The organism is Evansella sp. AB-P1 (assembly GCF_029688925.1).
In the GTDB taxonomy this organism is placed as follows: domain Bacteria; phylum Bacillota; class Bacilli; order Bacillales; family Salisediminibacteriaceae; genus Evansella.
In genome coordinates this window covers 173,015-230,685 of record NZ_JARUKY010000006.1, presented here as the reverse complement: position 1 = coordinate 230,685, position 57,671 = coordinate 173,015, and the positions used below count along the sequence as shown (strand labels likewise).

At 38.0% G+C, this 57,671-nt stretch carries 50 protein-coding genes, 1 pseudogene and 1 riboswitch (2 of these 52 running past the window's edge); of the genes and pseudogenes, 35 read left to right on the top strand and 16 right to left on the bottom strand.

Annotation, left to right across the window (positions count from 1 at the left end; translation table 11 throughout):
- The 4 genes from fdhD to QA612_RS08195 form a co-directional block, all read left to right on the top strand.
- Positions 1 to 539, top strand: partial view of a formate dehydrogenase accessory sulfurtransferase FdhD gene (gene fdhD, locus QA612_RS08210; protein WP_278283308.1) — the 3' portion only. It extends 256 nt beyond the left edge of the window; 539 of the gene's 795 nt are visible here — the last part of the coding sequence; the start codon falls outside the window, past its left edge; its stop codon occupies positions 537 to 539.
- 173 nt (positions 540 to 712) lie between these two features.
- A riboswitch (cobalamin riboswitch) is annotated at positions 713 to 908 on the top strand.
- Between the two features lie 194 nt (positions 909 to 1,102).
- On the top strand, positions 1,103 to 3,289 hold the full coding sequence (locus tag QA612_RS08205; protein WP_278283307.1) for a ribonucleoside-diphosphate reductase subunit alpha: 2,187 nt from the start codon (positions 1,103 to 1,105) through the stop codon (positions 3,287 to 3,289).
- A gap of 40 nt (positions 3,290 to 3,329) precedes the next feature.
- On the top strand, positions 3,330 to 4,367 hold the full coding sequence (locus QA612_RS08200; RefSeq protein ID WP_278283306.1) for a ribonucleotide-diphosphate reductase subunit beta: 1,038 nt from the start codon (positions 3,330 to 3,332) through the stop codon (positions 4,365 to 4,367).
- 191 nt (positions 4,368 to 4,558) lie between these two features.
- Entirely contained in the window at positions 4,559 to 5,047 is a 489-nt protein-coding gene (locus QA612_RS08195) for a CBO0543 family protein (protein ID WP_278283305.1), read from the top strand.
- A gap of 238 nt (positions 5,048 to 5,285) precedes the next feature.
- Here the strand turns inward: QA612_RS08195 and QA612_RS08190 are convergent, their stop codons facing one another.
- Positions 5,286 to 6,521 (bottom strand): EAL and HDOD domain-containing protein, encoded by a 1,236-nt coding sequence (locus QA612_RS08190; protein ID WP_278283304.1) that lies wholly within the window; start codon positions 6,519 to 6,521, stop codon positions 5,286 to 5,288.
- Positions 6,522 to 6,883: 362 nt separating this feature from the next.
- Between QA612_RS08190 and QA612_RS08185 the strand changes: the two genes are divergently transcribed.
- The gene (locus QA612_RS08185; RefSeq protein ID WP_278283303.1) at positions 6,884 to 7,867 is read left to right on the top strand and encodes an aldo/keto reductase; all 984 of its coding nucleotides are present in this window, start codon (positions 6,884 to 6,886) and stop codon (positions 7,865 to 7,867) included.
- A gap of 196 nt (positions 7,868 to 8,063) precedes the next feature.
- On the opposite strand, the gene QA612_RS08180 is transcribed toward QA612_RS08185, so the two are convergent.
- A complete protein-coding gene (locus QA612_RS08180) occupies positions 8,064 to 9,389 on the bottom strand; it encodes a radical SAM/SPASM domain-containing protein (RefSeq protein ID WP_278283302.1) in 1,326 nt (441 codons plus the stop codon).
- 241 nt (positions 9,390 to 9,630) lie between these two features.
- On the opposite strand from QA612_RS08180, the gene QA612_RS08175 reads away from it, so the two are divergent.
- Complete coding sequence (locus QA612_RS08175) at positions 9,631 to 10,590, top strand: dimethylarginine dimethylaminohydrolase family protein (RefSeq protein WP_278283301.1); 960 nt, start codon at positions 9,631 to 9,633, stop codon at positions 10,588 to 10,590.
- A gap of 323 nt (positions 10,591 to 10,913) precedes the next feature.
- Here QA612_RS08175 and QA612_RS08170 read toward each other — a convergent pair whose 3' ends face one another.
- A complete protein-coding gene (locus tag QA612_RS08170) occupies positions 10,914 to 11,255 on the bottom strand; it encodes a hypothetical protein (RefSeq protein ID WP_278283300.1) in 342 nt (113 codons plus the stop codon).
- Between the two features lie 348 nt (positions 11,256 to 11,603).
- On the opposite strand from QA612_RS08170, the pseudogene QA612_RS08165 reads away from it, so the two are divergent.
- The 6 genes and pseudogenes from QA612_RS08165 to QA612_RS08140 all read left to right on the top strand — a co-directional run bounded on the left by QA612_RS08165 (position 11,604) and on the right by QA612_RS08140 (position 16,935).
- Positions 11,604 to 12,826, top strand: a pseudogene (locus QA612_RS08165) (IS110 family RNA-guided transposase).
- Between the two features lie 295 nt (positions 12,827 to 13,121).
- A complete protein-coding gene (locus QA612_RS08160; protein WP_278283299.1) occupies positions 13,122 to 14,105 on the top strand; it encodes a Gfo/Idh/MocA family protein in 984 nt (327 codons plus the stop codon).
- 506 nt (positions 14,106 to 14,611) lie between these two features.
- Positions 14,612 to 14,971 carry a hypothetical protein gene (locus tag QA612_RS08155; RefSeq protein ID WP_278283298.1) on the top strand — a complete coding sequence of 120 codons (360 nt, stop codon included), beginning with the start codon at positions 14,612 to 14,614 and terminating at the stop codon, positions 14,969 to 14,971.
- Complete coding sequence (gene yidC, locus QA612_RS08150; protein WP_278283297.1) at positions 14,923 to 15,756, top strand: membrane protein insertase YidC; 834 nt, start codon at positions 14,923 to 14,925, stop codon at positions 15,754 to 15,756. Before QA612_RS08155 ends, yidC begins: the two co-directional genes overlap by 49 nt.
- A 227-nt stretch (positions 15,757 to 15,983) precedes the next feature.
- On the top strand, positions 15,984 to 16,259 hold the full coding sequence (locus QA612_RS08145) for a hypothetical protein (protein WP_278283296.1): 276 nt from the start codon (positions 15,984 to 15,986) through the stop codon (positions 16,257 to 16,259).
- Between the two features lie 37 nt (positions 16,260 to 16,296).
- Positions 16,297 to 16,935 (top strand): hypothetical protein, encoded by a 639-nt coding sequence (locus tag QA612_RS08140; RefSeq protein WP_278283295.1) that lies wholly within the window; start codon positions 16,297 to 16,299, stop codon positions 16,933 to 16,935.
- A gap of 36 nt (positions 16,936 to 16,971) precedes the next feature.
- Here the strand turns inward: QA612_RS08140 and queF are convergent, their stop codons facing one another.
- The 4 genes from queF to QA612_RS08120 form a co-directional block, all read right to left on the bottom strand.
- Positions 16,972 to 17,466 carry a preQ(1) synthase gene (queF, locus tag QA612_RS08135; protein ID WP_278283294.1) on the bottom strand — a complete coding sequence of 165 codons (495 nt, stop codon included), beginning with the start codon at positions 17,464 to 17,466 and terminating at the stop codon, positions 16,972 to 16,974.
- On the bottom strand, positions 17,456 to 18,142 hold the full coding sequence (locus QA612_RS08130; RefSeq protein ID WP_278283293.1) for a queuosine precursor transporter: 687 nt from the start codon (positions 18,140 to 18,142) through the stop codon (positions 17,456 to 17,458). The genes queF and QA612_RS08130 overlap by 11 nt, the downstream gene beginning before the upstream one ends.
- A gap of 181 nt (positions 18,143 to 18,323) precedes the next feature.
- Complete coding sequence (locus QA612_RS08125) at positions 18,324 to 19,142, bottom strand: DUF2935 domain-containing protein (protein ID WP_481804423.1); 819 nt, start codon at positions 19,140 to 19,142, stop codon at positions 18,324 to 18,326.
- 116 nt (positions 19,143 to 19,258) lie between these two features.
- A complete protein-coding gene (locus QA612_RS08120) occupies positions 19,259 to 20,440 on the bottom strand; it encodes a GGDEF domain-containing protein (RefSeq protein ID WP_278283291.1) in 1,182 nt (393 codons plus the stop codon).
- A 907-nt stretch (positions 20,441 to 21,347) separates the two neighbouring features.
- On the opposite strand from QA612_RS08120, the gene QA612_RS08115 reads away from it, so the two are divergent.
- Positions 21,348 to 22,997: a glutamine--tRNA ligase/YqeY domain fusion protein gene (locus QA612_RS08115; protein ID WP_278283290.1), complete on the top strand. Its 1,650-nt coding sequence runs from the start codon at positions 21,348 to 21,350 to the stop codon at positions 22,995 to 22,997.
- 296 nt (positions 22,998 to 23,293) lie between these two features.
- On the opposite strand, the gene thrB is transcribed toward QA612_RS08115, so the two are convergent.
- The 7 genes from thrB to QA612_RS08080 all read right to left on the bottom strand — a co-directional run bounded on the left by thrB (position 23,294) and on the right by QA612_RS08080 (position 32,276).
- Entirely contained in the window at positions 23,294 to 24,226 is a 933-nt protein-coding gene (thrB, locus tag QA612_RS08110) for a homoserine kinase (RefSeq protein ID WP_278283289.1), read from the bottom strand.
- The gene (gene thrC / locus QA612_RS08105; protein ID WP_278283288.1) at positions 24,223 to 25,287 is read right to left on the bottom strand and encodes a threonine synthase; all 1,065 of its coding nucleotides are present in this window, start codon (positions 25,285 to 25,287) and stop codon (positions 24,223 to 24,225) included. The genes thrB and thrC overlap by 4 nt, the downstream gene beginning before the upstream one ends.
- Positions 25,284 to 26,585 carry a homoserine dehydrogenase gene (locus QA612_RS08100; RefSeq protein WP_278283287.1) on the bottom strand — a complete coding sequence of 434 codons (1,302 nt, stop codon included), beginning with the start codon at positions 26,583 to 26,585 and terminating at the stop codon, positions 25,284 to 25,286. Before QA612_RS08100 ends, thrC begins: the two co-directional genes overlap by 4 nt.
- Positions 26,586 to 26,954: 369 nt before the next feature.
- Entirely contained in the window at positions 26,955 to 28,229 is a 1,275-nt protein-coding gene (gene iscB / locus QA612_RS08095; RefSeq protein ID WP_278283286.1) for an RNA-guided endonuclease IscB, read from the bottom strand.
- A 384-nt stretch (positions 28,230 to 28,613) separates the two neighbouring features.
- Positions 28,614 to 28,973 carry a hypothetical protein gene (locus tag QA612_RS08090; RefSeq protein WP_278283285.1) on the bottom strand — a complete coding sequence of 120 codons (360 nt, stop codon included), beginning with the start codon at positions 28,971 to 28,973 and terminating at the stop codon, positions 28,614 to 28,616.
- Between the two features lie 127 nt (positions 28,974 to 29,100).
- Positions 29,101 to 30,267 (bottom strand): M20 family metallopeptidase, encoded by a 1,167-nt coding sequence (locus QA612_RS08085; protein WP_278283284.1) that lies wholly within the window; start codon positions 30,265 to 30,267, stop codon positions 29,101 to 29,103.
- A gap of 452 nt (positions 30,268 to 30,719) precedes the next feature.
- The gene (locus QA612_RS08080) at positions 30,720 to 32,276 is read right to left on the bottom strand and encodes an FAD-dependent oxidoreductase (protein WP_278283283.1); all 1,557 of its coding nucleotides are present in this window, start codon (positions 32,274 to 32,276) and stop codon (positions 30,720 to 30,722) included.
- A 430-nt stretch (positions 32,277 to 32,706) separates the two neighbouring features.
- Between QA612_RS08080 and mscL the strand changes: the two genes are divergently transcribed.
- The 7 genes from mscL (at position 32,707) to QA612_RS08045 (ending at position 38,346) form a co-directional block, all read left to right on the top strand.
- Positions 32,707 to 33,186 carry a large conductance mechanosensitive channel protein MscL gene (mscL, locus tag QA612_RS08075; RefSeq protein WP_278283282.1) on the top strand — a complete coding sequence of 160 codons (480 nt, stop codon included), beginning with the start codon at positions 32,707 to 32,709 and terminating at the stop codon, positions 33,184 to 33,186.
- A gap of 233 nt (positions 33,187 to 33,419) precedes the next feature.
- The gene (locus QA612_RS08070; protein WP_278283281.1) at positions 33,420 to 33,641 is read left to right on the top strand and encodes a hypothetical protein; all 222 of its coding nucleotides are present in this window, start codon (positions 33,420 to 33,422) and stop codon (positions 33,639 to 33,641) included.
- 778 nt (positions 33,642 to 34,419) lie between these two features.
- Positions 34,420 to 35,370, top strand: coding sequence for a type I pantothenate kinase (gene coaA, locus QA612_RS08065; RefSeq protein WP_278283280.1), 951 nt, complete (start codon positions 34,420 to 34,422; stop codon positions 35,368 to 35,370).
- Between the two features lie 75 nt (positions 35,371 to 35,445).
- A complete protein-coding gene (pxpB, locus tag QA612_RS08060) occupies positions 35,446 to 36,165 on the top strand; it encodes a 5-oxoprolinase subunit PxpB (protein ID WP_278283279.1) in 720 nt (239 codons plus the stop codon).
- Between the two features lie 22 nt (positions 36,166 to 36,187).
- Complete coding sequence (locus tag QA612_RS08055; protein WP_278283278.1) at positions 36,188 to 36,973, top strand: LamB/YcsF family protein; 786 nt, start codon at positions 36,188 to 36,190, stop codon at positions 36,971 to 36,973.
- Positions 36,960 to 37,946, top strand: coding sequence for a 5-oxoprolinase subunit C family protein (locus QA612_RS08050; protein ID WP_278283277.1), 987 nt, complete (start codon positions 36,960 to 36,962; stop codon positions 37,944 to 37,946). Before QA612_RS08055 ends, QA612_RS08050 begins: the two co-directional genes overlap by 14 nt.
- A gap of 19 nt (positions 37,947 to 37,965) precedes the next feature.
- Positions 37,966 to 38,346: a RidA family protein gene (locus QA612_RS08045; protein WP_278283276.1), complete on the top strand. Its 381-nt coding sequence runs from the start codon at positions 37,966 to 37,968 to the stop codon at positions 38,344 to 38,346.
- Between the two features lie 298 nt (positions 38,347 to 38,644).
- Here QA612_RS08045 and QA612_RS08040 read toward each other — a convergent pair whose 3' ends face one another.
- Complete coding sequence (locus tag QA612_RS08040) at positions 38,645 to 39,385, bottom strand: 5-formyltetrahydrofolate cyclo-ligase (protein ID WP_278283275.1); 741 nt, start codon at positions 39,383 to 39,385, stop codon at positions 38,645 to 38,647.
- 223 nt (positions 39,386 to 39,608) lie between these two features.
- Here QA612_RS08040 and QA612_RS08035 point away from each other — a divergent pair, with 223 nt between their 5' ends.
- The 15 genes from QA612_RS08035 (at position 39,609) to QA612_RS07965 (ending at position 56,671) form a co-directional block, all read left to right on the top strand.
- Entirely contained in the window at positions 39,609 to 40,433 is an 825-nt protein-coding gene (locus QA612_RS08035; RefSeq protein ID WP_278283274.1) for a 3-hydroxybutyrate dehydrogenase, read from the top strand.
- Between the two features lie 114 nt (positions 40,434 to 40,547).
- Positions 40,548 to 41,849, top strand: a complete 1,302-nt coding sequence (locus tag QA612_RS08030; RefSeq protein ID WP_481804422.1) for a substrate-binding domain-containing protein — start codon at positions 40,548 to 40,550, stop codon at positions 41,847 to 41,849.
- 14 nt (positions 41,850 to 41,863) lie between these two features.
- Complete coding sequence (locus QA612_RS08025; RefSeq protein ID WP_278283272.1) at positions 41,864 to 42,685, top strand: ABC transporter ATP-binding protein; 822 nt, start codon at positions 41,864 to 41,866, stop codon at positions 42,683 to 42,685.
- Positions 42,666 to 43,370 (top strand): ABC transporter ATP-binding protein, encoded by a 705-nt coding sequence (locus QA612_RS08020; protein WP_278283271.1) that lies wholly within the window; start codon positions 42,666 to 42,668, stop codon positions 43,368 to 43,370. The genes QA612_RS08025 and QA612_RS08020 overlap by 20 nt, the downstream gene beginning before the upstream one ends.
- Before the next feature lie 24 nt (positions 43,371 to 43,394).
- Complete coding sequence (locus QA612_RS08015) at positions 43,395 to 44,282, top strand: branched-chain amino acid ABC transporter permease (RefSeq protein ID WP_278283270.1); 888 nt, start codon at positions 43,395 to 43,397, stop codon at positions 44,280 to 44,282.
- A 7-nt stretch (positions 44,283 to 44,289) separates the two neighbouring features.
- Positions 44,290 to 45,384 carry a branched-chain amino acid ABC transporter permease gene (locus tag QA612_RS08010; RefSeq protein ID WP_278283269.1) on the top strand — a complete coding sequence of 365 codons (1,095 nt, stop codon included), beginning with the start codon at positions 44,290 to 44,292 and terminating at the stop codon, positions 45,382 to 45,384.
- Positions 45,377 to 45,574, top strand: coding sequence for a hypothetical protein (locus QA612_RS08005; RefSeq protein WP_278283268.1), 198 nt, complete (start codon positions 45,377 to 45,379; stop codon positions 45,572 to 45,574). Before QA612_RS08010 ends, QA612_RS08005 begins: the two co-directional genes overlap by 8 nt.
- Positions 45,575 to 45,593: 19 nt before the next feature.
- Positions 45,594 to 46,634 carry a 3-oxoacyl-ACP synthase gene (locus QA612_RS08000; RefSeq protein WP_278283267.1) on the top strand — a complete coding sequence of 347 codons (1,041 nt, stop codon included), beginning with the start codon at positions 45,594 to 45,596 and terminating at the stop codon, positions 46,632 to 46,634.
- 4 nt (positions 46,635 to 46,638) lie between these two features.
- Positions 46,639 to 48,189, top strand: coding sequence for a class I adenylate-forming enzyme family protein (locus QA612_RS07995; protein WP_278283266.1), 1,551 nt, complete (start codon positions 46,639 to 46,641; stop codon positions 48,187 to 48,189).
- 168 nt (positions 48,190 to 48,357) lie between these two features.
- Positions 48,358 to 51,657, top strand: a complete 3,300-nt coding sequence (locus QA612_RS07990; protein WP_278283265.1) for a winged helix-turn-helix domain-containing protein — start codon at positions 48,358 to 48,360, stop codon at positions 51,655 to 51,657.
- Positions 51,647 to 52,594 carry an alpha/beta fold hydrolase gene (locus QA612_RS07985; RefSeq protein ID WP_347568864.1) on the top strand — a complete coding sequence of 316 codons (948 nt, stop codon included), beginning with the start codon at positions 51,647 to 51,649 and terminating at the stop codon, positions 52,592 to 52,594. Before QA612_RS07990 ends, QA612_RS07985 begins: the two co-directional genes overlap by 11 nt.
- Before the next feature lie 359 nt (positions 52,595 to 52,953).
- Positions 52,954 to 53,238 carry a hypothetical protein gene (locus tag QA612_RS07980; RefSeq protein ID WP_278283263.1) on the top strand — a complete coding sequence of 95 codons (285 nt, stop codon included), beginning with the start codon at positions 52,954 to 52,956 and terminating at the stop codon, positions 53,236 to 53,238.
- A 74-nt stretch (positions 53,239 to 53,312) separates the two neighbouring features.
- Entirely contained in the window at positions 53,313 to 54,074 is a 762-nt protein-coding gene (gene fabG / locus QA612_RS07975) for a 3-oxoacyl-ACP reductase FabG (protein ID WP_278283262.1), read from the top strand.
- Positions 54,075 to 54,203: 129 nt separating this feature from the next.
- Positions 54,204 to 56,144 carry a terpene cyclase/mutase family protein gene (locus tag QA612_RS07970; RefSeq protein WP_278283261.1) on the top strand — a complete coding sequence of 647 codons (1,941 nt, stop codon included), beginning with the start codon at positions 54,204 to 54,206 and terminating at the stop codon, positions 56,142 to 56,144.
- Positions 56,145 to 56,389: 245 nt separating this feature from the next.
- Entirely contained in the window at positions 56,390 to 56,671 is a 282-nt protein-coding gene (locus tag QA612_RS07965; protein ID WP_278283260.1) for a hypothetical protein, read from the top strand.
- An 834-nt stretch (positions 56,672 to 57,505) separates the two neighbouring features.
- Here QA612_RS07965 and QA612_RS07960 read toward each other — a convergent pair.
- On the bottom strand, positions 57,506 to 57,671 hold the 3' portion of the coding sequence (locus QA612_RS07960; RefSeq protein ID WP_278283259.1) for a hypothetical protein. Its footprint extends 92 nt past the window's final position; the window shows 166 of its 258 coding nt (coding positions 93–258); its start codon lies beyond the right edge, outside the window — the gene reads right to left on this strand; the stop codon is at positions 57,506 to 57,508.

Below are 57,671 nucleotides of genomic sequence, written 5' to 3'. Positions count from 1 at the left end.
AACTTGAAAATCAAGCTAGCTTCGACCCTACTGTAACTTCTAAACGAATCATTGGTTCATGCTGTGGAAAAAGCCGGCAATTTTATTTTCAAAATGATGTGAAGGTGGCAAAAACGATTATAAACGCCCCAAAGATTACAGGGAAACAATGTGGAGAGCTTATGGAGAAAATGGAGTCAAACTCTGCCCATTTTAAACAAACGGGTGGCCTTCATAATGGAGGATTAGCTACCGTCAATGAATTACTCTATTCTTATTCTGATATAGGACGTCATAATGCGTTAGATAAGCTTTATGGACACTGTTTATTAAATCGTATTTCTACAAAAAATAAGGTAATAGTCTTCAGTGGGAGAATATCCTCGGAGGTCTTATTAAAGGTGTCAAAAATGGGAATAGGTATTATCCTAGCAAAATCTGCCCCAACTACATTAGCTATTGCTTTGGCAGAAGAGTTAGGAATAACAACGGTTGGTTTTATTAGAGGGGATCGATTTAATATATATTCAAGGCATGAACGTATTATAGAGGATAAATAATAGTAAAATGATAGTCCTATTTGGACATTGATAGTAGGAAAATAAACTAGTTCTTTTTTGGAAATGTAAGAATAGTAAAATAAGAGTATTGCAAATGCTGGAGAATTTAGGTACACTCTACACATCAAGACATACTACATCGTGTTTATTTTTTCAGAATAAACACTATATATTGATATTGCTGAACTATAGGTGCTATAGATGGCTTAAAACGGGAATTCGGTGAAAGTCCGAAGCTGTCCCCGCAACTGTAATTGCTGACGAAATGAGAATACCACTGTACAAGAATGCTGAAGGGCTTTTGTATGGGAAGGTATCAAAGTAGGAAGAAGCATGAGTCAGGAGACCTGCCTATATTTCAACAGTTTCATGACTTCGGGGGATGAGATCATGAAGCGGCAGGCGGATCTTATGCGTAAATGAAATCCTGGTAGCTAGTATTGTATAGTTTAGTAAGGGATTTTGTGTAGGCTTATCCCTATTTAAAATGCCGTTTTTAACTCTTCCTCTGAAGGAAGGGTTTTTTGTTTTTTACAAGAGAAGGTAAAAAAGGAGAGGTTTCCATGAATGAATTACAATTAAAGGAAGAAGTAACAGTAGGCCAAGAAATGAAGGAACAATTTTCTTATTTGAACTGGGATGGATGGAATTCTACAAAAGAAGATCGTGACCTATTACTAGGAGCACTAGAACGAATATCCATGGAAGAGCCTGATTGGACATATATTGCTGCTAGAATTCGACTGAAGCAGCTTTATCATCGTGTTGCTGGAATACGAAAGATAACTGTTGCATCTATCTATCATTCTTTTTATGAAACAATTACTAGTCTCATAGATAAAGGGTTATATGACCCTTCTTTACTAGAGACATATAGTGCAGAGGAGATCAAAGAATTAGGACAAGCACTCGATTCAAAAAAGGATGAATCCTTTACTTATTTGGGCTTACATACGTTGATAGATCGGTATTTAGCAAAGGATTATAATGGAGAGATTGTAGAATTACCGCAAGAAAGATTTATGATTATTGCAATGACGTTAATGAAAAAGGAAAATAGGGAAAATCGTTTTCGTTACGTCTGTGAAGCCTATTGGGCCTTATCCAACTTATATATGACAGTTGCAACACCAACGCTAGCAAATGCCGGAAAAACACATGGACAGCTATCGAGCTGCTTTATCGATACAGTGGAAGATAGTTTAAGGGGAATATTTGATAGTACGACAGACGCGGCTACCTTAAGTAAAAATGGCGGTGGGATTGGTATTTATTTGGGGAAAATTCGTGCAAAGGGTTCATCTATTAAAAAGTATAAAGGAAAATCTTCAGGTGTTTTACCGTGGATGAAGCAGCTGAATAATACAGCTGTAAGTGTAGACCAACTAGGTCAAAGGCAAGGGGCTATTGCGGTCTACCTAGACGTTTGGCATAAAGATATCTTTTCATTCCTAGACGCGAAGCTGAATAATGGTGATGAACGAAAACGAACTCATGACCTTTTTACAGGTATATGTCTCCCTGATTTATTTATGGAAAAGGTTGAGGGACGAGAAGATTGGTACTTGTTTGATCCTCATGAAGTAAGAACGATAATGGGCTATTCTCTGGAGGATTATTACGATGAGGAGAGAGGGGAAGGAAGCTTTCGACTGAAATACGAGGAGTGCGTGAATGAACCTCTGTTAAGTAAGGAACGGGTTTCTGCCATTGAGATTATGAAACGGATCATGATCTCCCAGCTTGAAACAGGAACACCCTATATGTTTTACCGAGACGAAGCAAACCGTCTAAATCCAAATAGTCATTGCGGAATCATTTACGGCTCCAATTTGTGTACGGAAATAATGCAAAACATGGCAGCCACTTCTGTAAAGGAGGAAAGAACAGAGGATGGGAAAATTATCATCACGAAAGAAGCAGGAGACTATGTTGTATGCAATTTAAGCTCTATCAATCTAGCGAAAGCTGTCGAGGATAATGTATTAGAAAAACTTATACCAATTCAGGTAAGGATGCTTGATAACGTCATTGATATGAATGTGATTGAGGTTCCACAAGCGAGGCTAACAAATGAAAAGTATCGAGCAATCGGTTTAGGGACATTCGGCTGGCATCACCTCCTTGCTTTAAAAGGTATTCGTTGGGAATCAGAGGAAGCTGTTCACTATGCTGATACTTTATACGAAAAAATAGCCTATTTAACGATTGAATCTAGTATGAAGCTAGCACAGGAAAAAGGAAGTTACAAAGTATTTAAAGATTCGAAATGGGCCACAGGTGAGTTTTTTTCGAGAAGGGGCTATGAGAGTAAAGAGTGGAAAAACCTAGCCAATGAAGTGAAGAGAAATGGTTTAAGGAATGGCTACTTAATGGCGGTTGCTCCAAATTCGTCTACTGCCATCATTGCAGGTACTACCGCATCCATTGATCCCATTTATCGGAAGGAGTATGCAGAGGAAAAGAAGAATTTTCGAATCCCTGTAACTGCACCTGATCTGAACCCTCAAACAACGTGGTTTTATAAATCAGCACATGATATTAATCAGCAATGGAGTATCAAGCAAAATGGTGCAAGACAAAAGCATATTGATCAAGGAATTTCTTTTAATTTATATGTAAAAAACACAATTAAAGCGAAGGAATTACTTGAGCTCCATCTATTAGCTTGGAAGGAAGGCTTAAAAACAACGTATTACGTTCGTTCTACCTCAAGTGAAATAGAGGAATGTGAAAGCTGCTCAAGTTAAGTTAACAGAATGAACAATATGAACATAAGGGGATGTAGTAATGAAACAACTACAGGAACGAAAGCTTTATGATGTAACAGCTCCAAATGCGTCTACAGGTATTATAAACGGTCACAGCTCCAATGTTTTGAATTGGGATGATGTTCGTTTTCATTGGGCTTATCCATTATATAAAAATATGCTAGCTAATTTCTGGACACCATTTGAAATTAATATGTCCAATGATGTGAAGCAATTTGAGAACTTAGAAACACAGGAAAAGGAAGCTTTTGAAAAAATAATTGGACTTCTAGCATTTTTAGATAGTATTCAGACGGATTATTCTATGCACGTAGCAAGATATTTAACAGATTCCAGTCTATCTGCATTGATGACTGTACTATCCTTTCAGGAGGTAGTTCATAACCAAAGCTATTCCTATGTCCTTTCTAGCATAACCACAAAGGGAAAGCAGGACGAAATTTTTGAGTATTGGAAGCATGATGCTGTCCTAAGGGAACGGAATGATTTTATAGCAGAAGGGTACGAAGCCTTTGTTTCTAATCCAACACCACAAACATTTCTTGAATCCATCGTTTATGATGTGATTCTAGAAGGATTGAATTTTTACTCTGGCTTTAGCTTTTTCTATAACTTAGCTAGAAATCAAAAAATGGTTTCCACATCCACCATGATTAATTATATAAATCGTGATGAACAGCTTCATGTTCATTTGTTTGCAAATATTTTCAAAGAATTGTTGAAGGAGTTCCCAGAGTTGAATACGGATAAAAATCATCGCTTCGTTCAAGAGACATTTCGAAAAGGCGCAGAACTAGAAATTAAATGGGCTAAATATATCATTGGTGAACGTACTCAAGGGATAGATTTAAAAGACTTAGAATCATACATTAAATTTATGGCAAATAAGCGAGTGAACGAGCTCGGGATGGAAAGACCATTTGAAGGATATCGCACAAACCCAATGCGTTGGATTAAAATATTTGAAGATGTTAACAGTGGGAAAACGGACTTTTTTGAACAAAAGTCACGACAATATACGAAAGTGTCTACAGACAATGGTTTTGATGAATTATAAAAGGTAAGAAACTATTAGTAGTAGGGAAAAATCAAAGGTAACATAATAATAACGAGACCAATTCACTTAAAATGAATTGGCCTCACTTTTTAATAAAAAAAATGAGTAAGCGTTCCTGTTAATAGAAATACATAAGTTCCTAAATGATCGAGTATCCTAAAAAAGAACAAATCAAAAAAAGGATGTATGTAATGTATCGAAATAAAACCCAAAGGAAGTTCTTACGAATAACACTAATTATAAATTTAGTGATACTCATTCCACTACTTATTAGAAAGCCGCCAGTAAAAGATTGGATCATCGTTTATTTATTCAATGCTGTTACCAACGGTTTAATTGATAACATATTATCAAAGCATAAAATAGTGAAGTATCCTTTACGGTTATTTTCGAAATCGTTTGATACCCATATTCTGTTTGATTTCTTTATATATCCAACCTTTACCATTTTCTACAATCAATTGACGCAAAAGGACAAAATTTTTCCGATTATTTATAAACTAATTTTCATGACAATACCACCTTTTTTCATTGAACTTTGGGCAGAGAAAAAGACGAATTTAATTGAATGGAGCAGAAAATGGAAATGGTATCATACTTTTTTTGGTCTAATTTTTAAATCACTATTAACAAGAATGGTAATTGGCGTTGTAAAAAAGGTAGATAATAAAATTAATTAAATAACATGTAATAACATGCTTGGTGTACTACTGAGATAGAGATTTACAAGAAACTGTTACTCCTGTTGTATCACTTCCATGAAATTTACTAATGAAAGTATGCAAAGAAGAAGGCAATACTAAAGAAGACGCAGCTCATTTATTTAGGGGAGAACTCCTAATAAGGGGTATATGCTGAGTTCCTTGGTTAATGCCACCTGTAAGTATATATTTTCTTTTAGGTGACACATCATTCATGTCAAAATGAACTTTCATATATGTCATTTGTCCATTTGATTCCATTTAAATAAATATTGCTTAGAATATCTTTGTTAATATTGATTTTGTTCGCAAGCTTATCCATTTCGGTCCATTCCCCTTTTTCCATGCTAATCACTAATTCAAGTGAATCTCTAAATGGAGTTTGTGCACCTAATAAAGTATCTATAATAATTTTATCAAGTGGTAATTTTTCTATAATTCTATCTAATGGTGAATCAAAAAGTGTATCGATTAGTGAAAGAATACCTGTTAAAAAGTAACTCGCACTGTCTTGTCTTTTACCGGTATTCATGGCAATTAACTCACAGGTTTTTGCTCTAATAAGACACATTTTAATAATTTGATTCGGGATGTGGTTTCTTTTCCCCTGTAAGTTTTCTCGCATAAACAATAAATATAACCACTTCTTTAATTCCGTTAAACCTAATAACATTACTGCGTGTGGTATAGATTTAATTTCATTGGAGCTAAGGATTAGTCGAGAATTAATTAACTTTAATAATTTATAGGATATGGCCACGTCTCTTTCAATATAATAAGCTATTTTACTAACATCAGGTTCCCCGTGAGATAATTCCGAAATTATGGCATATAAATTGCTGCTATTGAGTTCTAAATCCTTCGTTGAAAGAATTGTAGGTTTACTAAAATAATACCCTTGAAAATATGTATAGCCATCTTTTAAGCACTGCTCATACTCGGTTCTTGATTCAACTTTTTCTGCTAGAATTTTGACATTAAATTTTTGAAGTAGATGAATTAATTTTAATTGCTCAGATCGTGAAGTGTTTTGTATATCTATTTTCACAATATCTACTAGCCTCATAATGTTCTCCATCGCTTGTTCATGGTCAGTCATTACAAAATCATCCAAAGCAATTTTGTATCCAAGTTCTTTTAGTTTTTTACAGATGTGAATAAGCTCCGATGATAAGAAAACGCTTTCAAGAATTTCGATCACTATGATATTTGGCTTAATATACTTTGGAACCTCACTTTTCAACAGATTTTCTGTGAAATTTACGAAGCATAGCTTTCCCTCTGATAATTCATGTATTCCAATTTGTATGGAGGTAAGTAAAACATCTAATGTAGCTTTGTCTCCATCTTCCGAGCATTCATTATTTTGATTATTACTGCGATATAAAAGTTCATAGGCATAGATTTCTTCATTTTTTGTTAATATTGGTTGTCTAGCTACAAATGTTTCCAACACCATAACTCCTTTCGTTGCTGTAACAAAGGATGTGAAATTTAGTATTATTATAGTAATTATATACCATTTATAAGAATAAATTGACAAAATCATACAAAAATTTATGAATATTTTTAAAATATTGTATTAAATACACATCTAGGTTGATTGATGGTAAATATTTTTAAAAAAGTTATCTATAATGGGTTGAGGTGGGCCATTATATGAAAGGGCAAGGGTTAGAACAATAAATATTTATTTGATTATGTTAAAATGTAATTGCTTACATTAATATTCACCCTATTTTTCTAGGCAAGCTGTGGCTAGTGCTACAATTAGACAATTTCATATAATACATAATCATAGTGGAGGTTGATTTAATGAAGTATCGTCAGTTAGGGAACACAGAATTAAAAGTGAGTGAGTTAAGCTTTGGTACTTGGGCAATTGGAGGATCATGGGGACAAACAGATGATCAGGAATCGCTAAGAGCCTTAGAACGAGCTATGGATGCAGGGGTTAATTTCTTTGACACTGCAGATGTTTATGGCGGAGGTCATAGTGAGTCGCTACTTGCAAAAGCCACTAAAGGAAAAGAAGACGACATTCATATAGCCACAAAGTTTTGTCGAGCAGGAGATATTTTTGACCCGAAAACATACTCTGAAGAGTCAGTTAGAGCTTATTGCGAAAATAGCTTAAAGCATCTGAACCGGGAGAGAATTGATCTTTATCAAATTCATTGTCCTCCACTTGAAATATTACAGGATGGACAAGTATTTGGAGTGTTAGATAAGCTTCAGCAGGAAGGGAAGATTCGACATTATGGAGTGAGTGTTGAAACAGTGGAAGAGGGGCTTTTATGTCTTGAAAATCCTAACGTAAAAGCATTGCAAGTGATTTTTAACATCTTCCGTCAAAAGCCTTTAGAAAAGCTCTTTCCTCTTGCCAAAGAAAAAGGAGTAGGTATTCTTTGTCGTGTACCGTTAGCTAGTGGCTTATTAACAGGGAAGTTTACAACGAATGCTTCCTTTGAAGAAGGGGATCACCGTAACTTTAACCGTGATGGGGCACAGTTTAATGTTGGGGAGACCTTCGCTGGAATTGAATTTAATAAAGGTGTTGAGTTAAGTGAAAAATTAAGATGGATTGCAGAAGGCCGTGGTAACATGACCCGCGCTGCACTTCGTTGGATATTAGATCAAGAGGCAGTAACTGCAGCAATCCCAGGCTTTAAAACAGTAAAACAAGTGGAAGATAACTTAGCTGCAACTGAAGTTCCTTCTTTCACAACGGAAGAATTGAAAAGACTAGAAGACTTTTACAAGAAAGAAGTTCACAACCACGTACGTGGAGCATATTAAAAAAGAAGCAGGATTAAATCCTGCTTCTTTTTTTAGAAAATTTATAAAACTTTTGACTCTACGAAAGTATAGCGCCTTGCACTTTTCTTATTATTTCATGCTTCCTGGAACGGACTTTACTAGTTGCCCTTTATGGCTAGAGGCTAATGGTGATGTTGCTGGACGAAGTATCTTCATGTTTTCACCTCCTTTTTCGTTACACGTTCGTATAATTTTTCCAAATTAACTGTAATACCTTTTTAATTCGTTGTTTTTCTAAAGAACAAGGTCTGTTTCCTGTTTCCATTCGGTATAAGGGACAATGATTCCCCTGACAAGCTGGTCGGAAAAAACAATCCTGACAATGTTCATCCGTTTCTTCCCCTGATAAAGTCCACTTGGCAATTTTGTCGTAATCAAGCTCAACAGAACCATCAGGAAATAACTTACCTATTTGATTGATAGATTTATGGAAGGCTAAGGTGCATTTATAGAGCTGCCCGTCTGCCCCAACAACAATGGAATGAGGTTTTGCTGCATAGCATACTGATCCTGTAGGCATTAAAGAGCTTTCAATTTGCGAAACTAGCTTCAATCCTTCGTCAATGCTTTGCTCTGTAAACTCCCAAATTTTCTTATTTGCTACTTGTGGATCACAGATTGGGAGAGAATCATCGTTATCTCCACCCCAACGAGCAACTGGTCGACAAAGAACTTGGAACCTATTATCACCATCAAAAAGCTTACTAAGGTAGGAGATTGTTTCTGAAATTTCACTTAAATTGCTTTCATCAAAATTAATACGTAGATATACGTCAAACTGGTCATCTATCTTTCTTATTTCCTTCAGGTTATTGATAATCGTGGAGAAGGTTCCCTCCCCGTTAACAAGGAATCTCCGTTCATCATGAACCTTCTCAGGTCCGTCAATCGTGACCATGAATTGTCTTACTTCTAGCTGTAAAAGTTTTCTGCATGTCTCTTCTGTTAAATAGTATCCATTGGTGGACATTTCAGCCTTATATTGAATGTTGTGTAATCTTGCCGTTTGAAGAAATGCCTCTGATAATTCTGATATTTCATCTAAAGCCAATAAAGGCTCACCACCAAACCAACTGACCATTAAATGGTTTAGCTGATTTCCTTTATTATCGATATATTTTTTTAGACCAGTTCGAACGTCCTTTTGCATATTTCCCCTTGGAAAGGTTTCATAGCAATATGTACAACGGAAATTACAAGCCTCTGTTGGTAAGAGGACTAAATGCATGGTATCGGTTCGATGTAGAGATTGATGTAGAAACTGTGCTCGTTGTTTTTCATCAATGTGGCTATTTACGAGAAATCCTTCCTTCTCAAGAGATGCTCCTATCATTGATAACGGTCCGGTAGTTCCTTCTTTTTTCATTAATCGAAGAACTTCGTCTTTTTCTGAAGGGGAAAAAGAGGCGATTGCTCCTGAATAGCTATTATAAATAATTAATTCCTTTGAGTGTGTATGAGTAAGGACGTTAAACCTTGATGGTAAGTATGTTTGCTCCAATTATTCCACAACCTTCACTATTCTTAACTAATCTGTAATTATAGCAAGGTTACATAGTTGATTCTGTGATTCACCTCACAGTAAGATGTGAATTGGTTGGGAAACGTATGAGAAGATTAGTATGATAGAATAGTTAAAAATTCACTTCTTGAAAAGCGTTTATTTGAAAAACGAAGAACAAATTTTATCGTGGCGAAGTTAATATGAAAACTATCATAAAAAGTAAAGGGGACTGTTTTATATGGTAGAAAAATCAAAGATAAAGGTTCAAGGGGAACGATGGTTTCCTAAAGAAAATTCATTTTCAGACGAAATGAAAGATTTATGGGGAGATTGGTATTGTGATTCAGAAATTGGAAAACTTCGTGCTGTACTCATGCATCGACCAGGTGTGGAGATAGAAGGAATTACAGAATTAAACTTTGCTGAATATCGTTTTAGAAGTGCAATAAACCCTGTACGAGCCCGTCAGCAGCAGGATGAGTTGGCAAATATTTACCGAGACCATGGAGTAGATGTCCATTATGTTGATGGTCAACGAACAGACAGACCAAATGCTATGTTTATGAGAGATTTGATGTTCATGACACCAGAAGGAGCCATTGTGTGTCGTCCAGCCATTCCAGCTCGTCGAGGTGAGGAAAGAGCTGTTGCAAAAACGTTAGCATCACTCGGTGTACCAATTATTAAAACAATTAATGGTGACGGCTATTTTGAAGGGGCCAGTGCCATGTGGGTAAATCGTGATACGGTGATTATTGGAACGGGTAGTCGAACAAATGAATCAGGTGCACAGCAAGTTGAAACGGAGCTAAGGAATATAGGTGTGAAAAATATTATTCGTACAGGCATTCCTTACGGTTCAATCCATTTAGATGGTTATATGAATATGGTTGATAAAAATAAACTTCTTATCTTCCCGTGGCATGTGACGTATGACTGTGCGAAGGAATTACTAGACTTAGGAATAGAGCTTATTGAACTGACAAACATAGATGAACTAAAACAAGGTATGAGTATGAATTTCGTAGCCCTTGAGCCAGGGAAAGTGGTTATGCCTTCAGGAAACCCAGAAACGAAGGCGCTATTAGAAAGCCATGATGTAGAAGTGATAAACGTAAATTTAGACGAGGTAATGAACGGATGGGGAGCTGCTCATTGTATGACAGCCTTTTTAAAAAGGGACCCTGTAATTGGATAGACTTCTCATGCAAGTGAAGGCATGCACCATGGGGGATGAAAATGTTCTTTCATAAGGATACTACCTTCCTGCATTTCTGAATTTCTCACCATTTACGGAACAATGGAGTCTTCCTTCGTCCCGCATATCTGATTTTCCACCATTTGCGGGAACAAAGACGGCTTCAATCATCCCGCATTTGTGTTTTTCACTGATTTGCGGGCTTCTAGAACGCTTCTTATTTTCAGGGTAGACCACCCATGCAAGTGGAATTTGTACCATGGGGGATGAAAATTATTCTAACTTAGGTATACTACCTTCCCGCATATCTGATTTCTCACCATTTACGGAACAATGGAGTCTTCCTTTGTCCCGCATATCTGATTTTCCACATTTGCGGGAACAATGGAGTTTTCCTTCGTCCCGCATATCTGATTTTCCACCATTTGCGGGAACAATAGAGTCTTCCTTCGTCCCGCATATCTGATTTTCCACCATTTGCGGGAACAATAGAGTCTTCTTTCGTCCCGCATATCTGATTTCTCACCATTTACGGAACAATGGAGTCTTCCTTCGTCCCGCATATCTGATTTTCCACCATATGCGGAACAATGGAGTCTTCCTTCGTCCCGCATATCTGATTTCTCACCATTTACGGAACAATGGAGTCTTCTTTCGTCCCGCATATCTGATTTTCCATCATTTGCGGGAACAATGGAGTCTTCCTTCCTTCGTCCCGCATTTCACTTTCTCACTCTTTGTGAGAACTTTCCTATTTTCAGGGTAGACCACCGATGCAAGTGAAGATTTGCACCATGGCGCATGAAAATGTGTAATCTCGCCCATAAAGTTAATGTCAATGATTATTAGCGGAGGTCGGGATGTCTTGATGTTTTAAACTCGTTGGGTAGACTGACCGCGGTAAGCAAGTGTACCATATTTTGTCGCTCTCTTTTGAGAAGCACGTAGGGTAGATTACACAAAAAGCTACCGATTAATAATCATTGTCACCATACTATTAAGCAGGTGATTTTATGCAGATTGTTAGTGAATTCGTATGTGGAATGGATGTCCACAAGAAATCAATTACAGCTTGTATCCTAACTCCTAAGAAGAAAGAAACTCTTACCTTTGGAACAATGACAGATGACCTTCTCTTACTAATCGATTGGATTCAGTCAAACAAGTGTACTCACGTAGCAATGGAGAGTACAGGTGTTCTTTGGAAACCGATTTATAATCTCTTAGAATTGGAACCTTCTATTGAGACGTACGTAGTAAATGCACAACACATTAAACAGGTACCAGGACGCAAAACCGATGTGAAAGACGCTGAATGGATTGCAGAACTTTTAAAACATGGCTTATTAAATCCAAGTTACATTCCAAGCCGTGAACAGCGAGAATTACGTGAGCTTGTTCGTTACCGTAGAAGCTTAATAGATGAACGTGCTCGAGAAGCTAATCGTATTCAAAAGGTCTTAGAAGGAGCAAACATTAAACTCAGCTCCGTAGCCACTGATATTTTAGGTGTTTCTGGTCGACTTATGCTTCGTCAGATAATTAATGGTGAATCCAATCCTGAAGTTTTAGCGCAACTGGCAAAGAAAAAACTTCGTAAAAAGATCGAACTTCTCCAACGTTCATTAAAGGGATTAATTGGTCCTCACCAAAAGTTTCTGCTTAGTGGTCAGCTTGATCATATCGAATATCTAGAAAAACAGATTGAAAAGTTGGATCAAGAAGTAAAAAATCGATTAAAAGAAGACCAAGAGCAAATTGAACGTTTAGATTCCATACCCGGTGTTGGTATTCAAACAGCACAACAAATCATCGCAGAAATTGGTGTTGATATGAGCCGGTTCCCAACCGCGGCTCATTTAGCCGCATGGGCCGGAATGGCTCCAGGTCAAAATGAGAGTGCAGGTAAAAAAAAACTGCCCGTACTAGAAACGGAAATAAATATCTAAGAAGCGCCCTTATTGAATCAGCAACAAGTGTCATTCGTAAAAAAGACTGTTATTTATCGGCGAAGTACCATCGGTTAAAAAGAAGACGAGGTTCCAATAAAGCAAAAGTAGCCATTGCTCATCAAATCCTGGTAATTGCATATTACTTATTATCTCGTAAAGAGATGTACAAAGAACTCGGTTCCGAACACTATGATCAAAAAGCATTAGAAGCAAAAAAGAGAAGAGCTATTAATCATTTAACAAAGTTAGGATACGAAGTAACACTTCCTTCACAAACTGCTTAAATTTTTACTATCAAAAGTATAGATTCAAAGACCCAGGGAACTTTTTTAAAAAAGATAAAAGGCACCCTTAGCTTAGTGTTGCCTTCTGGCCAAATATATTTTCAGGGTAGAGGTTTAGTTTAATAGAAAATGATTGAAGGTTCGGGATAAAATTTCTCGAATCTTTTTTTTAGATTAGTAGTAGTGAGTGTACAACGTTTTTTGTATGATCCCTTTTTTTATAAAAGAATTGTTTTGGCAATACTCATAGTAGCTTTACCTGTATATACATTTTATAAAGAGGTGGTGGACAAAGTTGGTTCGTTTCGGAATTATCGGAACAAATTGGATTACGGAAAGTTTTATTGAAGCAGCAAGGATGATGGACGAATTTAAATTAACAGCTATTTACTCAAGGACAAAAGAAAAGGGTCAGACCTTTGGAAATAAGTATGGAGTTAATAATATTTTTACTTCTATTGAGAGTATGGTTCATGGTGATGTTGTTGATGCTGTTTATATTGCTAGTCCAAATTCTCTTCATGCGGAGCAAGCCATTCTTTGTATGGAAAACAGAAAGCACGTCCTATGTGAAAAGCCAATAGCTTCAAATGGGAAAGAAGTAGAGAAAATGATTCATGTGGCAAAAAATCATGATGTCGTTTTGATGGAAGCGTTAAAAACCACATTGCTTCCTAATTTTAAGGTCATTAAGGAAAATATACATAAACTGGGGAAGGTGAGAAAGTACATCGCTAGCTATTGTCAATATTCCTCACGTTATGATGCGTATAAAGAAGATCGCTTATTAAATGCCTTTAATCCTGCTTTTTCTAACGGAGCTATCATGGATATTGGGATTTACTGCATATATCCATTAGTTGCTCTATTTGGTGAACCTAGAGAGGTGAAGGCAGCTGGACTGAAGCTTGACTCTGGAGTGGATGGACAAGGTAGTGTTCTTCTGAAATACAATGAGATGGATGCTGTTGTAAATTACTCAAAGATTACTAATTCCTATCTACCTTCAGAAATACAAGGAGAACGTGGAAGCATGCTAATTGATAAAATCCATACACCTGAAGAAGTGAAAATAATCTATATAGATGGTAGTGAGGAGATATTAACTGTAGAGCAGCGTCCTCAATCCATGTTTTATGAGGCAGAGGAATTTATTCAAACCATTAAAGGTGGAAGGAAGGAATCTCACATAAATAGCTTAGAAAACACACGTGTGACGATACGAGTAATGGAGGAAATAAGAAGTCAAATAGGTGTTGTTTTCCCAGCGGATCATTAGGTGCTATAGTGATTAAATGGCTACAAAATAGACATAATTCGATTTTAAGTATATAAAATACTACCGCTGTGAGATTTAGATAAGTATAAATGGCTTAAAAATTGGAAGGATATAGAATTAGGGTTGAAATTATCTTTGACTTTTAAAATAAAATCAATGATGATAGGTGTATTACAAAGAAGATAACATGTATTTATATAGAGGATGTTCAAACAGTCTGGGAAAAATATCTGTCGAATCTCTGCGTTGGCTTGCTTTTCCATTCATCACGTATTAAAAGCATACGCTATGGTACTCAAAGCTACGCCGCCTTGATCTTTCGACGCACAGGACGGCTAGTGTCGGCGTTGCAACAGGACGTTGCATCTTTAGCCGACTCGGCTATTTTTATCCTCCTTTTTGAACACGCACATATTGATGAATGACTCTAAAGTTTGGTATTTAACGATTATAGAGTAGCTTTATAAAAGAGAATTTACATTTCTAAAAAAAGGAGGTGAATACAGGTGATCTTTGAATTTTCTAATGATATTGTTCCAATATTATTGTCATTTAGCTTTTGTTTTTCCATCATAACATTTCATCTTATGAATGGATTAGCGAAAGAAACCTTTGTCAGTCATCGTGAGTTGACAAATAGTAATCTTGATTTATTAACATGGAGTACGCTTGATCAAACAGAAGTATTAGAAGAGATTGGTCAGGTTCAAACCTTTATTACTCGTATTATAAAACGAAAAGAAGCACCTGAAGATGATGCAGACTATACATTTTTCCCATATAATCATCAAAGCTTTTATAACCAAGGAGGACAAAAATGGGAAAAACATCTGTATTCAACTTCTTTAAAAGGTATAGCTTTTTAATTATCACAGTTTTACTATTAATTACTTTAACTGGCTGTGGAGCCACAAATGAACCAATTGATGAAAATACAACGGGCTTCTTTAATCACTATGTCGTCTATCCATTTTCATTTTTAATTAAGGCAGTAGCTACTTATTTTAATGGAGATTATGGAATTTCAATCATTCTAATGACTCTCATGATTCGACTTGCCTTAATGCCACTTATGATGAAGCAGTATAAAAATCAACAGTTTATGAGAGAAAAAATGGCCGAAATGAAGCCACAAATGGATGCATTAAAGGAAAAGTACAAGAAGCCAGAAAATGGTCGTCAAGATCCAGAAACTGCTAAAAAAATGCAAATGGAAATGATGCAGTTGTATCAATCGCATAATTTTAATCCAATTAAATCAATGGGTTGTTTACCAATGCTTATACAGTTTCCCATATTGATTGGCTTTTACTGGGCGATCATGCGGACACCTGAAATTGCAGAGCACTCCTTTTTATGGTTTAACTTAGGTGAACCAGATCGAATTTTACCTGTGCTAGCAACCTTAGTTTATTTCATCCAGTTTAGAACAACACAAATTGGTGTAGAGGTTCAGCCGGAACAGCAAACATTAATGAAAGCAATGGGCTTGATTATGCCGATCATGATGGGTGTATTTTCCTTTTCAATGGCTGCTGCATTGCCGTTATATTGGACAGTAGGTGGACTGTTCCTTATTTTCCAAACGCTATTGTCAAAATGGATGTACAAATCCGCAGCACCAGTAATTGCTCCGTCGGTGGAAAAATAATATTATAAATTTAATAGAGATACCTCCTTTAGTAATGGAATTCATCTACTGAAGGAGGTATTTTTACTTTTTTTTCGTTGAATCTTAATGTGGAGATTGAAAATAACTTCTCTAAGGGATAAGTTTCTATTCTTAAAAATTTAAAAAAGGTTAAATATGGTAAAATTATTAAAGCGAAATTATTTTTATTATTAAAAAAGTGGCGCTTTTTTTAAAGGAGGACGATGATGAACTTACGATCTATTCAACTAATTTTTTCTATTCTAGGGCTTTCCCTTATCACACCAGTGTTCTTTTTTGATTGGACATTTTTTATCTACTTATCTCTTATTTGTATTGGGATAGCAGCGGTAATTCAGTTTATCCGTCATCGGAAGTATACACAGATACTTGGGAAACCTAGTTCACATAGAACATTTTCAACAGAGGAGTATACAGAATATGAAGTTCTGAAAGATGATGAAGAGACTCAGAAGCAAAAAAGCGAGCAATACCGTGTGTAAATGGTGTAGGAAATTAAGTTTAAATTAGGAGGTTGTAATGATAGGAAAAATATTTGTTATCCTTGGTGTTATTGCTATTTTTTATATCGTCTTATTTCACTATACTCGATTTAAAAAAGTGATTATTCTTTTTGGAAAATCCGTGTATCCCTCAAATGGGTCGGATTATGAAATGTTTCGTACAACGAGAGGGAAACCTGAAGAACTAAGTTTTCAATCAAAAGATTGGAAGTTTGAGAAAAGAATGGGAACTATCACTTGTTTTTTCTTTTTGGGCTTAGGGTTGGCTACGGTAATTTTTGTAGATTTTTTAGATTGGTATAATAGTTTATTTTTCATGTACTTCCCATTTCTTTATTTAAACATCGTTTCGACCCCAACATTTTTTATTTTCGAAGATGGATTTTGCTTAAACCGAAAAATTTATTTTTGGCAGGAAGTAGAGGGCTTTTCGATTACTCCTGTTACGATGCAGCATAAGATGTACGGGATGTTTGATTTAAATAGGGATTGGTATGAGGTTAAGATAGAGATAAATAAACGTTTCTTTAAAACTCAATACGTGTATGTAAGAAGTGAAGGTACGGTAGAAGAGTTGAGAGCACAATTTATTCACTTTGGTTTAAAAGAAAAAGTGGATGGGAACAAAGAAGAAAAAGCAGCTAACGTTCAATAAAATGAAGGTTAGCTGCTTTTATATGACTTTAAAAAATTATCGGTTGTCAATCGTTTCAGGGTAAAGATCGTGCTGAAGTAAGCGGCTTTCAGCAAATTTTTCCCACTTAGTGTTTGGTTTTCCGTAATTGACATATGGATCAATGGAAATCCCACCACGAGGTGTGAACTTTCCCCATACTTCAATGTACCGAGGATCCATTAATTCAACGAGATCATTAAGGATAATGTTCATGCAATCTTCGTGAAAGTCCCCATGATTTCGAAAGCTGAATAAATAGAGCTTCAGTGACTTACTTTCAACCATCATCTTATCAGGAATGTAACTAATATAAATCGTTGCAAAGTCGGGCTGCCCCGTTTTCGGACATAGACTTGTAAACTCAGGGCAATTGAATTTTACAAAATAATCTCTATATTGATGACGATTTTCAAATGCTTCTAAAATTTTTGGATTATATTCAAAGTGGTATTTTGTACCAGCTTCTCCTAGTATGTTTACCTCTTTACTGCGATCGTGATTATGAGACATGAGCAATGGCCTCCTTATTATTATTTCGTTTACTATAGTTGCCGTTTAACCATTTTACTGTAAGGTAAATGAACGGCGTATCGGCTAAAGCGATAGCTAGTTTTACCACATATTGTGTGCCGATCATAACGAATAATGCAGATAGGGGCATTGTTCCGATAAAAGCGATGAAAACGAAAATAATGGAGTCAAGTAGCTGGCTAGCCAGTGTACTCATATTATTTCGTAGCCATAAATGCTTCCCGTTCGTTTTAGCCTTTAATTTATGAAAAAGGTGCACATCGAACAGCTGTGAAATGGAATATGCAATGAGAGAGGCTGCAACCATACGTGGAACTGCTCCTAAAATCATTTCAAATTCCCTCTGTAATTCCCAATATCCAGCTGGGGGAAGGGTGATAGCCAAGTAAAAGAGACCGATCATTAATAAGTTAATAATTAAACCGATAATGACAACCTTTTTTGCAATGGCTTTACCATATACCTCTGAAATAGAATCAGTAATTAAAAAGGTAAGTGGATATGCAAGGAGTCCTGCTGTTAATACAATTCCACCTACAGTAAAAAGCTTTGTAGATATTACATTGGAAACGAGCAGTGCACCAAAGAAAATTCCTGAAAGTAACAAAAGCTTCGTAAGCTTCCCTTCATCCATGGATAAAGCTTGATTATTCATTTATATCATCTCCTAGTTTTTATTTATAAAGCGGAGGATGGTTACGAACTCCGCTAACTAAACTACATTAACATATATATCACTAAAATGGTAAGGAAATATCAAGAAAAAGTCATAAAAAATTCAAGGACCTGGTTAGTGAACGTTCGTTCACTAACCAGGTCCTTGAATTCTTGAAAGATTATGATTCTGTTCTTGGTTTTGTTGGGTCACATTTAGGTGGAGCTAGATCTGTCGTTTCAGAAAGTTTCATTAAATAATAGCACTCTTCTCGGAACATATGATCTGCCATTAATGCTTCAAAAACACTTAAATTTTCTTTTTTTAATTCCATTTCCTCTAACTCTCGTAAAAAACTCTTAAAGATTTCCATTTCCAGCTTTATATCACGGTGAAATTTTGTTAATGCTGGAAACCGATCAACATTAGCTCTTAAGAAACCAGCTAGTTCTATTGCTTTAAGATAGAATTCTTCCCAGTCCTCTTTAAACTTTTTACTTTTTTCCCGTAAATCATATTCTACGTGATCCATATTGCTTTGTATTGCACCAGCATGACCAGCAGCATCTAACAACCATATGAGATCATGGTGTAATGGATGAACGGCAGGTGGTATCTTCCCTTTAACTAAAAAAGAAAATACTCGTAACCCTTCATCTAATTCATTTACCATATGACTTAAAAATGATGGAGAAAGGGTAATTTTTACACTTCCTACTAAATGATCTTTAATAATTGCAAGCTTTAATTCCCTTAGTTTCTTTCCTTCTCCTTCAGCTTTTTTAACAGTACTTATTAAATTCTGTTCATTTCCCCCTTGTCGTGATTCCTGTAATAGCGAATCAAACTGATTAATAAAATACTGTGCTTGTTCAATATACTTCTCTTCTTTTGGAGACAAGGCGTCCAAGATAAATCGACTATGATCACCTAATATTTGTGTCCAAAACGAAAGTTCGAAAATTGCCTCCTGTGTAAAGGCTTTTACCAAGCTGAGCACCCCTCTCAAGTCAAATCATTTCATTTTATGCTAAAAAACCAATCAAAATGAATTGTACAAGAGAAATACTGTAGAAGAATTATTATTGGAGGGAGTCTTAAGTTTATAGAATGAAGCTATATAGTAGAAACCATTACACTGTTTCTTCCTGAATTTTTAGCTATATATAATGCTTTATCAGCTGCTGTGTAGCTTATATTAAAAGAATCTTTACCAAGAGAAAGTAAGGGTGCTACTCCAAAGCTAGCAGTACAGTTTATTTTTAGGGAATTCACTTCAAATGTTGCTTGCTGTAATTTGATCCGAATGGATTCAGCTACACTCACTCCTTCATCTACCGTTTTATCAGGGAGTAAAATGATAAATTCCTCTCCTCCTAAACGAGCAGATATTCCTATGTCATTTACGGTATCTTGAATAATTGCAGCAATTTTTTTCAAAACGTAATCTCCAACAGGGTGGCCATAATTATCATTGATTCGCTTAAATTGGTCAATATCAATAATTAACAAGCAAGCTAAAGGACGATCCTTTTTCTTCATTCTTTCAAGTTCAATTTTGACAAATGTCATAAACTTCATTCGATTATATAATCCTGTGAGAGGATCGTAATTTGCATAGTAAATCAGTTTTTTATTTGTCCGTTCTAAACGTTTATTTTGAATTTCAATCCGGTGCTTTTGAGTTAATTGTAAGGAATGATTATGCCAAAGGACAATTGCTACTCCAATTCCAATACCAATAGAGGTTAATCCACTAACTCGTACAGATAGTAAAAGCTCTGGAGTCATTTGGGTAAAGCCAACACTAAAATAATAGATAACGTACATTATTATGTAATTTGAAATAGCTAAAATAGGAGGAATAATGAGTATAATACCTACAAAAACAACAACTAATAGAAAAGCAGTATTACTAGGTTTTATTAATTGGTCAATGGTAACCATTATGACACCAAAAAGAAGATAGGAAAGAGCCACTAACTGTGTGAAATAAAGTAATAATTTTTCATTATATTTCTCTCTTTTTTTGATCATATATGCACAGAAGGAGATAATTATCATAAATACCATCATAAAAGCATGTCCAACAATATTGCCAATTCTCCAACTCTCTACAATAGGATCACCAAAAGCATCATGAAAGGCAAAGAATAAGAGGTGTGCAAGGTGAATAAAAACAACAAGAAATGAAATATAGAAAATTCGAGTTAAATTTAATACCATAAATTGTTCTTTTATTATATTACCTACTTTTAATACTCTTTTAGTAGACTGTATGAATGAAAATACCTTCAATTGACCACCACCTGAAAAATAATAATATCTATACAAACAATAAGGTAAGCGTTTACATTTTATTAGTTCAAAACACCTATGACTTTATTATAATTTGAGTTACAAAATATTACAGTAGGACATTTGTATAAATAATGTAATTAATGTAAATATTTCTACCGTGAAAATAGATACGTTCTAAACGACCGAAAAGCAGTGAAAAAAGCAAATGCGGTACTCAAGAAGCGTTCTAGACGACAGCAAACAATGAGAAGTGGTAGGTAGCATTGAATGAGTATTTTCATCCCCTATGGTGCATATTCATACTTGCATGGGCGTTCTACTCTGAAAATAAGTGTTAGTTCAGTAGTGGGATGCCGCGACTCCAGTGGGTTCAGCGCGAGTCGAAAATCCCCTAGCACTTACTGAGTAAGTGGTAGGTAGTTGAGGCCGTGCCCCACGGTAAAGAAGACACTGTGAAGCATGAACAGATTTCGCACTTATGCCTGTGGTGAAAGCGTCCACAAGAAATAGATGAACACATTAGTAAGAATATTTTCATCCTCCATGGTGCAAATAATTAATAGTATGGAGGGAGAGATAAAGGACCAGAGAAAAATATTGCACATAATCGCACATAAAAGAGTATATGTGCGATAAAATTGGAAAACGTGTTAATATATAATGATATAGGTGGCTTCCTTTTGGTAAACTATTAACTACGTAAATAACTTCTCTAGGAAAAAAAGAATAACCAGCTTTTAAACTAGCTTCCAAAGGAATGAATGACGATATCACATATTTTGTTTCATTAGTTTCATTATTAAGATGGGAGCTTATTAAAATACATAGCTAAATCAATCCATTTATGTTATAACAACAAGTAAATATGTCCGATAGAAAATGCAGGAGAAAGGTTGATCAACATATGGCTGAAACAATTAATACATCATCTAATTTTATAAAGAATATCGTGAAAGAAGATTTAGCTGAAGGAAAGTACAAAGATATTATTACCCGCTTTCCACCAGAGCCGAATGGCTATTTACATATTGGTCATGCAAAATCCATTGTTCTAAATTTTGAACTTGCAGATGAATTTAGAGGTAAAACAAATCTTCGTTTTGATGATACAAATCCGTTAAAAGAAGATGAGGAGTATGTACAATCAATTAAAAAAGATATTGAATGGCTTGGCTATGAGTGGGATGGATATCATTTTGCATCTGATTATTTTGAAGAAATGTATAATCGTGCTGTTTTACTTATCAAAAAAGGATTGGCTTATGTAGAGGATATGTCTCAAGATCAAATTCGAGAATACAGAGGTACACTAACGGAAGCAGGGAAAGAGAGTCCATCTCGGAGTAGATCTGTTGAGGAGAACCTTGATTTATTTGAACGGATGAGAAAAGGAGATTTCCAAAATGGGGAGAAGGTACTTCGAGCAAAAATTGATATGTCTTCCCCAAATATAAATATGCGTGATCCGATTATTTATCGTATTTCCCATACAACACATCACAATACAGGAGATAAATGGTGTATTTACCCTATGTACTCCTTTGCACACCCTCTTGAGGATGCTATTGAAGGGGTAACACATTCTATTTGTACATTGGAATTTGAAGATCAAAGACCATTGTATAACTGGGTTGTAGAAAAATGTGAAATGGAATCTGTGCCTAAGCAAATTGAATTTGCACGCCTAAACTTAACAAACACAGTCATGAGTAAACGAAAACTAAAGCAATTAGTAGATGAAAACTACGTGGATGGCTGGGATGATCCAAGAATGCCTACTTTATCAGGACTTCGCCGTCGAGGTTTTACACCAGAATCCATTAAATTATTCTGTCGTGAAATCGGTGTGGCTCGAGCAGATAATATCGTAGATGTAAGAATGCTGGAACACTTTATTCGTGAGGACTTAAAAATGAAGGCACCACGAACAATGTCTGTTCTACATCCACTTAAGGTTGTAATTACAAATTATCCTGAAGGGGAAGTGGAATGGCTAGATGCAGAAGTTAACCCTGAAAATGAGGAAATGGGTAAACGTAAAATTCCATTCTCACGGGAAATTTATATTGAACAAAGTGATTTCATGGAAGATCCACCGAAGAAGTATTTCCGACTCTTCCCTGGAAACGAAGTTCGTCTTAAACATGCATATTTCATTAAATGTAATGACGTCATAAAGGACGATAAAGGCAATGTGATAGAACTTCACTGTACGTATGACCCTGAAACGAAGAGTGGAACTGGTTTTACAGGTCGTAAAGTAAAAGGGACGTTGCATTGGGTAGAAGCTAGCCATGCAAAAGAAGCTGAGTTTCGTTTATACGATTCCCTTATTTTAGATGAGAGTGAAGGGAAGGATTTCTTAGATCACGTGAATCCAGATTCATTAGAGGTTGCTCAAGGATTTGTTGAACCAAACATGGTAGATGCGAAGGAAAATGATAAATTTCAATTCTTCCGTCACGGGTACTTTAACGTGGACCCGAAGGATACAACTGCAGATAAGTTAGTATTTAATCGAATTGTCGAGTTGAAAAGCTCATTTAAGCTATAAGTTTAAATAGAAATACAGTGACGTGTGGGGATTATCCTAGATATGAGGATAATCCTCTTTTATGTGGTTATCTGGGATCTGGATTTAGTCTGTTATTTTAATATACAGAAAAGAAGGAACGGAATGTGTCTAACTTGTGTCTATGGTGAGTAAACTCGCTGCAACGGAGAGTAAACGATTAATAACTATGGAATGTAAATTCCATCATAATCAAAGTTACCTCAAATCTATATAAAAAACCCTATCCTTAGTTACCGTCAACGTAACTTAGAATAGGGTAAATAAAATTTATACAATTAAGGAAGAATACTCTCTGACGATGAAACAGCATGCTTTACGGTGACACCGTGAGTATCTATCTTCAACAATTGAATGTCGTGCTCTCTAAAGTGATCCTTTAAGAAAGCTTTTACGTGACGACCGTTACCAACCTGTGTAAAAAACAATACAATTGGTCCAGCCCCACTTAAGGAAACTCCATATACATCATCAAGTTCTAACGATAGTTCATATGCCTTTCTTAATTCCTGAACGACAGATTCACGGTATGGCTGATGGAAGAGATCCTTCGACATCATTTTCCCAACTACATCCCATTTATTTTGAAGAAGTGCCGCAACTAAAACGTTACTAACACTACTAGCCTTCACCGCGTCACGGTAGGAGAACTCGGTAGGCAATAAATTACGTGAAATCTTTGTTTTTAACTCATATTGAGGAACAATGGCAACGATATCTACTTCAGGTACACCACCTAAAATGATATCTGTATCATCTTCGCGATGACTTCCAATGACAAGCCCTCCATATAGGGAAGCAGTTACGTTATCTGGATGTCCTTCGAAAGCGCTAGATCTCCGGGCCTTCTCGTCCTGTGACATCTCCAAGCCGAGAAGTTGATCAGCCAATTCAATGCCAGCGATAATAGCAGATGCACTACTCCCTAAACCACGTGACATTGGAATATCACTGTCCATCTCTACAAAACAAGGTGGAAGCTCTTGTTCATAGTCAGCAGCTACGGAGGCAGCAATTTCATAAATTAAATTGTCTTTTCCAGTTGGTAGCCCTGCTAACTCCTTCGATTGAGAAACAAACTCCCAAGAGTCACTTCGTTTTACATGAAGAGTTAAATAACGATCCACTGCTAAACCCACTGAATCAAATCCAGGACCTAGGTTTGCCGTACTCCCAGGAACTGTTATAGAAAACATGGCATCGTTAATCATGATTTTACACGCCCTAGGATGTGATCAAAGACCACTTCTTCTTCGTTTGGTAAAACCACTGGTTCAAAGTTAGCCGAATCAATGGCGCAATTTGGATCCTTTAGTCCGTTCCCAGTTAAAACAGCAACAACCTTCGAACCTTTTTTAATTTTTCCAGCCTCTAAATCTTTCTTTACACCTGCAATGGATGCACATGAAGCTGGTTCTGCAAAAACTCCTTCCTCTTGTGCAATTAATTTATATGCTTCAAGGATTTCCTCATCTGTAACATAATCAATAGCTCCATTTGATGATTGAGCCGCATCTACTGCTTTATCCCAGCTTGCTGGATTTCCAATTCGAATTGCTGTTGCAATTGTTTCAGGCTCTTCAATTACTTCATTACGAACGATAGCAGCGGCTCCTTCTGCTTCAAATCCTCTCATTTGAGGAAGACCAGTATTATATTTCTCATGATACTCTTTAAAGCCTTTCCAGTATGCCGTAATGTTACCTGCGTTCCCAACTGGAATTGCTAATACATCTGGCGCTGTTCCAAGTTGATCACAAACTTCAAATGCAGCCGTCTTTTGTCCTTCAATACGAAATGGATTTACGGAATTTACTAAAGTAATTGGTGATACCTCAGCTAAATTACGGACCATTTGTAATGCATTATCAAAATTTCCTTTGATGGCATAAATTTCAGCTCCGTACATGACAGCTTGAGCTAGCTTACCCATGGCAATTTTGCCGTCCGGAATAACAATAATACACCGAAGATTTGCGCGGGCTGCATAGGCAGCAGCAGCAGCAGACGTATTTCCAGTTGAGGCACACATAATTGCCTTACTTCCTGCTTCCTTTGCTTTTGCAACAGCCATAACCATACCTCTATCTTTAAAGGATCCAGTTGGATTGGCTCCTTCATATTTTACATATAGCTCAATACCCCATTTTTCCGATAAGCTCTCTAAATGAACCAGTGGTGTATTTCCTTCATTTAACGTTAACCTTGGAGTATTTTCATTTACCGGTAAAAACTGTTCATATTCGTTTATTAAACCTTGCCATCTTTTCATTGAATGCCATCTCCTTCAACTCGGTAGCTACTTTTTACATCTTCCACTACATCTAAATCCTTTAATTGCATTAAAATATTTTCAAAATCTTTCTTTGTTGCTTTATGAGTAATCATGATAATTTCAGCAAGCTTACTATCTTTCACTGGTAGCTGCAGAATTTTTTCCAAGCTTACATTTTGGTCTGAAAATAAGGAAGTTAATGCTGCAAAAGTTCCTGATTGGTCCTTTGCATGAATACGTAAGAAGTATTTTGCATTTACTTCCTCTGCAGACTTTAATTTTTTGTCAAATTGTGGCATAACAGCACTATTTCCGTTTACTCCTAGTCGCATGTTTTTTACAACCTCTACTAAATCAGATACGACAGCTGTTGCTGTTGGTAGCTTTCCAGCACCAGGACCGTAAAACATCGTTTCACCAACCGCTTCACCGTACACATAAACAGCGTTAAATTCGTTATGGACAGAAGCTAAAGGGTGAGAGTGAGGTACTAAAGTTGGTTGAACGCAAATTTCAACCTTATCACCTGCACGACTAGCTAAACCAATGAGCTTCATCGTATATCCTAGCTGATCACCATACTCTAAATCTTCTTTTGTTACGCGAGAAATTCCAGATACCTCTACATCATCTAAATCAATGTTCATAGAAAAACCTAATGTTCCGAGTATTGCGATTTTTCTAGCTGCATCTAGCCCTTCCACATCTGAGGTTGGATCAGATTCAGCATACCCAAGCTCTTGTGCTTCCTTTAGTACTTCTTCGTATTCTCTTCCTTCTTGGGACATCTTTGTTAAAATGTAGTTTGTCGTCCCATTAACGATTCCCATCATTTTTGTAATTCGGTCAGAGGCTAGCCCTTCTACTAAACTACGTAATATAGGGATTCCACCGGCAACACTCGCTTCATAAAAGAGATCGCATTGGTTTTCTACAGCAGTTTGAAGCAACTCACTTCCGTATAATGCCATTAGATCTTTATTAGCCGTTACAACGTGTTTTTTATTTCGAAGTGCTCTTAAAATATAGTCGCGAGTCTTCTCAACACCGCCCATAACTTCTATAATAACATCTATATCAGGATCGTTCAGTACCTCATCAACATCTTTTGTAAGTCTCGTGCCATTAAGGTATACATCACGCTTTTTTTCTAAGTCGTTTACTAATATCTTTCGTACTTTCACTTCACAGCCTACCTGATGCATTAGTTTATCTTGATGCTGATCAATTATTTGTACGACTCCACTTCCCACTGTTCCCAAACCTAGAAGTCCTACAGAAACCTTTCTAACCATTTTTCTCGCCCCTTCGATATGTCTACTTATGAAAGACACCTGTTTATATATAAGAGACATTATAGTGGTGAATAAGGAAGATTACAACCCCTAAACGGAAACTAATTTTGAATAATGAAAAAATGCGCATTCGTGTATGGTTATGTAACCGGTACCAACATAGGAGTATCGCATGGAGGTAGGCACCTAACATAGTATCTATAACTTTTTATAAAATATCTTTTTAAAAAGGGACTAATCTTTATAAAGATCAGTCCTCAAATAATGTTCGTCTTTAATTCAATTCTTAAATTAAGTAATTTTACCTAAAGCAGAAAGTTTGAATGTAATATCATTATTTTTTATTCTTCAATTTTTCATGACACTTGTTCACAGAGAAACCCCCGAATTCATTCGTGGGGAGGAATGTGAACGGTCCTCTCTCCTTTCGACTAGCCACGAACTAGCTTTTTCTTTGATTACTAGTTTCTTAAAACTACAGCTACGACTTATAACGGTTCCATCTAACAACCTAATGTCAAAGTATCCTGTCTGTCTTCTTCCAAAGATAAAACACGTTTGACCTTCGTATGCCACTTTATCAAAGAGTTGGAATCCTTTAACGAATCGCTTTGCCTTGTTGGATTTACGGATACCAGCTTTGAGGATAGTCGCTTTATGAAGTTGACGATTATTTTTTCTTACTTGCTTATAGAAATAAGTTACTCCTGCTGGTTCTGCTAATGGATGGCCACTAATACAACGGGCATCAACTATATGAGTTTTATCCAATCCGTTTACTATTCGTGTATTTTTAGTGATATAGCCATAGGTTAGTTTAACAATTGGAAACATTTCTCTTATACTGTTATAGATAAACCAACGTAATACAGTCATTTGAGAAGCATCCCGATAAGAATCAGACTTTCTTTTGAATAAGTGTTCCAATCCTTCTTTATGGATTTTCTTATGACATGTCTCGCATAGGGTTATCAGGTTGTTAGGGGAATCTCCACCTGTCTTCCTACTTTCTATGTGATGAACATTAAGTATCTTATCCTTAGATTTCCCTTTACAGTGTTGGCATGTATGGTTGTCTCTGTAAAAGACATACTCTCTAACATTCCAAAATCCCCATTGCTCTCCTTGTTGATAGGCAACACCTTCAATATCAGGGTTTTTGATTTTCTGAATATCGAATTGTGCTACTTCTACCGTTATGCTCTTAATCGGCAGTATCTTATTGATTTTATTAATGAAGGTTACATGAGAATCTATTTTATGTTTCACAGAGGGAGCTAACCACCCTTTGTCTTTCTTGCGGTTGAGAAACTTCGCCTTACGATAGCGTGTTTTGCGGTTTCTTCTAGCTCTCCTGAACTCTCTTTTGGTAGACAGTAAATTTTGAATATCAGTTCTTAATTGAACTTCCCCTTCAAAAAGGACGTTCTTCTCTGTAGTAGCACTAACACCTATATGTTTAGTTCCTGCATCAACACCTAATGAAACAGGTTGCTTGTATCCACTGGAACCGTATAGTAATTGAATGGTAAATGGCGTTTGCTTTACTACCTTTGCTTTCTTTTCTTTTAATAGTAATCTAGCTTTTTTTGGTTTACATGGCATTAATGGTTCGCCATGTTTGTTCAACACGTACACTAACATAATGAGTGTACCTCCTTTCAGGAGTAAGGTATTCTTCGCCAATGTTGGAAAAGGCTTTTTACACTTGTAACACCGTCCGTAACCCTTTAGGATTTTTAATCACAAGCGATAGGGCTTACAGCTAGAATTCGCACCGTAAGGTATCATGACCTATCCAACGTAGTTCAACTTATCGTGAACTTAAGCTAGTCAACTAGGCTTCTTCAAGCCCACGGCTTTAGCCATTGGGTAGTTGACTTCGTTTATAACGCAAGAAAGTCACCTCGTTTTTGCTAAAATAATTAAAACTACCATTTTTAATAGTAAATGAGTGATTATTAAACGAATATAGATAATAATGACAGTTCTATGTCCATTTCCTGAACGTTTTTTTAGATTAGTATTTTATCCTATACTCATTCTTTCATAGTTTTTCAAATGATAGATAATCTCTGAGACTCGATTATCTGAGCTGATTTCTACATTATATAGGTAAGAGTTAGATAATTCCTTCTTCAAGAGAACAGTACCCGTCAACGTCATTTCAATAAACCCTATAAAAAAAGTGAAGGAAAGTTCAATATTGTTATCTGTTGGTAATTGAAGTGTTGTTTGAAAGGTCAAGTTGCTATTACTAAGATCAATGAGTTCCCCTTCTCCTTTAGATGAACTTACTTTTTTCCTGTTGATTTTACTTATCTGAAAAATAATAGGTGTCGGTTGTGTTAATTTATATGTGATTGTATTACCTTGCTTATTGCACACGGGGTACACCTCATTTTTATAGAAATAAATATGTTTAGTCTCTTATATACTAAAATAGTTAAGAAACGACCAAAATACTGATTAATGACAGTTGTGTGAAAAAGTCTCTATTTAAGTACGTTTCTACCTAAAATTTGCTTTTAAATTCTTTTCTTATTGCTTCACGTAACGTTTCGTTCTTTAACACGTCTAGGCCGGTTAAGGCTAACGCTTTAGCTCCTACTATCATACCTTCGAAACCAAAATCACTTAAAGCAGCTTCGCGAAACTCGTGTGTATGGGCGATGATTGGTGATTGACTAATTTTAATGTAAGGATGAATGGCAGGGACACGATGACTTACATTCCCCATATCCAGTGAACCGCCACCGGAATCTTCACCAATCTCATTTATATTGATCCCGATGTCTACAAGACTATTCGTAAAAGCCTCAGACAATGCTACGTTTGTTACCATATCATCATAGGAGTACTCATAATTAGATATTTCTAGTGTTGCACCTGTACCTAAAGCAGCTCCTTCCGCACAAGCCTTTACTTTCGCAACAACCTCATTTAGTTGTGAACGCTGCTTAGCACGAACATAAAACTGACAAACAGCATAATCTGGAACAACATTAGCGGCTTTTCCACCTTCAGAGATTATACCGTGAATTCTTACATCATCTGTCACGTGCTGACGTAAGGCATTTATACTATTAAAGGTTTGAATTACGGCATCTAAAGCGTTTATCCCTTCTTGTGGAGCAGCGGCTGCATGGGCAGCACGCCCTTTAAAGGCAAATTGCAACGCATCCATCGCTAAGGAGGATCCACTTTTTACATAAGTATCATTTGGATGACACATTAATGCTACATCTAAGTGATCGAATATTCCTTCCTCAGCCATTGTTACCTTTGCCCCGCGAGTTTCTTCTGCTGGTGTACCGTAAACAAATATTTTCCCACCAGTACTTTCATTAAGAACTTTACTTAACGCAATGCCAGCTGCAATTGCCATCGTTCCAATTAAGTTATGCCCACACGCATGTCCCACTTCTGGTAATGCATCATATTCTGCCATAAATCCTATTTGAGGACCTGGCTTACCACTATCGAAAGTGGCTTCAAAGGCTGTTGGCTGCTCTACGATACCAGTTTCAACAGAAAAACCATGTTTCTGAAGCTCTTCCGTTAATGTTTTACAGGCTTTATGTTCTTCATTCCCAAGTTCTGGGTTATGACCGATGAACTGACTGATTCGGTAAAACTCTTCTCGCAAAGATTCTATTGTATGTAAAATTTGATCCTTCAAATGGTTTCCCTCATTTCAAAAGAATATGTCTTTGTTACACTTATTTTAATAGCTAAAAAGATGACTGTCATCTTTTTGAAAAATCAAAAAATTCACCGGGGTTTTATAGTGAAATAGGAACTAGAGAAGGGGGAATGAAGTGGCGATGTTTTATGTTTAAATGAGAAAGAGGAAGAATAATCTACTAATGAAAATAAATGGAAATGAGAAATGCTATGGTCAAGAAGGCTAAATTAAGGGTAGAACTCCATTCAAGTGAAATTTGCACCATGGGGTATGAAAATATTCTTTCTAAGCAGGTTATTCGTGAAGCATATGCTCGTAGCAGGAGTCGCTTCCCTTCACTACTGAACGCATCTAGGGTAGCCTTATTAAAAACCTTGCCCCTAGGAAGGAAATGATGTTTTCTCCGTAGTGGAACATTTCTTAAAGGGGCAAGAGTCGTATAGTTACTAGCTTAAACCTTCGTCACCATCTACGCGCCGTAGAGGTTCTTTTGCAGGACCTTCAATCACTTCACCAGTATAGGAGAATCGCGACCCGTGGCAAGGACAATCCCATGTACAATCACCGTTATTCCATTCTACCTCACAGCCCATATGTGTACATGTGGTATCTACAACATGTAGCTCCCAATTTTCATCTCGATAAGCACCAGCCCGACTACCATTCACACGGACAATGGCGCCTTCTTTTGGCATAACATCCTCTGGTTTTTTTGTTACACGTTCGAGCTTCCCTTTCATAAAGTGCTTGGCAACGTCCCAATTTTCTTTAAATAAATGCTTTAAGCTTGGATCTGCCTGAAATCTTTCTGTAGAGAAGACCTCCATTTCTGGCGTGTTTTTATCCATCACATAGTCACGTAAAATAAATCCAGCAGCAGTTCCTGACGTCATTCCCCATTTTCGATAGCCAGTGGCAACAAAAATATTAGTATGCAATGAGGAAACTGGTCCGATGTAAGGGACATTGTCTTGTGTATATAGATCTTGTGTAGCCCAACGATAGGGAATATCCGTTATTTCAAAGACTTCTTCACCGAACTTCTTCAATGCTTCATAATGCATCATCATGGGTTCGCCTTGTCCCGTTTTATGGCCTTCCCCTCCAAGTAATAAATGAGTTTCGCCATTGATTGTAACGGTACGGACGGAACGCTTTGTATCATCAACACTTAAGTACATTCCTTTTAGCTCATCAACATTTCCTTTCGCAGCAACCACGTAAGATCGTTCGGAATGCATACGGGCAAAATAAAATCCTTCTGCTTCATAAAAAGGGAAATGTGTACATGATAAAACGTTGTGACAAGTAATATAATGTCCGTCTCTCGTGTCTACTGTTAAAAAATCTTCTCCTGTTTCTGACTCAGTCATAATACTTACAGCTGTTGTTCCTTCATATATTTTCCCGCCATTAGCTATGAACTCGTCTAATAATGTTTGTAAATAATTTAATGGGTGAAATTGAGCTTGTTTTTTTATTGCAATAGCTCTCCTAGAGTCAACATTAAATGGCACTGAATCATAAATTTCAGAAGGAATACCTAATCTTTGATAAGCTTTATATTCCTTTTCTAATTTACGAATAGCCTTTTCTGTTGTTCCGTATAATACAGCATCCTTTTCCTGGAAATCACAATCGATCTGGTGCTCCTTTACCGTATCACGAATGAAATCTAAAGCGTTTGTATTTGTTTTATAGTATTTCTTAGCAAAGTCTTCACCAAAATGTTCAATAAGCTCATCATAAATAATGCCGTGTTGTGCAGTAATTTTTGCAGTTGTATGTCCTGTTGTTCCATTAAATACAGAAGTAGCCTCAAGAATAATAACCTTATATCCTTCTTTACTTAATAAATAACCTGCTGTAATCCCAGTAATCCCAGCACCAACAATGACCACATCACATGATCCATTTTCCTTTAACGGTTCAAACGATGGTCTTGATGTAGAATCTAGCCAAAATGATTCGGGGTCCTTCGGTAGTCCTTCATAATTATTCATAGAAAATCATCCTCCGTATCCTTCCTTAAACTACGTTTACAATAACTACCTTTTATTTTTTGACATAGGTATCCTTTTCTATGCACGAAAACACGACATTTGTAGAAAAAAATGGATAGTAATTATTTGGAGAGTTGACAACCTGGTATATGAATTTTCACCATTAGGGGGATGAAAATATTTTTTCGAGGATGGTTCATCCTTTCCTGGCGAATCAATTACTGCTTAGTCAAGCCCACGCCCTGTGGGTACGGCGTAATGTCGTCATCCTAGCTCCCACAGGCATAATTGCCCCACCTGTTCATGCTTCACGTTACTGTCTTACCATGGGGAGGAATTGCAAGTCAGCTATTATCAATGGAATATTCTAATAGGACGACCTCATATATTTAATGGATAACATTTGTAATAGAGGGGTTTGAAAAGTAATATGACATTCTTTAAAGGTTTCAAGGAGTTTGCTGTAAGAGGAAATGTAGTGGATATGGGAATTGGAGTAATTATAGGGGCAGCTTTCGGAAAAATTGTAAATTCCTTTGTTTCGGATGTACTCATGCCTCCCCTAGGCTTATTTCTCGGAAAAGTTAATTTTTCTAACCTATATGTTAATTTATCTGGCGGTAATTATAATACCCTTTCGGAAGCAGAAGAGGCTGGAGCAGCAACCATCAATTATGGACTTTTCTTAGAATCAATCATTCATTTTGTTATCATTGCATTTGCCGCTTATTTGATTATTATCCAAATGAACAAGCTCAGACGTGTGTCCATGGAGTCAACTAGAACAAAAACGTGTCCCTATTGTTATTCGGATATTCCATCTCGAGCCCTTCGCTGCCCTAAATGTACCTCTGGAATTGATGAAAAACGGCAAAATACACGTCCAGAAAAAATCGTTCGAATTCGTTAACAGGCATAAAGTATATGGGATGAACAAACCTAGTATTTGGGTGGAATACTAGGTTTATTTATTTTGTAATAGCGTTTGGTTTTTGGTTCTGCCTACCGTGAAAATAGCTAATATTAATAAGTTCAATAATGGAGAATGAAGGAGCATGAGAGAGCTTGAAGTAGGGGGGAGGAAGCAGGTACAGCCGAAGCAGGTACAAAAAATCCCGGTTCAATCAGAGAGCAAGAAGGAGAATGAGGGAGATTGAACCAGGGGAAAAGGAAGCAGGTACAGCCAAAGCAGGTACAAAAACCCCTGGTTCAATCCACGAGCATGAGGGAGTGAGTATTTTCATCTTCCATGGTGTAAATTCACAATTGCATGTGAGGTCTATCCTCGTAACTAAAGAAGACTCGTTATTGTTCACGCAATCGGAGGAAAAGAAATTTTGCGGTAATATAGAAGGTCGTCAATAAGCCTGCAAATGGAGAAAAGAAGAAATGCGGTAGACAAGAAGCGTTCTAGAAGCCCGCAAATCAAGAAAAAACAAAAATGCAGTAGACAAGAAGCGTTCTAGAAGCCTGCAAATCAGGAAAAAACAAAAATGCGGTAGTCAAGAAACGTGTAGGCGTCTGCAAAACTACAAAATCATAATGTGACCGCAATGAAAAAATCATTTTCTTCCCCCATGGTGCAAATCCTTACTTACATGGGAAGTTTACCATGAAAATAAGTGATAGTTCAGGAGTGTAGGATCCCGACTCCAGTTGGATTAGCAACTGGTGAAGTCACAACACTTCAAGAAGCGTTCTAAAGGCCCGGAAAGTAGGGAAATCATGAAATGCGGTAGCTTAGTAACTTTCCGCTAATCCTTTGCAGAGCTCCCCTGTTCCTACAAATCATTAATTTACTGTTTGTAGGAACGGAGGCACCACACCCTGTGCCAGCAAACGTCTATTTCACTGTTTGCAGGAACGGAGACACCATCCTCTGTGCCCGCAAATCTCTATTTTACTGTTTGCAGGAACGGAGGCACCATCCTCTGTGCCTACAAGCAGCGTTTATGCAATTTGCAGTACAATAGGGGCGTGTTTCCATCCCCATGGTTATAGTGAATATATACAGAGCACAGCTGTAAATTTTTTCAACAAAGCTTAATGAAGTGCGTAACAGTGTACTTTCATATACAATAGGGAGTGGTTACAAAATGTGACAAGATAAAGAAAATTTAACGATAAATAATAGAGGTGTGACATGAGAAACCAAGACAACATTACTCCCTACATTACATTCAATCGTGATGAATGGGCTAGTCTCCGTTCATCAACACCAATGACAATTACGGAAAAAGATATAGAAGAACTGAAAGGGTTAAATGATGTTCTAAACATCGATGAAATTGAACAAATTTATTTGCCATTATCTAGGCTTCTTTTTTTACATACAATGGCTGTAAAAGAGCTGCATGAAAGTAGAAATATGTTTTTACGGACACAAGTAAAAAAAGTTCCTTACATAATTGGGGTAGCTGGAAGTGTTGCCGTAGGGAAAAGTACTATGAGTCGTGTATTGAAAACATTAATATCAAGGTGGCCAAATAAACCGAGAGTGGAGCTTTTGACAACTGATGGTTTCTTATACCCGAATAAATTTTTACAGGAAAACGGGTTAATGGATAAAAAAGGTTTTCCAGAAAGCTATGATATTACTAGCTTAATAAACGTTTTATCACAATTGAAATCAGGGAATGAAAAGGTTACGGCACCTATTTATTCTCATATCACATATGATGTTATTCCTGATCAGGTGCAGACGATTGAAAGTCCAGATGTAGTCATTGTAGAAGGAATAAATGTTTTGCAGCCTCCTAAATTGTTGGAAGGAAAGACAATCGACCAAATATCTGTGTCAGACTTTTTTGACTTTTCTATTTATGTGGATGCAGCTGAAAGCAATATTTTTAAATGGTATGTAGATCGATTTAAAATTTTAAAGGAAACAGCATTCAGACACGAAAAGTCATATTTTAAAAAGTTTGCTGGTATTAATGATGAAGAAGCCTTTGAACTAGCAAAAGATATTTGGGATAAAATAAATAAGGTGAACTTGCAAGAAAATATTTTACCGACTAGAAATCGTGCGGATTTAATACTTTACAAAGGAAATCACCATCTAGTTGATTCCGTTAAAATGAGAAAAATTTAATGGATATGTTTTACATAAAACTCCTGTGTAATCAATAGGAATACGTGTGGGATCCATGAAAAAGGGGTGGGGACATTGAGTAGTTTTACAGTAATGCCTCTTGGTGATAAAGGAATAAGGATTGATTTGGGTAATGTCATTTCTCCAGCTATAAACAGTTATGTTCATCAGCTAGGAGAACTAGTGGAAAAAAGAAGCATAGCCGGTATTGAGGAAGTTGTTCCAGCCTATTCAACCTTAACCATATACTACAATCCAATAATCATATCCTATGAATCTTTGAAATTACAGCTTACTGAACTTGGCAGTAAGCTTTCTCCATCTGCAAAATGGAAACGGAGAAAAATAATTTTACCTGTTTTTTATGGGGGAATTCTAGGTCCTGATCTAGAATATATAGCACGTTACCATTCTTTATCCATCGATGATGTTATTCAAATCCATGCGAAGCCAGTCTATCTCACATACATGATCGGATTTTCACCGGGATTCCCTTATCTTGGGGGATTAGATAAAAGACTAGCTACGCCTAGACGAAGTAACCCTAGGAAAAAGGTGTTGGCAGGTTCAGTAGGAATTGCCGGGTCCCAAACAGGGGTATATTCTATTGACAGTCCTGGTGGCTGGCAAATTATAGGTCGGACTCCAGTCCCATTATTTCGTCCAAATGATAAGGAACCAACCTTATTTCAAGCTGGTGATTATCTTCAGTTTCAATCTATAACGAAAGAAGAGTATGAGAGCATTGCTGATGAGTGTTTAAGAGGCGTCTACAAAACAGTCATTCAATTGTAAAAGGAAAAGGTGTGGGAGATGCATGGGAAAACTAATTGATTTGAATAGTGATATTGGTGAAAGCTTCGGTGCCTATAAAATTGGAAATGATGAAAATGTTCTTCAGTATATTACTTCTGCCAATATTGCATGTGGCTATCATGCAGGAGATCATAATGTCATGCATCGAACCGTAAAACTGGCTACAGAAAACAATGTAAGTATCGGAGCTCATCCGGGCTTGCCAGATCTCATGGGTTTTGGACGAAGGATGATGGAAGTGTCACCGTCTGATGTTTATAATATGGTTGTATACCAAGTAAGTGCTCTTCAAGGTTTTTTACATATTCAAAAGGAAAAGCTTCACCATGTTAAGCCTCATGGTGCTTTATTTAATATGGCTGCAACGAATACGGATATTGCCAGGTCGATTGCAATGGCAGTAAAGGATATTGATTCTTCTTTGATACTATATGGGCTTGCAGGAAGTGAGCTTATAAAAGAAGGGGGGAAAGTTGGTTTGTCTGTAGCACAGGAGGTATTTGCTGATCGAACGTACCAGCCAGATGGAACTTTAACTCCGAGAACACATCCTAACGGGGTAATTAGTAATGCAGAGCAAATGATGAATCAATCGTTAGAAATTGTCTTAGGGGGATTTGTTACAGCTATAGATGGTTCAAAGATTCCAATCCAAGGAGATACAATATGTGTACATGGAGATAAAACAGAATCCCTTTACTTTGTCCAGCAACTTAGAGCTACTTTTGAAGAACATGGAGTTACAGTAACATCACCTGTAGGGAGTAGATATAATGAAAATATTTGAGGTAATTGATCCAGGCTTACATACGACCGTACAAGATTTAGGGCGAATTGGTTATCAAAAATATGGTATTGTTCCTGCGGGGGCAATGGATGACTATTCCTTTCAGTTAGGGAATCTTCTTCTTGGTAATGAAAGACATGCAGCAGGCCTTGAAATTACGATGCTTGGACCAACCTTAAGGATTTTAAACGACACTGAAATAGTCATTGCAGGTGCCAATTTATCCCCTACTTTAAATAAACAGCCTATCCCCATGTGGACATCCATTCATGTTTCAAAAGGGGATGAATTAGGGTTTGGGAAACCTCAATCAGGTACAAGAGCATATATCTTAGTTGAAGGTGGAATAGACGTACCTGATGTAATGGGGAGTAAAGCAACGTATGTAAAAGCTCAAATAGGGGGATACGAAGGAAGAGCCTTGCAAGTAAAAGATGTGATTCAGTGTCACGGTTCAGTGGCCCGTATAACAGAAAATAGCATGACCAGTAATAGGAGGAAAACCATATCTTTCTCTGCTACTCCAAATTTAGAAATGAATAGCGTTATTCGTGTTATACCAGGTCCACAGGAATCCATGTTTTCAGAAGAAACAATAGAGAAATTTTATAATTCGACCTATAAAATTTCAACACAATCTGATCGAATGGGTTATCGACTTGAAGGGGAGCCTCTAATACGTCACAATAGTAATGAAATGATTACGGATGCAGTGACAGAAGGCTCCATTCAAGTTCCTAGTGACGGGCAACCAATCGTGTTAATGGCGGATCGTCAAACGTCAGGTGGATACCCTAAAATTGCCAATGTTATTAGTGTAGATTTATGGAAGGTAGCACAACGTTTACCTGGGCAAAGCCTTTCGTTTAAAAAGGTAAGTGTGACGAAAGCTCATGATGAATTAAGAAAAAGGGAACAGCTTTTTTCACAGCTTCATGTAGGTGTTACCGCACATACTTTTTCAAAAATATAAAAAGGTAAGGTGAAGAATGATGACAAAAGAAATAGTTAAAACAAATAATGCTCCTGGGGCAATTGGCCCTTATTCACAAGCAGTAATTACAGGGAATATGGTTTTTTGTTCTGGACAAATTCCACTAGTCCCTGAAACAGGTGAAATGGTGGAAGGTCTTGAAGCACAGACTGTACAAGTTTTTAAGAATGTAAAAGGTGTTTTAGAAGCTGCAGGATGTACGATGAATGATGTTGTAAAGGCAACTGTTTTTATGAAAAACATGGATGATTTTGTTCGCGTTAATGAAATTTACTCACAGCAGTTTGAAGAGCCATTTCCAGCAAGGAGTGCAGTGGAGGTAGCTCGATTACCGAAAGATGCATTAGTAGAGGTTGAAGTAATTGCGGTAAAGGGGTAGACGAATATATTGACTGCGGCATTTGGGGTTTTATAGAAAAAAGGAAGCTGACGAATGGACGATTCGTTTGGCTTCCTTTTTTTATAGAGTTTATAAATTTTTTTCTCTATGAAAGTTGTCTAGGAGACAGGACATCGATGATTTAATCGTTAATCGTTTCCCAGGACAAGTGATCACTTTTTTTATATGTTCCTGCAAAATGAAATTACACTGTTGCACACAGGACGTGGGCATTCGTACTTAAGATAAATTGAGGCCCCTTGAGCTTTTCTTATTGGCTTCTGGGATTTTTATATTTTTAAGACTTGTTTTTAGGCTGAAAGCTTGTTCCTTTTGTTAAGGTCCAAACCTCTTTTAAGACTGGCATTTCTTCCATATCCTCTTCTGATACTTCAGACCATATCATTTTCTCAGGCTTTGAATAGGGTGAATTTGTTTTAATGACCCCTTGTTCTGTTGCAATCCAATCTAACGTTAAATCGTACGGATCCTTCGGTATTTCTTCATTAATTACCTGAACAGAATGGACAGATCCAATAATAGGGATAGGTGGGTTTCCGAGTTCACGAATAATAGCGTATTCTCGATCTGCATACCCTTCTCCTTTACCAATTCGTCGTCCATCACGGTGAACAGCAACGGAACCTGCGAAGAATAAATCAATGGTAGGTAATTGTGATAGAGGAATGACCTTTCCATATTGAAGAATATTTTTTAAACTTGCAGCTTTTCTTTCTTCCCCAGGTGGAACGTTTTCTGGGGACACTAGGATAAAACCATCCTTTAGACGTGGCGTTGGGACTAAAAGTGTTTTTCCATCCTTTAATACTTGTGCACGAATAGGGAGCTGTGGAGAGTCAGGATTAATTTTGATGACCTTTGCTTGTTTGTACTCCTCCATTTGAAAAACATGCTGAGCTGCCTTTTCTGCTCCTTTGAAATTAGGGATCCTCCCCTTAAGTGGAAAAGGAAAACGCCCAACCTTTTCTTCCATCATCTTCGCCCAAACCTCTTCTCGAATTTCTTTCTTACTCCGCATCTGTAATCACCTCAATCCAATTATAGACAAGAACCTGTTTCCGTACAATTTTAGGAAGTTTTTGTGACCAAAAGTTCCGGAACCAGGTTTGGTACGATTTTGTGACATAAAAGTTCCGGAACCAGGTTCGGTACTTTTTGGTTTGGTACGATTTGTTTGGTAAGGTTTTTTGTTACTGGGTTGTTACTTTGGAGTGGTAGAAAGAGGTATGGGAGGGATTAGGGTGACGGAATGGACTGGAAAAGTGATTTTTATTACAGGGGCTGCTAGTGGAATAGGAAAAGGCATTGCCTTGGCTTTTGTTAAGTTAGGTGCCAATGTTGTGTTATGTGACTTAAAGGATGGTGGATTAAAAGAGGTGAAAGAGGAGCTTGAAATGGCTACATCAGCTACATCGGCTATATCAATAAGTGATGCAACAAAGAAAGGAGACATTCTGTTCCTTCCTTTCGATATTACGAAGGAAGAGGAAGTAAAGGATGCTGTGGATAAAGCTCTTAATAAGTTTCAGAAGATTGATGTACTTATTAACAGTGCAGGACTACAATATGTGTCCATAATTGAAGAATTTCCTCCAGAAATGTTTGAAAAGCTGTGGAGAGTCATGTGTTTTGGTCCATTTTTAACGATGAAGTACGTTCTTCCACATATGAAAGAACGGAAGTATGGACGAATTATCCACATGGCATCCATTAATGGTTTAGTAGGCTTCTCTGGAAAGGCTGCTTATAATAGCTCGAAGCACGGAGTCATTGGCTTAACGAAGGTAGCTGCTTTAGAAACAGCTGCAGAAGGAATCACCGTGAATGCCTTATGTCCTGGATATGTAGACACGCCTCTCGTTCAAAATCAGTTAGCTGATTTAGCAAGAACAAGAAAGGTCCCTCTAGAGGAGGTGTTAAATGAAGTGATTTATCCACTGGTGCCGGAAAAACGCCTTCTTTCCGTCCAGGAAATAGCAGATTACGTTGTTTTTCTAGGAAGTGAAAAGGCAAGAGGAATAACGGGGCAATCGGTAGTGATTGATGGTGGTTATACTGCGCAATAATATCTGAAAATTATGAATTTACAAATAAAATGAAACTCATTTGTAACTTGCTGGTACTACACTGTTTTTACTTGGAATCTACCCAAGAGGCATTGTCAAATTTGAAAGGGGCGAATGAAGATGAAAAGGGGTATTCAGTCGTTTTTGCTTTTATTTGTATGTTTATTTTTATTGTTATTAGCTGGTTGTGGGGATAATGATGCGGCTACTGATAATTCTGGTAATGAAAATGACAATGATGAAGTTAATGATGCTGGGAACGATGATGACAACGACGACGGAGATAGTGATAATGCTGGGGAAGTAACTGGGGATCCTATCAAAATTGGGGTTCTTACATCCCAAACTGGGATTCTTGAAGCGTATGGTCATCAGATGATTAAGGGGTTTGATATAGGGTTAGATTATGCTACCGATGGGACACGTGTGGTGAATGGTCGTCCTATAGAAGTGATTATTCGTGATACACAAACGGAACCGCAAGTTGCTGTTCAGCAAGCAACAGAGCTTTATGAAAATGAAGGGGTAGATATTCTTGTAGGGGCAGCTAGTAGTGGTGATACGCTGGCAGTATTACCTTTAGCTGAGGTTTATGAACGAATTATGATTGTGGAGCCTGCAGTAGCAGATGCTATTACTGGTTCAGAGTGGAATCCGTATATTTTCCGTACGGGGCGTAACTCCTCTCAGGATGCGGTAGCAGGGGCAGCGGCGATTGCCTCAGATGGAACAGATATTGCTATTCTTGCTCCGAACTATGCCTTCGGGTTAGATGGTGCGGAAGCATTTAAAGAAGCGGCGGAAGCGTTAGGAGCTAATATCGTTTTAGAGGAATTTCCAGCCCCTGATGCTACGGACTTTACTGCTAATATTCAACGGATTATAGATGCAGATCCTGAGTACCTTTTCGTCATATGGTCTGGAGCTAATTCGCCATGGCAAGCGCTACAGGATATGGGAGTGCAAGATCGTGGAATTACCATTTCAACAGGAGCACCGGATATTGCAGCGTTATATACAATGGATGACTTAATTGGGATGGAAGGCTTTTCTGTTTATCATTATACTCTTCCGAATAATCCAGTGAATGACTATCTTGTTGAGGAGCATATGCGTTTGCATGATGGTGAGGTGCCAGATCTATTTACAGCAGGAGGAATGGCCAGTGCAATTGCTGCAGTAGAAGCATTGACGTTAACAGGTGGCGATACGAATGCAGATGCATTAAGGGATGCCATGAAAGGGATGAGCTTTGATTCACCAAAAGGAACTATGACGTTCCGTGAAGAGGATCATCAAGCACTTCAAGCGTTGTATGCCATTGAATTACAGGAGCATGAGGATTATGACTATCCTTTACCTGTATTAATAAGAGAGCTATCACCAGAGGAAACGGCACCACCGATTCGAAACTAAAGGGGGACTCTCTCATGAATACGACGACAAAGGATGCAAAAGGCCAGTCACATGCAAAGGAAACAACGAAAGAAAAAATTATTGAGACGGTTAATGTAACAAAATCATTTGGGGGACACACCGCAGTGAACGCGGTGTCTCTCACTATTTTTGATAAGGAATTTAAATCTATCATTGGACCTAATGGAGCAGGGAAAACGACATTTTTTAACTTGCTTTCCGGTCAAATGAAGCCTACATCAGGAAAAATTCATTTCCGAGGAAAAGAAATTCATCATTTGCCACCACATAAACGAACGAAGCTTGGGATTGGAAGATCCTTTCAAATAACGAATGTATTCCCTACTCTCACTGTATTAGAAAATGTGAGGCTAGCCGTTCAAGGGAAGCACAATATTCATTATTCTATGTTTCGGCATTATCGATACTATAAGCACTTGGAGGAGGAAGCTCTGGACGCACTAGAAAGAGTGAATCTACGGGAAAAAAGTGATCAACCTGCCTCCGCTTTAGCTCATGGGGAAAAAAGAAAGCTTGAAATTGCGATCCTTCTTGCTTTAGATACGGAACTACTATTACTAGATGAACCAACGGCAGGCATGTCTATAGATGAGGTGCCACAAATTATTGAAGTTCTTGAAAACATTCGTGACCAACGTGATCGAACAATCCTCCTTATTGAACACAAAATTGATTTAGTAAAACACCTTTCTGACTCCATTGCTGTATTGTTTCACGGCAAGCAATTAGCGGATGGTTCACCGGAGGAAATTATGAATAATGAACAAGTTCAATCAGCTTATTTAGGAGGGTTGTATGACGATGCTGAAAATTAATGGCCTCCATACTCATATTGAGCAATTTCATATTCTTCAAGGCGTAGATTTAGAGGTTCCGGAGGGAAGTGTGACCGTAGTTTTAGGGAGAAATGGTGCAGGAAAAACGACTACCATCCGTTCGATCATGGGATTCTATCCAAACATGAAGGGTGAAATATTGTTTAAGGAAGAGTCGTTAATGAATTCACCAACCTATACGATAGCAAAAAAAGGGATCGGTTATGTGCCAGAGGATCAAGATATTTTTGCAGGATTAACAGTGGAAGAGAATATGCGAGTTGCTATGAGGAAAGAGGATGATAAAACATTTGAACGGCAGGAGTGGCTATTGGGTCTCTTCCCTGACTTGAAGACAGCCTGGAAGCGAAAGGGCGGTCATTTGTCAGGGGGACAAAAGCAAATGTTATCCATTGCAAGGGCGCTAGTGAATGAAACGCCTCTTCTCCTGATTGATGAACCTTCAAAAGGTCTAGCTCCCATTATGGTGGAGAAGGTAATGGAAGCCATGAACGTGATTCGGGAAACAACAACGATTCTCCTAGTGGAACAAAATTTCATGATGGCTAGTCAATTAGGGGATTATTTCTACATGATTGACGAAGGTCGAACTGTTTTTGATGGGAGTATGCAGCTTCTACTTGATGATGAAGGATTGAGGAAAAAATATTTAGGAATTGCTTAAGTTAATAGATTTGGAGGTGAACAAATGGAGCTTCATTTAACGCTAGTATTTAATGGCTTAGCAACAGGGATGTTGATTTTCCTACTTGCCGCTGGATTGTCTCTTATTTTCGGACTTATGTCTGTTTTAAATTTTGCCCACGGAGCTTTATTCATGTTTGGTGCATACATGGGAACGTGGGTATACATTCTAATTGGTGGTTGGGATTCACCTTGGGGAAACGTAAACTTTTTTATAGGTATGGGAGCTGCAGCTCTTATTGGGGTAATTTTAGGCTACGTTGTAGAACGGTTTACGGTTCGTCAAGTGTATGGAAATCATCTACGGCAAATTTTAATTACGACAGGTGTCATGCTCGTTGTTGGTGAATTAGTGAAGGTTTTTTGGGGGCCAAACTTAATCCGTGTAGTTCAGCCTGAATTTTTAACAGGAAATTTTATGGTGGGAGACGTGAGGCTTACGTATTATCGTTTGTTCATCATCATTTTTAGTACAACAATTCTAGTGCTTCTTCTATTCATGCTCAAGAAATCAAAGCTGGGTATCGTTGTGCGGGCTGGCGTGGAAAACAGCGATATGATTCAGGCACTAGGTGTTAATGTTCGAAAAGTATTTACTCTAGTTTTCGTATTTGGAACGGTTCTTGCTTGTATTGGAGGATATATGTGGGGGCCATATCAAGGACAGGTCAATCCTGGAATGGGGCTAGATCTCATGCTCATTGCCTTTATCGTCGTTGCAATAGGTGGATTAGGAAGTGTGGCAGGATCTGCAGTTGCTGCAGTACTTGTAGGGTTGTCGGAAGCGTATATGGCGTACTACTTTCCACCAGGCTCATTAGCAGTAAATATGCTCATTATGGCAACTGTACTGTTAATTAAGCCAACTGGAATATTTGGAGCAGGGAGGTGACGGTTAAGTGAAAACGACTGCGAAAGAGACGGGTACATCGTATACGAATGGAAATACCAATGTATTGCCAGAACCTGAACGTAAAGGAAGGCTCTTAGACCTCAAATCGTTGACGGGTAAAAGGGTCACGTGGATCATCATTCTTCTCCTTTTATTTGCTGTTCCATTATTAATTACAAAAAACAGCTATCTTTTCTTATTAACGAACATTTTTATCTGGTCTGTCTTTGCTATGAGCTACAATCTTCTTCTTGGGTATACAGGAATTATTTCTTTCGGTCATGCCATGTTTTTTGGAATAGGAGCTTACAGCTTAGCATTGACAGCAAGGCACGTTCCTAGTGGTGAGTTTGGGTTTCTTTTAGCTATTCTTCTAACCGTTGGAATTTGCTTCGTACTTAGCTTAATCGTTGGCTTGTTATCCCTACGTCTAAGGGATACGTTTTACGCATTAATCACCTTAGCAGTCGCAACGATTTTTGTCATTATTGCTGAGCAGTGGCGATCCATGACGATGGGGAACGACGGCTTTAATTTTACAGCAACATTATCCCGTGATTTATTTGGGTTTATTAATCTATTAGATCGCAGGCATGTCTATTATATTGCCTTAATTTTTCTAATCGCTATGTTCCTTGTATTAAAGAGGTTTATTCATTCACCAGTTGGGAGAACACTGCAAGCCATTCGAGATAACGAGGAACGAGTAGCCTCTCTAGGCTTTTCCGTCTTAAATTATAAGCTTATATCCAACGTCGTAGCTGGTGTCATGGCGGGATTAGCAGGTGTCGTTTATGCCATATCTATTCGCTTTGTTAGTCCAGCAAGTGTGTTAGGTGTTGAAAAAACGATAGACGTTTTACTCATGACTGTAATTGGTGGTGTTGGCACGTTACTCGGTCCAATTATTGGTGCAGGTGTCGTGGAAGTATCCTCACACTATTTAATGGGGCTAGCAAATATTCATCCAATATTTGAACGATGGGTAATCATGTTTGGGGTAGTGTTTATTCTCATTATTCTTTTCTTCCCAGCAGGTATTGTAGGAACGATTAATCAAAAATATAAATCTAAAAAAAGGAAGGGGAAATCTCATGAATGACATTGTTTCCTCCTACGTGATTCGCATTATACGCCCGTCGGGTAATCGTCAAGAAACGAAGCCTCACTATAGAATTAAGTTAAACCACGTACAAACGGGAGATGAGATGTATCTCCATTCTTTTGAAGAGTTAAAGGATTATTTGGAAAAGACGATAGATAATCCATCCAATTGGAACGAACGAGTATGAGGCTAGGAGTGGAAGGAAGATGGATCAACCTACTATAGGGGTGCGTTCTATAGCAACGTACCTTCCAGAAGAACGTTTAAGTGCAGAAGAAATCTCTATAGAATCAGGAATTCCTTCTGAAATAGTCAGAGAAAAATTAGGAATCGAATCGATTGCTGTAGCAGGGGAGAAGGATCATCCTGTAGCGATGGGCGTATGGGCAGCAAAAAAAGCGTTGCAGCGAGCAAAACTCTCTCCTTCACAGCTTGATCTCATTATATATGTAGGAGAAGAGTACAAAGAATATCCTTTGTGGACAGCTGCAACGAATATTCAACAAGAATTAGGAGCTACGAATGCCTGGGGATTTGACGTTTCCATGAGATGTGGAACAAGTGTCATGGCTATGAAACTTGCAAAATCATTGCTGCAAACGGATGACAGAATAAAGACAGTGCTATTAACAGGTGGCTACCGAAATGGAGATTTAATTGATTATAAAAATCCGCGAACGAGGTTTATGTTCAATCTAGCAAGTGGTGGAGGAGCTTGTATTCTCCAAAAAGGGTGGGAGAAAAATACGGTACTAGAAACAGAGGTAGTAACAGATGGAAGGTTTTCAAAGGATGTTTTAGTAAAGGAAGGGGGTACACTATACCCTTTTTCCAATGATAATAATACGAGAGATCATTCACAGGAAAAACAAAGAAAAAGGATCATGACCTTAGATGTAACAGACCCAGAAGGGATGAAAAAACGTCTAGAAGAGGTTTCTCTCAAAAACTTCCTATCTGTTATTCGTTCCTCCTTAGAAAAGAGTGGGTATCAGGAGGAGGAGCTAGACTATTTGGCCATCCTTCATATGAAGAGATCCGCACACCGCTATGTATTAAAGGAATTGAATCTATCGGAAGAACAAACCCTTTATTTAAGTGATATTGGCCACGTTGGACAATTTGATCAATGGATATCGGTGGAAAGAGCATTAAACCAAGGTTTGATTAAAGAGGAGTCGATCGTAACCTTAGTAAGTGCTGGAATTGGGTATGCATGGGCGGCAACAACGATTCGTTGGGGGTGACGTGATGAATTTGGAATGGAATTGGTTAAAGAAGAGAGCTAGTATTCACCCGGACAAAACAGCTGTCATTGATGGGGATACAGGAAAGACGTGGAGCTATGGTCAGCTATATGAAGAAAGTATAATATGCGCACAAATGTTAAAAAGAAAGGGTGTCCTTTCTGGGGATCGAGTTGCCATCCTTGCACCAAATGGGGTGGAATATTTAATTCTCCTATTTGCCTGTAGGGAATTAGGAGCTATTTTTGTACCCTTTAATTGGAGACTCACGGTGTATGAATTAAATAGATTAATAGAGGACTGTACTCCGCGCATCATGTTTGTGCATCCTAGCTTTCATACAAAAACAAAGGAATTAACGTTCACCGAATGTTTTTCTACAGACAAACTTCATCGTGGAATGAACGAAGAAGAAAAAGAAGCTCCCTCTTTTACTAAACAAAGCTCACCTACTTTTAATAACAGTGATCCTGTTCCACTTGAAAAACCATGTATGATGATTTATACAGGGGGAACAACTGGAAAGCCAAAAGGTGCTGTTTTGACGTATCGTTCCGTCATTACTAATTCATTAAATACAATTGCTACATGGAGCTTATCGGAAAATGACATTACTGCTACAGTCATGCCAATGTTCCATACAGGTGGTATAAATGCTTTAACGCTTCCAGTACTTCATGCGGGAGGAACCATTGTTATTTATTCAGCTTTCGACCCGATTCAAATAATTAGGGGGCTTGTAGCATATAAATGTACAAACGTATTAATGGTTCCGACGATGTACCGAAACGTTATAGAGACAGAAGAATTTCAGAAGGAGCCCTTTTCTCATATGAAAGTATTTCTTTCAGGAGGTGCCCCTTGTCCTGTTACCATATATGACGCTTTTGCAGCAAAGAGTCTACCATTTAAAGAGGGCTACGGGTTAACCGAAGCAGGACCGAACAACTTCTTTATTTGTCCAGACGTGGCAAAAAGAAAGCGTGGGTCCGTTGGAAAACCAATGCTTCTAAACGATATAAAGCTAGTAGATGATGAAGGGAAGGATGTATCAAATGGAAAGATAGGGGAGCTTGTTATCTATGGAGACCATTTATTTGACCATTATTGGCAGAAGAATAAAGAAACGAGAGAGGCTGTAAAAGATGGCGGTCTTCATACGGGAGATTTAGCTTATCAGGATGAAGATGGAGACTACTATATTTTAGGTAGAAAGAAAGAAATGCTCTTATCAGGTGGAGAAAATGTCTATCCCCTAGAAGTGGAAAATGTGATTGCAGCTTTTCCTCAAATACAGGAGGTTGCGGTTATTGGTTTGCCTGATGAAAAATGGGGAGAACGGGTTGTTGGAGCTGTTGTTATGGGAGAAATAGTAGAGAAGGAAGAGGTAGAATTGGCCATTCAAAAACACTGTAGGGAAAAGCTAGCTCCTTACAAAATTCCGAAAGAAATCTACTTTTTTGATCATTTGCCTAAGACAGACGTAGGGAAAGTCCATAAAAAAGCAATAATAGACAGTATTCAACAAAGAAAGCGTATTCATAAAATAGACTGAATTTTGTTAAAATTAAAATAGGTGAGCTAGATCAATTTTATAAAAATCGACCGTCTGAAACGAAGATCGAATTAAATATATACTTCTTTTTGTATAAATGTTCGTGATTAAGAATGAAATAAAAATTATGATCGACTCAAGCTATGGCAATAAAAAGGGGGGAGACATGTGGAAGGAACAGATCATGTGGTTTTTAAAACGAAGCTACAGCCTCCGATGGTTGAAGGTGAAGTGCTATTTCGTTCATCTGTAATAAGACGATTAAAAAAAGCGAAGGAACGACCTTTAACGGTTGTTCAAGCTGGCCCGGGCTTTGGAAAAAGTACTGCCATTTCTGCTTTCTTACGAATGGAGCCTCACCCCTACGTATGGTATACCGTCACAGAGCAAGATAATCAATTGTTTAGGTTTTTGTTGTATTTTAAAGAAACAATTCAAAAGATCGTACCTGCCATAGATACAAATTGGATTACAGAATTAATACTACAAATTGAACAAGGGAATGAAAAAGGAATCTACGAATGCTGCTCTCATTTTATAAATGCGTGTGTGGACATAGATGAGGACTGGCTCTTTATTATGGATGATTATCAAATCGTATCTGAAAATAAAGAGATTGACCAGTTTATGAAGTGGTTTCTCATGCACCTACCACAACGGCTACATATGATTCTCGTAAGCCGTTCCAAACTAGATTGGCACTTCCTAGCATCTTGGCGAGTGAAAGGCTATGTGAATGAAGTTCGAGAGAAGGACCTTTGTTTTTCAGCAGAAGAAATTCAGATTTTATTTGAGGATCATTATAGAAGACCTTTATCCATGAAGGAAGGGGAATATATTTTTGCCAAAACAGAGGGCTGGATCATGGCGATTCAGATGGTTTGGCAACAGATGGAGGAAGGCCTCACGTTAGAGGAGATTTTTCGTGATCAGACGTCATCGATGGAGGAGTTGTTTGATTATTTAGCATACGACGTGCTACAGAGACAGCCTCAAAAAACACGCCAGTTTTTGAAAGAAGCGTCTATTTTTTCACAATTAACGGTTGAGGTTTGTGAAAGGGTAATGGAGCTTTCAAATGGGGAAGAATTGATTGCTGATCTTATGAAAAGGCATTTGTTTTTGCAAACGACGGAGGATAAGGAAGTGTTTAGGTTTCATTCGTTGTTTCAGCAATTTTTACAGAATCGGTTGAAGTTGGATTGGGATCGTTGGTGTGAGCTTCATGTTCGTGCGGCGGAGGTGTATGTTTCAAAGGGGCTTCTTGATCAAGGGTTATTTCATATGAAGGAGTGTTGTTCGTCAGAGGTTCTTGCAGAATATCTCTTTAAGCATGGGAAAAATTTGATTAAACAGGGCTATTGGAAGGCTTTGGAGCATGCGTTAGGGATGGTGGATGATGCTCATAAGGATCGGTTTAGTCGTTTGTGGATTGTGCAAGGGGATGTGGAGAGGTACCAGTCTCAATATGAACGGGCGTTGGTTTATTATAGGCGGGCAATGGAGTTAGGGGAGAAAAATGGGGATGCCTTAAGTGAAAGTATGGCACTTGAGGGTGCAGCTTGCGTGTATTTAGATACGATTCAGCCTCGGCAAGGGCATGCGTTGTTAAAGAGAGCTATTGATTTACTAGAGCAAAGTAGTAGTTATGGGTTATTAGATAGAGCTTATTATGATGAGGTTCAGAAGCAGCTTCGTCATCTTTATGTCTTAATGTCAGAAAACACGATAAATTTAGGGGATGCGAACGAGGCGAGGAAATGGTATGAAAAAAGTCGTTCCTTAGAGGAAGAAGAGGGAATGGAAGATCTGGAAGCCCGGCTTCATTTAAGAACGGGTCGGCTAGGGGAAATGGTTCGTCGATTGGAGAAGAGGAAGGTGGAATCTCAAGGGGATAATGCTACAAGTGGTCCTCCAAAATCTCATCGGGAGAGGGATCTTCTTTTATCGTATGTGTATGCATTACTTGGTAGGGAGAAGAAGGCAAAGGATGCTGCGTCGTCTGCTATTATGCAAGGGGTTCGTGCGGAGGCTCCCTTTGTAGAGGCTTGTGGCTGGATCCGTATGGGGCATGCTGTGTTACTTCAGGATAAATATGAGCAAAGGCTTGCATCTACTTGTTATGAAACGGCTCTTCAGATGATGGAGGAAATGAATATTTCAAGAGGGAAAGCGGAGCCTTATATGGGCCTCAGTTTACTTTATGGTAAAAGGCGAGAGCTAGAGCCTGCAATCAAGTTTGCTACGTTAGGGCTGGTGGAAACAGATCGGGTGGACGATCGTTGGCTATCTACGTGGATTCATGTTTGTAAAGCAATTGCCTACATTTATGCACATAAAGAGGAAATGGCCCTTTCGGAATTAAATCAGTGCTTTAAGCAGTTTCAGCTTTGTGGTGATAGCTATGGTTTAACGGTAACGATGCTTTGGCAGTCGTATGTTACTTACCAGATGGGGGATGAAGCAAAGTTTTATCCGTATGTACATCAATTTTTACAGCTTGTAGAAAAAGGCGGTTATCATGAGCTGTTACAAACGACAAGTCTATTTGGTCCAATGGACGTTCAGCAATTATCGCCGATGTTATTAGATGCTTATCACAGTCGCAAGAAGGAACAGCCCTATTTGCATCATTTAATGCTACAGCTGGGGATGGATAAAGGGGTTACAAGTCACCCTGGGTATACGTTGCGGATTCAGACTTTTAAAGAATTTAAGGTCTTCCGAGGAGAGGAGGAAATTACAGAACGGGACTGGAAAAGGGGAAAGGCAAAGGAGCTCCTACAGTTGTTTGTAACGAAGCGGAAGCATTTATTACAAAAGGAGGAGATCTATGACCTCCTATGGAGTGGGCAAGAAGAGGAAGTTGCTAGTCGAGATTTTAAGGTTGCTTTAAATATGCTTAATAAGGTCCTTGAACCTGAACGAAAGGCAAGAACCACACCGTTCTTTATTCAACGGCATGAACGGGCTTATGGACTAAATTTAGCTGCTCCCTTTGAGCTTGATACGTATGATTTTGAATCTGGAGTATTGGCTGGACTAGAAGCAAAGGACAAAGAGGAAGGAATTCGTCTATTAACGGAAGCGCTTCAGCTTTATGAGGGAGATTATTTACCTGAACGAATCCATGATGATTGGTGTATTGAGGAGAGAGAAAGACTACAAGTGTTGTTTTTAAGAGGTTCGGAAAGGCTTGCCATGTTGTATTTAGATGTTGAGGAAGAAGATTTATGCATCGAGTCCGCGCAACGGATTTTGGAAAGAGACCGCTGTTGGGAGGAGGCTTATCGGCTGTTAATGGAAGCCTATCATCGGAAAGGGAATAGGAATATGGTTTTTCAATACTATGAAAAATGCTGTGAGGTTCTGGAAAAGGAGTTAGGGATACTTCCAATGGAAAAAACACGATTATTGTATGAAAAAACGAGAGTAGGAGGGGATTTCATTGATCGGAGTGGAGCTTAAAAAGGTGCAGCTAAAAAATGGGGAAACGATTGCCTATAGAGAACGTCCTGGAAAAACGGATCCGATTGTCTTCATTCATGGAAATATGACGTCTTCTAAGCATTGGGACTTAGTTTTTGAGGAAATGGATGAAAAATATCATCTATTAGCAGTGGACTTGCGAGGGTTTGGGGAGTCATCTTATAATACTAGATTTGATTCCTTAGATGAACTGACAGAGGATGTTCGTGAGTGGATGGAGCTTATTGGAATCGTTGCGGCACAAGGAGGAAATGGTAGTATTTCTGAAGAGGGACTAGACGGGGCGGATGGCGGCGTACACGTTGTAGGCTGGTCCACAGGTGGCGGAGTAGCTATGAAACTAGCTGCATTCTACCCAGAGTATGTAAAGTCACTTACGCTACTATCCTCTCTTTCAACACGTGGATATCCTCATTTATCATTGGGAGAATCGGGAGAACCAATTAGGCGTTCGGAAACGAAGGAAGAGGTGGAGCAGGATCAGTGGCGCACCATACCTATTACAAAGGCTTATGAGGAAGAGGATGGAGAATTTTTGCGGGGCGTTTGGAATCAATTGATTTATACGGACAATCAGCCAGATGAGGCTAGGTACGAAGCGTATATAAAAGATATGTGTACACAACGGAATTTGGCTGACATCTATCATGCAAACAATTACTTTAACATTAGCAATCATGATGGATTAGCGAAAGGTACAGGAGAGGTGGATAAGATTACTGCACCTGTCCTTATTTTAGAAGGTGAATTGGACCAAGTTGTCACGCACCAAATGATAAATGAGATTCGTGCTGATTTTGGTGATCGTGCCCAGTACCACTTATTAAAGGGATGTGGCCATTCTGCACTAGTGGATGATTTACCACAGCTGTTAGATGTTCTGAGTACATTCATCGATCAGCATCGAACCAAATAAGCGAATCTCTATTTTGGGGAGTTTACGGTAGTGCGTGAAGTGAGGGAAGTGGAGATTGCGGTAGTGCGTGAGGTGAGGGAAGTGGAGTTTTAGATTATGTGCAATTGGGGATGAAAGTTTCTTTTATGAGTGGTTCTTTCGTTTCCTACGGACGCCTTACACTACCAAGCTAATACTAATTTTCGGGGGAAGCGATAGAAAGAGTTGGCCAATAAGCCTGCAAAGGGAAAAAAGAGGTTTGCAGGTAGATAGAAGTGGGCCAATGAGCCTGGAAACAGGGAAAAGAGATTTGCAGGAACGGAGGAAGGTCGCCCCGTTCCTGGAAAGAGTGAAAAAGAGGTTTGCGGTAACGGAGGAAGTTGCCCCCGTTCCTGGAAAGGGAAAAAAAGAGGATTGCAGGAACAGAGGAAGGTCGCCCCGTTCCTGGAAAGAGTGAAAAAGAAGTTTGCAGGAACGGAGGAAGGTCGCCCCGTTCCTGGAAAGGGAAAAAAAGAGGATTGCAGGAACAGAGGAAGGTGCCCCCGTTCCTGGAAAGAGTGAAAAAGAGGTTTGCGGTAACAGGGGAAGATCGCCCCGTTCCTGGAAAGAGTGAAAAAGAGATTTGCGGTAACGGAGGAAGTTGCCCCCGTTCCTGGAAAGAGTGAAAAAGAAGTTTGCGGTAACGGAGGAAGAATTTACGGTATTTTTAGAGATTACTTGTTATAGGGGAGGCGAAAAGATGAACGAATTAAGTCTAGCGGGAAAAGTTGTTCTCATTACAGGGGCTGCAGGTGGAATCGGAGCTGCTGCAGCCCATTTGTTTGCGAAAAAAGGAGCCTCTGTCGTCGTTGCAGACTTTCTTGAAGAACAAGGGCAAGCAGTGTTGAATGAATTAGCTTCAAGAAGAGGAGAGAAAGGTGGAAAGCATTCTTTTTTTCAAGTAAATGTTGCCGACTCTACTAGTGTTCAACAAATGGTTCGTCAAGTATTGGAGGAATACGGAAAAATAGATGTACTCGTTAATAATGCAGGAATTACGAGAGACGCAATGTTTCGAAAAATGACAGAAGAAGCTTGGCATGAAGTGATAGATGTAAATTTAAATGGAGTTTTTTATTGTGCTAAGGCTGTTATTCCAAAAATGATTGAGCAGGGGAACGGTGTCATTATTAATACGTCCTCCATTGTAGGGGTACATGGAAATATAGGTCAGACCAATTATGCTGCAACAAAGTCTGCAGTCATTGGCATGACGAAAACGTGGGCAAAAGAATTAGGACCAAAGGGAATTCGGGTAAATGCAGTTGCTCCTGGTTTTATTGCAACTAACATGGTTGAAAAGATGCCTGAAAAAGTCATTGATCAGCTAAAGGAAAAAATTCCATTGCGTAGGCTAGGACTTCCTGAGGATATAGGGCGCGCTTATGTTTTTCTAGCATCAGAGGAAGCCTCGTATATTAATGGAACAACATTAGAGGTGAACGGAGGACTATCACTTTAATAAAAGATGTGATTGAAAAAACATCTTTATTGTGTGAACTAAACGTTTGTACAGACCATTTCATCTTTCCCTTCATACAAATAACCATATAAGTATATGAAGGAACTCCCATAGTTGGATGAAAGGTAGATGGAAATGGATGTACAAGAAAAAGCGAAAATGTTCCAGCAGGAGCTCATCTCTCGCTTGAGGGATGAGCAATTACGTGATGGTTCATGGAGATATCCTTGTGAAAATGGTCCAATAACGGATGCCTACACAATTATTGTGTTAAGGGTCTTGAACAGGAAGGAAGACGAAGGATTAATAAAGGAGCTATCTCAACGTCTTATAAAAACCCAATCCTCTAATGGTGCTTGGAAGCTTTACGGTGATGAGGAAGAAGGAAATTTGTCAGCAACAATTGAAGCCTATACGGCTCTATTGTTTTCACGTGTAATTACAAAGGAAGACAATAGGATGAAAAAGGCAGAAAAATTTATCATGAAGCGTGGGGGCTTAAAAAGGTGTCACGTTTCCACGAAATTTATGCTTGCGTTAAATGGTTTATACCCTTGGCCTCTTTGGTTTCCTATTCCAACTTCATCCTTACTCCTTCCAAAATTTATTCCCGGTAGCTTTTATAGAATGACCTCCTATGTAAAAGTTCATCTTGCTTCTGTTCTAATTGCAGCAAGTAAACGATTTACAGTGGCAAAAAGTAATGAAGAGAAAAATGAAACCCTACCTTCAATTGATCATTTAATAATTGAGAAAAAGATTGTGAAACGATTATGGAAGCAAAGGCGTAAATGTGAAAAAAACGATAGTCGTAATTTTGACAATAATAATGCCTTTTCTTTTCTAGGGAAATCTTACTTTCGAAAAAAAGCATGGAAACGGGCAGAGGAGTATATTTTAAACCACATTGAAAAGGATGGAACTCTAGGAAGCTATGTAACTGCCTCTATTTATATGATTTATAGTTTATTAGCGTTAGGTTATGATAAGAAGTCTCCAATTATTGTAAATGGAGTAAAGGGGATAATAGACTCAGTCATAAAAATGGATGATTATTATCATGTAGAAAACGCCAAGTCAAACATTTGGGATACAGCACTAATGACGTATACCATGCAGGAAGCTGGAGTTTTACCTATAGATGAAGTAATTCATAAGGCATCCAACTATTTGATGAAATATCAGCAATCAGATTGGGGAGGCGGGGGAAGCAAGGATCAAAAAAATAGTTCGAACGGTCCTTGGAGTTTTTCTACTAATAATACATCCCATCCAGACATTGATGATACACAAGCAGCGTTACGGGCCATTCAGCCACAAATGTCCCTTAACCGGAACCCTTCTTCTCTTTATGCATGGAATCAAGGTATTATATGGCTTTTATCTATGCAAAACAAGGATGGAGGCTGGGGCTCGTTTGAAAAAAATAAGCATCGTCATGTCATAGCAAGGCTACCTATTCCAAATACGGAGGATACAGTGATTGATCCGTCCACAGCCGATTTAACTGGAAGAACGCTTCAATTTTTAGGGGAGCATGTGAATCTAAAAATAGATCATCCAAAAGTGGCAATGGCTACGAAATGGTTGCTTAAAAATCAAGAAAAAAATGGTTCTTGGTATGGGAGATGGGGTGTCTGCTACATTTACGGAACATGGGCAGCAGTAACGGGATTAATGTCAATTGGAATAGAAACTGATCACCCAGCAATAGTAAAAGCAAAAGAATGGTTACTATCTATTCAAGGAAAGGACGGTGGTTGGGGAGAGTCTTGTAAGAGTGATATCGTAAAGAAGTATACACCGCTTCCATATGGGACTCCATCTCAAACAGCTTGGGCCGTCGATGCATTAATTGCTATAGAGGATAAGGAAACGATCGAAATTGAAAAAGGGATAAAGTTTTTAGTAGAAAAGAAGGGGAATGGTCATTATCCCACAGGAGGCGGACTACCAGGAAGCTTTTATATTCACTATCATAGCTATAAAACCATTTGGCCATTATTAGTAGTAAGTCACTATTTAGAGAAATATGGACCAAAAAAAATAAATAGTTTTGGGAAACTTTGAGCTTTTTAAACTAGAAGAATCAACTTGAAAAAGCTATTAACAAATAGGAAAAGTGTTGATTTGGTGCAATTCTATGGACTACAAAATCATTCGATTCAGCCTTTAAGCATCTTGGAGTATGAGTGAGCTTGAACTAGAAAGAAATGAACTACTTTCCGCTTGTATAAGGGCGTTACTCTACAGGTTTAATGCCGTTACAACCTCCTATGAGCATCATAAAATGGGACTAGGAAGGTGGTGAAGGTATGAGGAGAGTGGACCCTTATTTAATGAGTGTATTTCGATCGAGAATTGCAGATCCAGCATGTGCCTGTAGAGTATATAAGGTACTTCGTTCGTGTAGCTTTCATGAGCTTCGGACCCCAGCAGGTGCATACGGCTTAGTAGACAGGCTAGCTCATTGCTGTGGTGTGCAAATTACCCCTGAAACAAGAGATTATGCCGCAAATTGGTTAATGACTTGTGGTGTTGACCCAGCTAATCCAGGACACAGAAGATCAATGTACAGCCTTGTATATGGGCGATAGCTTTTTTTGTTAGGTAGACCGCCTATGCAAGTGAAAATTTGCATCATGGACGAAGAAAATGTTTTTTTCATTGCGATCACATTGTCACATTATGATTTTGTAGTTTTGCAGACGCCTAGAACGCTTCTTGAGTACCGCATTTGTGATTTTACCTGATTTGCGGGCTTCTAGACGGCCTCCTATGAGCAGGTTTGTCTGTCCTATGAGCAGATTCACCAGTTCTATGAGCATTTCAACATTCGTTATTTTTTTCAGGGTAGACCCCCGTGCAAGAAAAACTTGCACCATGAGGTATGAAAATAGTTATTAAGTGGGTTCATCCGTTACTGGTGTAATGTCGTCATCCTGACTCCCTTGGGGCACGGCCTCAACTCCCAAGCACTTACACAGTAAGTGCTTGGGGATTTTCGGACTCGTGCTGATCCCACTGGAGTAGTCACCTTTCACTGCTGAACCAGTCTATTTTCAGAGTAGAACTAGTGATAAAGGGCAAGATTTTATTCATTCGTTATTCGTTTGGATGATCACAAAAGTATTCCCATTGCATACTATAAAGAACGGCTTAGATTTTTCCCCCGTCTAAGTCGTTTTTTTGTTTAAAGAGAGTTTAGAGATTGATTGTGTCTAAAATCGGAACTGGGAGAGTAAGCATTCATTTTAGAGAGCAGGCACTTTATGATGAAATTAATTTAGATTAAACCTAAAAAAAATCCAGTAATCGGACAATCACCCAAGGAAACTATTATGAATAAATTTTTCATATAAATAACCCTATTCTCCTGAAAAGTAAGAAGAATAGGGTTAATTTGTCATTTCATAGTTTAACGTTACATATTATCCGAATAAACTAAGTCCACCAAAAGCAAAGAAGGAAAGAGCAACAAATACAATCCATAAAACAAAACCAATTACCATAAACAATAAGACTGCTTGAGAATAGCTTTTTCTAGGATTGTCTGCACCAAATCCCCAAACGAATAAAAGAATAAGATTAAGTAAA

What these genes read in the sequence shown, in the direction of transcription:
- mscL (WP_278283282.1), top strand. Translation starts at nt 32,707, where the DNA reads ATGACATTCTTTAAAGGTTTCAAGGAGTTTGCTGTAAGAGGAAATGTA.
- QA612_RS08040 (WP_278283275.1), bottom strand. Translation starts at nt 39,385, where the DNA reads ATGCGGAGTAAGAAAGAAATTCGAGAAGAGGTTTGGGCGAAGATGATG.
- QA612_RS08100 (WP_278283287.1), bottom strand. Translation starts at nt 26,585, where the DNA reads ATGGTTAGAAAGGTTTCTGTAGGACTTCTAGGTTTGGGAACAGTGGGA.
- iscB (WP_278283286.1), bottom strand. Translation starts at nt 28,229, where the DNA reads ATGTTAGTGTACGTGTTGAACAAACATGGCGAACCATTAATGCCATGT.
- queF (WP_278283294.1), bottom strand. Translation starts at nt 17,466, where the DNA reads ATGTCTCATAATCACGATCGCAGTAAAGAGGTAAACATACTAGGAGAA.
- QA612_RS08140 (WP_278283295.1), top strand. Translation starts at nt 16,297, where the DNA reads ATGATAGGAAAAATATTTGTTATCCTTGGTGTTATTGCTATTTTTTAT.
- QA612_RS08185 (WP_278283303.1), top strand. Translation starts at nt 6,884, where the DNA reads ATGAAGTATCGTCAGTTAGGGAACACAGAATTAAAAGTGAGTGAGTTA.
- QA612_RS08030 (WP_481804422.1), top strand. Translation starts at nt 40,548, where the DNA reads ATGAAGATGAAAAGGGGTATTCAGTCGTTTTTGCTTTTATTTGTATGT.
- QA612_RS08050 (WP_278283277.1), top strand. Translation starts at nt 36,960, where the DNA reads ATGAAAATATTTGAGGTAATTGATCCAGGCTTACATACGACCGTACAA.
- QA612_RS08015 (WP_278283270.1), top strand. Translation starts at nt 43,395, where the DNA reads ATGGAGCTTCATTTAACGCTAGTATTTAATGGCTTAGCAACAGGGATG.
- QA612_RS08000 (WP_278283267.1), top strand. Translation starts at nt 45,594, where the DNA reads ATGGATCAACCTACTATAGGGGTGCGTTCTATAGCAACGTACCTTCCA.
- QA612_RS08070 (WP_278283281.1), top strand. Translation starts at nt 33,420, where the DNA reads ATGAGGGAGATTGAACCAGGGGAAAAGGAAGCAGGTACAGCCAAAGCA.
- fabG (WP_278283262.1), top strand. Translation starts at nt 53,313, where the DNA reads ATGAACGAATTAAGTCTAGCGGGAAAAGTTGTTCTCATTACAGGGGCT.
- QA612_RS08080 (WP_278283283.1), bottom strand. Translation starts at nt 32,276, where the DNA reads ATGAATAATTATGAAGGACTACCGAAGGACCCCGAATCATTTTGGCTA.
- QA612_RS08175 (WP_278283301.1), top strand. Translation starts at nt 9,631, where the DNA reads ATGGTAGAAAAATCAAAGATAAAGGTTCAAGGGGAACGATGGTTTCCT.
- QA612_RS08005 (WP_278283268.1), top strand. Translation starts at nt 45,377, where the DNA reads ATGAATGACATTGTTTCCTCCTACGTGATTCGCATTATACGCCCGTCG.
- QA612_RS08195 (WP_278283305.1), top strand. Translation starts at nt 4,559, where the DNA reads ATGTATCGAAATAAAACCCAAAGGAAGTTCTTACGAATAACACTAATT.
- QA612_RS08045 (WP_278283276.1), top strand. Translation starts at nt 37,966, where the DNA reads ATGACAAAAGAAATAGTTAAAACAAATAATGCTCCTGGGGCAATTGGC.
- thrB (WP_278283289.1), bottom strand. Translation starts at nt 24,226, where the DNA reads ATGATTAACGATGCCATGTTTTCTATAACAGTTCCTGGGAGTACGGCA.
- QA612_RS07965 (WP_278283260.1), top strand. Translation starts at nt 56,390, where the DNA reads ATGAGGAGAGTGGACCCTTATTTAATGAGTGTATTTCGATCGAGAATT.
- thrC (WP_278283288.1), bottom strand. Translation starts at nt 25,287, where the DNA reads ATGAAAAGATGGCAAGGTTTAATAAACGAATATGAACAGTTTTTACCG.
- QA612_RS08115 (WP_278283290.1), top strand. Translation starts at nt 21,348, where the DNA reads ATGGCTGAAACAATTAATACATCATCTAATTTTATAAAGAATATCGTG.
- QA612_RS08020 (WP_278283271.1), top strand. Translation starts at nt 42,666, where the DNA reads ATGACGATGCTGAAAATTAATGGCCTCCATACTCATATTGAGCAATTT.
- QA612_RS08170 (WP_278283300.1), bottom strand. Translation starts at nt 11,255, where the DNA reads ATGCGGGACGAAAGAAGACTCCATTGTTCCGTAAATGGTGAGAAATCA.
- QA612_RS08025 (WP_278283272.1), top strand. Translation starts at nt 41,864, where the DNA reads ATGAATACGACGACAAAGGATGCAAAAGGCCAGTCACATGCAAAGGAA.
- QA612_RS07995 (WP_278283266.1), top strand. Translation starts at nt 46,639, where the DNA reads ATGAATTTGGAATGGAATTGGTTAAAGAAGAGAGCTAGTATTCACCCG.
- QA612_RS08055 (WP_278283278.1), top strand. Translation starts at nt 36,188, where the DNA reads ATGGGAAAACTAATTGATTTGAATAGTGATATTGGTGAAAGCTTCGGT.
- QA612_RS08200 (WP_278283306.1), top strand. Translation starts at nt 3,330, where the DNA reads ATGAAACAACTACAGGAACGAAAGCTTTATGATGTAACAGCTCCAAAT.
- QA612_RS08130 (WP_278283293.1), bottom strand. Translation starts at nt 18,142, where the DNA reads ATGAATAATCAAGCTTTATCCATGGATGAAGGGAAGCTTACGAAGCTT.
- coaA (WP_278283280.1), top strand. Translation starts at nt 34,420, where the DNA reads ATGAGAAACCAAGACAACATTACTCCCTACATTACATTCAATCGTGAT.
- QA612_RS08145 (WP_278283296.1), top strand. Translation starts at nt 15,984, where the DNA reads ATGAACTTACGATCTATTCAACTAATTTTTTCTATTCTAGGGCTTTCC.
- QA612_RS07970 (WP_278283261.1), top strand. Translation starts at nt 54,204, where the DNA reads ATGGAAATGGATGTACAAGAAAAAGCGAAAATGTTCCAGCAGGAGCTC.
- QA612_RS08205 (WP_278283307.1), top strand. Translation starts at nt 1,103, where the DNA reads ATGAATGAATTACAATTAAAGGAAGAAGTAACAGTAGGCCAAGAAATG.
- yidC (WP_278283297.1), top strand. Translation starts at nt 14,923, where the DNA reads ATGGGAAAAACATCTGTATTCAACTTCTTTAAAAGGTATAGCTTTTTA.